Source organism: Pseudomonas sp. SDO524_S393 (assembly GCF_054071875.1).
On the sequence record NZ_JBSVVZ010000053.1, the window covers coordinates 1 to 46,538 of the forward strand.

Genomic DNA, 46,538 nt, shown 5'->3' on the forward strand with positions numbered 1-46,538 from the left:
AAAGGGGGGGTTTGGTGGGGGAGGTGGGGGCGGGGGGGGCCGTGTTGGAGAGAGATCCCGCTCCCACACAAAGCCCTCCCACATTATTTAGCTTATTCGGCGTGGCTTAGAGCTCGCCCAGGCCGTCGACCAGCGCCTGGTTCTGCTCCGGCGTACCGATGGTGATCCGCAGAAACTGGGCAATCCGTTCCTGCTTGAAGTGCCGCACAATCACCCCTTGCTCACGCAATTTGGCCGCCAGGCCAGCGGCGTCGTGCCGTGGGTGGCGCGCAAAGATGAAGTTGGCTGCCGACGGCAGTACCTCGAAGCCTTTGGCCTGCAACTGGGCGGTCAGTTTTTCACGGCTGTCGATCACCTGTTGGCAGGTTTTCTCGAAATACGCCTGGTCTTCGAACGCGACAGCCGCGCCCACAATCGCCAGGCGATCCAGCGGGTAGGAGTTGAAACTGTTCTTGACCCGCTCCAGTGCCTCGATAAGGTCTGGATGCCCCACCGCCAGCCCAACCCGCAGGCCCGCCAGCGAGCGCGACTTGGACAGCGTCTGGGTCACCAGCAGGTTCGGGTAGCGGTCTACCAGGCTGATGGCCGTTGCGCCGCCGAAGTCGATATACGCCTCATCCACCACGACGACCGAATCCGGGCTGGCCTTGAGGATCTGCTCCACCGCGTCCAGCGCCAGCAGGCAACCGGTCGGCGCATTGGGGTTGGGAAAAATGATTCCGCCGTTCGGCCTGGCGTAGTCGGCGACGCGAATCTGGAACTGCTCGTCGAGCGGCACGGCATCAAACTGAATGCCATACAGGCCGCAATAAACCGGATAAAAGCTGTAGCTGATATCTGGGAACAGCAGCGGTAGGTCGTGCTGAAACAGCCCGTGGAAGATGTGTGCCAGTACTTCGTCGGAACCGTTGCCGAGGAACACCTTGCTGGCGTCGACGCCGTAGTACGTGGCGACAGCCTGCTTGAGCCGGTCGCTGTTGGGGTCCGAGTACAAACGCAGGTCGTCGGTCAACTCGGCACGCATGGCCTCCAGCGCCTTGGGTGAAGGGCCGTACGGGTTTTCGTTGGTGTTGAGCTTGACCAGCTTGGTCAGCTTCGGCTGCTCACCCGGCACGTAAGGCACCAGGTTCTTGACGAAGGGGCTCCAGAATTTGCTCATGTCTCAGTTACCTGTCTTGTCGTCAAGGATGCGGTATTCGGCGCTGCGGGCGTGGGCGCTCAACGATTCGCCACGGGCCAGCACGGAAGCGGTCTTGCCCAGCTCCGAGGCGCCTTGCGGCGAGCAGAAGATGATCGACGAACGCTTCTGGAAGTCATACACGCCCAGCGGCGAAGAGAAACGCGCGGTGCCGGAAGTCGGCAGCACGTGGTTGGGGCCTGCGCAGTAATCACCCAGGGCCTCGCTGGTGTGGCGTCCCATGAAGATCGCACCGGCGTGACGAATCGACGGCAGCCAGGCCTGCGGGTCGGCCACCGACAGCTCCAGGTGTTCCGGGGCGATGCGGTTGGCCACTTCGATGGCCTGCTCCATGTCGCGCACTTGAATCAGCGCGCCCCGGCCATTGATCGACTTTTCGATGATCCCGGCCCGGTCCATGGTCGGCAGCAGCTTGTCGATGCTCGCCGCCACTGCCTCCAGGAATGCCGCATCCGGGCTGACCAGGATGGCCTGGGCGTCTTCGTCATGCTCGGCCTGGGAGAACAGGTCCATGGCGATCCAGTCAGGGTCGGTCTGGCCGTCGCATACCACCAGAATCTCCGAAGGTCCGGCGATCATGTCGATACCGACCTGGCCGAATACATGGCGCTTGGCGGTGGCCACATAGATGTTGCCCGGCCCGACCACCTTGTCGACCTGCGGCACGCTTTCGGTGCCATAGGCCAGGGCCGCAACGGCCTGGGCGCCGCCAATGGTGAACACGCGATCCACGCCGGCGATGCACGCGGCCGCCAACACCAGTTCGTTGATTTCACCGCGTGGTGTCGGTACCACCATGACCACTTCGGTCACGCCAGCCACCTTGGCAGGAATGGCGTTCATCAGCACCGACGACGGGTACGAAGCTTTACCACCCGGCACGTACAGGCCGGCGCGATCCAGTGGCGTGACCTTCTGCCCCAGCAAGGTGCCGTCGGCTTCGGTGTAGCTCCAGGAGTCCTGTTTCTGTTTTTCGTGGTAACTGCGCACTCGCGCCGCCGCCACTTCCAGGGCCTGACGCTGCGGCGCTGTGATGCGCGTAAGCGCCAACTCCAGGCGTTCGCGGGGCAGGATCAGGTCGGACATGGACTGGACGTCCAGGCCGTCGAACTGGCGGGTGAAGTCCACCAGCGCAGCATCACCGCGTTCGCGCACAGCCTTGATGATGTCGAGCACCCGCCCATTGACCGAATCGTCGGACACGCTTTCCCAGCTCAGCAGATGATCCAGATGGCGGGCGAAATCCGGGTCGGCAGCGTTGAGTCGGGCAATGGCAGTGGACGTGGTCATAGCGGGGGCCTCATAGGATTGGCAAATAGACTCAGGCGCCGAACGTTAGCAGTCGATCCGCTTGGGCACCTGAGAATTCTGGCTATGAGGCGGATAGACGGGCGCAGCCTTGCGGCTACGCGGGTGAGTCAACCGCGGTGTCGCGACTCCACTGCCTTGCGCAGGGTGTCGATCAACGCCTGGATACGGGCGTGTTGCATCTTCATCGAGGCCTTGTTGACGATCAGACGGGAGCTGATGTCGGCAATGAACTCCTGAGGTTCGAGGCCGTTGGCACGCAGGGTGTTGCCGGTGTCGACCACGTCGATGATCTTGTCGGCCAGGCCGATCAGCGGCGCCAGTTCCATCGAGCCATAGAGCTTGATGATGTCGACCTGACGACCTTGCTCGGCGTAGTAGCGCTTGGCGACATTGACGAACTTGGTGGCTACCCGCAGGCGGCCTTTAGGCTCAACGTCGCCGACACGGCCGGCGGTCATCAGCTTGCACAGGGCGATCCGCAGGTCCAGCGGCTCGTACAGACCCTGGCCGCCGTATTCCATCAGCACATCCTTGCCGGCCACACCGAGGTCGGCCGCACCATGCTCAACGTAGGTCGGCACGTCGGTAGCCCGCACGATCAGCAGACGGACGTCGTCCTGGGTCGTGGGGATGATCAGTTTGCGGCTCTTGTCCGGATTCTCGGTCGGCACGATGCCCGCTTCAGCCAGAAGCGGCAACGTGTCATCAAGGATGCGGCCCTTGGACAGTGCAATGGTCAACATGGGAAACGTCAGTCCTTCATCAGGCTATTGCGGTCTGGTCGCAAATGGCGCCAGACACAGATCGAGGCCATTACAGCCTCGATTTGAAACAAATTCAGCATATTGCTTCTTTAATTTGTAGTGAGCGGGCTTGCCCCGCGCTGGACTGCGCAGCAGTCCCATTTTTGGGGTCGCTACGCAACCCAGCGCGGGGCAAGCCCGCTCACCACAAGAAGCCCGCTCACACAGAGACGGTGTTTATAGCAGCGGGACTAACCCGGTACGCGGCGGATTTTTGCGCCGAGCATCTGCAGTTTTTCTTCGATGCACTCGTACCCACGGTCGATGTGGTAGATGCGGTCGATCAGGGTATCGCCATCGGCGATCAGTGCCGAGATCACCAGGCTGGCAGAAGCGCGCAGGTCGGTGGCCATTACTGGGGCGCCTTTGAGCTTGTCGGTACCCGTGACGATCGCGGTGTTGCCTTCAACCTGAATCTTCGCGCCCATGCGGTGCAATTCGTACACGTGCATGAAGCGGTTTTCGAAGATGGTTTCGATCACGGCACCGGTGCCTTCGGCAATGGCGTTCAAGGAGATGAACTGCGCCTGCATGTCGGTCGGGAACGCCGGGTATGGAGCGGTACGCACGTTGACGGCCTTGGGGCGCTTGCCGTGCATGTTCAGCTCGATCCAGTCTTCACCCGTGGTGATTTCGGCACCTGCCTCGCGCAGTTTTTCCAGGACCGCTTCCAGGATGGTCGGATCGGTGTCCTTGACCTTGACGCGGCCACCGGTCACGGCAGCGGCAACCAGGTAGGTACCGGTCTCGATGCGGTCCGGCATCACTTTGTAGGTGGCCGAGTGCAGGCGCTTCACACCTTCGATGGTGATGGTGTCGGTACCGGCGCCGCTGATGTTGGCGCCCATGGCGATCAGGAAGTTGGCCAGGTCGACCACTTCCGGCTCGCGGGCGGCGTTCTGCAGCACGCTGCGGCCATTGGCCAGGGCAGCGGCCATCATGATGTTCTCGGTACCAGTCACGCTGACGGTATCAAAGAAGAAGTTCGCGCCACGCAGGCCGCCTTCCGGCGCCTTGGCCTTGATGTAGCCGCCCTCGACGTCGATGACCGCACCCATGGCTTCAAGGCCACGAATGTGCAAGTCCACCGGACGCGAACCGATGGCACACCCACCCGGCAGGGCTACTTCAGCCTCGCCAAAACGGGCAACCATCGGGCCCAGCACCAGAATCGACGCACGCATGGTCTTCACCAACTCGTACGGCGCGACCAGGGTCTTGATGGTGCGTGGGTCGATTTCGACGGCCAGTTTCTCGTCAATCACCGGCTCGATGCCCATGCGACCGAACAGCTCGATCATGGTGGTGATGTCGTGCAGGTGCGGCAGGTTGGCTACCGTGACCGGGCCATCGCACAGCAGGGTCGCTGCCAGGATAGGCAAGGCGGAGTTTTTTGCACCGGAAATGCGGATCTCGCCGTCAAGGCGGGCACCGCCGGTAATAATCAATTTATCCATAAGAATCTCGACGCCTTGGGGGCTCAGGTACGCTCGGCCCAGGCCGCGCGACTGAAAAATTTCATAGTGACCGCATGGATGCTGCCATCGGTGATCCATGGGTTCAAATGGGCATAGACCTGCTGCTGACGCTTGACCGGGCTCAATGCCGCCAGTTCATCGCTAATCACGTTCAGCTGGAAGTTGCAGCCTTCGCCTTCAACTTCAACGTTCGTTTCCGGCAGCTTTCCTTCAAGGAAGCTCTTAACTTCTAGGGCCTGCATGCTCAACCTCTATCGGCGCCCAGTGCGCACGGGTCGCACATCATACAAAAAAGCCCCGCGCCTGCGAACCCCGCATAGCAGGACTCTGACGGGGGGCTTGATCATAAATGCGTACTAAGGATGGACCAACAACTCAGTCAGGCCGGAAACCTCGGCAATTTCACGCATGTCTTCAGGCAGCGCACGGATGCTCACCGTTTTTTTGGCCGCCTCGGCATCACGCATGAAACACAGCAACAAGGACAGACCGACACTGTTGGATTTGGTCACGCCTGAGCAATCCAGCACCAATGCGGGCGCCGCGCTGGACTTGATCAGTGCCTGGCCCTGCTTGCGCAGGTCAGGCCCGGTGCGGTAATCGAGCACACCACTGATGAACAGCTCGCCGGCGTCACCCAAACGAACGGCCGATGCGGTCATTGCGCAGGCTTCCCGGCAGCTTTGTCGGTTTCTTCCTTGGCCTTGGCCACTTCACCGGCCCAACCATTGATGGTTTTGTCCAAGTCGTTGCCATTGCGCTGCATGGCGTCGGCGAACTGGTCACGGAACAGCTTGCCGATATTGATGCCATTGATGATCACGTTACGCAGCTTCCACTCGCCGTTGACCTTCTCCAGGGTGTACTGCACCGGGTAGACCGCGCCATTGTTGCCCTTGACGGTCATGCCCACGCTGGTGCGGTCGCCCGATTCGTCCTTGGCCGGATCAACGGTAATGCCCTGATTGTTGTACTCGAGCAAAGCGTTGCCATAGAACTGGAACAGACCACGCTTGAAGTTTTCCTGGAAGCGCTGCATCTGCTCAGGCGTCGCCTTGCGCGAATACTTGACTGTCATGATGCTGCGCGAAATGCCTTCGGCATCCACCACAGGACCCACGATGGTGTTGAGCGCATCGTAGAACTTGCTTGGGTCTTGCTTGTATTGCTCTTTGTTGGCAGTCAGGTCAGACAACATCTTGTTGGTCGTGTCCTGCACCAGATCGTGCGCAGAATCCGCCGCGCTGGCCATCAGCGGCAGCGCTGCAAGCAATACCAGCAGGCCACGTCGCAGGGTAGAGATCATGAACAGATTCCTCATTTGGCGTCTTTATTGACCGTATTGAGCAAAAATTTTCCGATCAGGTCTTCAAGCACCAGCGACGACTGCGTGTCGTGAATGGTCGAGCCATCCTTCAGCAGGGCCGTTTCCCCGCCCACACTGACACCGATGTACTTCTCGCCCAGCAACCCAGCAGTGAGGATAGATGCAGTGGAATCGGTCGGCAGATTATTCACCTTCTTGTCCACTTGCATCGTCACTCGACCCGTGAAGCTGTCGCGATCCAGATCGATTGCCGTGACCTTGCCGATAGTGACACCGGCCATGGTCACTTTAGCTCTGACAGTCAAACCGGCGATATTGTCGAAGTATGCGTAAAGTTTATAAGTATCGGCGGTGGGGCTGGCCGAAAGACCACTGACCCGCAGGGCCAGCAACAATAAAGCCAGGATGCCAGCCAGCAAGAAAAGGCCGACACCGATTTCCACAGTGCGGTTTTGCATCAGAAATCTCCAAACATCAAGGCGGTCAAAATGAAGTCAAGGCCCAGTATCGCCAGCGAGGCATACACGACGGTCTTGGTGGTGGCGCGACTGATCCCTTCTGAAGTGGGCTCACAGTCGTAGCCTTGGAATACGGCGATCCAGGTCACTACAAAGGCAAAGACCATGCTCTTGATGATCCCGTTGAGTACGTCGCCCGTGAAGGTCACGCTGTTCTGCATGTTTGCCCAATAGGAACCGTCGTAGACACCCAGCCAGTCCACGGCCACCCACGAACCGCCCCAGATGCCCACCACGCTGAAGATCATCGCCAGCAGCGGCAGGGAAATGAAGCCGGCCCACAAGCGCGGGGCAATAATGTATTTGAGCGGGTCCACACCGATCATTTCGAGGCTGGACAATTGCTCGGTGGACTTCATGTTGCCGATTTCGGCGGTCAGCGCAGAACCTGCACGCCCGGCGAACAACAGTGCAGTGACCACCGGCCCAAGCTCGCGCAGCAGCGTCAGGGAAACCAGTTGCCCGACCGCCTGCTCCGAACCGTAGCCGGAGAGGATATTGAACCCCTGCAGCGCCAGCACCATGCCGATGAAAATCCCGGAGACCACAATGATCACCAGGGACATCACTCCCACCGAGTGCAGTTGCTTGATCAGCAAGCCGAAACCGCCCCCTATGGCGCCACGGCCGAGCAAGGCATGAAACAGGAAAATGGTGGAGCGGCCCAGCGATTCGACGACGTCGATGCCGGAGCGACCGAAAAGGCGAACCTTCTCGACAAGAGATGTCTTGCGCATCAGCGCTTCCCCAGAAGGTCTGAGCGGTAATCCGCTGCCGGAAAATGAAAGGGCACTGGGCCGTCGGGGTCGCCGGTCATGAATTGGCGAATACGCGGGTTGTCGGCGTTCATCAGTTCTTCAGGCGTACCCTGCCCCAACACCTGACCATCACCCACGACATAAAGGTAGTCCGCAATGCTGGCCGTTTCAGCCAGGTCATGGGAGACCACAATACTGGTAATCCCCAGCGCGTCATTGAGCAGGCGGATCAGGCGCACCAATACGCCCATGGCGATAGGATCCTGACCGACGAAGGGTTCGTCATACATGAGGATCTGAGGATCGAGGGCGATAGCTCGTGCCAGCGCAACGCGGCGCTTCATGCCGCCGGAGAGTTCATCGGGCATCAGGTCGATAGCACCGCGAAGACCTACGGCCTGCAGTTTCAGCAACACAATGTCACGAATCATTTCATCGGACAGCTGGGTATGCACCCGCAGAGGGAAGGCCACGTTCTCGAACACGTCGAGGTCGGTGAACAGCGCACCACTCTGGAACAGCACGCCCATATGCTTGCGCGCGTCGAACAGATCGCTGCGCGACAGTGTCGGCAGGTTCTGGCCATTGACCCACACTTCGCCGGCGCTGGGCCGCAATTGCATGCCCATCAGGCGCAACAAGGTGGTCTTGCCGCAACCGGAAGGCCCCATGATGCCCGTGACCTTGCCGCGGGGAATGCGAATATCGACGTTATTGAAGATGCTGCGCGTCCCGCGCTTGAAGGTCAGTCCCTTCAGCTCGACCGCGTAGGCGTTATCGGCACTCATCTAAACTCCTTGGGATGCAGCCTCTCACTCAGACACCACGTTTGCGACAAACGTTTGCAACGGATGCGCAATAGATAGCCACGTGGACTGGGCGGACCGACTGGCCGCGAACTATATCACCGCTGATACGAGGCGCCCAAGGCCGGAACAGCGCTTGTTCATGTTCAAGACAGGTAAAAACATTGCTGACTGTGTTACCGGAAGAAAGAATCTCGGACATCTTGCGAATAAAGCCTGACGAACTTGCGTGAGGGAATTGATCATTACCGCTATAATCGCCGACTTTTCGTCAGGCTATACGATTCCAGACATGAGCCAATCCAGCGACCTTATCCAATCCGCGCAACGCACCATCCGTCTCGAGCTTGAAGCCGTAGAGGGCCTGCTGGCCCATATCGACGCGGATTTCGTACGCGCCTGCGAGATGATTCTGGCCAGCAAAGGCCGTGTTGTCGTCGTCGGCATGGGCAAGTCCGGCCACGTCGGCAACAAGATCGCAGCCACACTGGCAAGCACCGGGACCACCGCTTTTTTTGTGCATCCGGCCGAAGCGAGCCACGGCGACATGGGCATGATCGCCAAGGAAGACATCATCCTGGCGCTGTCCAACTCCGGCACCACCAACGAAATCGTGACCCTGCTGCCACTGATCAAGCGCCTGGGCATCAAGATGATCAGCCTCACCGGCAACCCGGAATCGACGCTGGCCAAGGCCGCCGAAGTGAACCTGAACGTTCACGTCGCCCACGAGGCCTGCCCGCTGAACCTGGCACCGACCTCCTCCACCACAGCCGCTCTGGTCATGGGGGATGCCCTGGCCGTGGCCTTGCTGGAAGCGCGCGGTTTTACCGCCGAGGACTTCGCGTTTTCCCACCCGGGCGGTGCTCTGGGCCGTCGTCTGCTGCTGAAAGTGGAAAATGTCATGCATGCAGGCGATGAATTGCCTCACGTCCAGCGCGGCACACTGCTGAAGGACGCGCTAATGGAAATGACCCGCAAGGGCCTGGGCATGACCGTGATTCTGGAGTCCGACGGGCGCCTGGCCGGGGTTTTCACCGACGGCGACTTGCGCCGCACCCTGGACCGAACTATCGATATACACACCGCGACCATCGACGCAGTGATGACTCCGCACGGCAAGACCGCACGCCCCGAAATGCTCGCAGCCGAAGCGCTGAAGATCATGGAAGACCACAAGATCGGCGCACTGGTGGTTGTCGATGCCGACGACCGCCCGATCGGCGCCCTGAACATGCACGACTTGCTGCGTGCGGGAGTGATGTAAATGAGTGGCGACCTGCTGCAACGCGGTAAAAACATCAAGCTGGCGATTTTTGACGTGGACGGCGTGCTGACCGATGGCCGCTTGTACTTCCTTGAAGACGGCAGCGAGTTCAAGACTTTCAACACCCTCGACGGCCAGGGCATCAAGATGCTGATGGCCGCCGGCGTGCAAACAGCCATAATCAGTGGTCGCAAAACACCCGTTGTGGAACGCCGTGCACAAAACCTGGGGATTCCTCACCTGTATCAGGGCCGCGAGGATAAACTGGTGGTGCTGGACGAGCTTCTTGGCCAACTCAACCTAAGCTATGAGCAAGTCGCCTATCTGGGTGATGACTTGCCTGACCTGCCGGTGATTCGCCGGGTCGGCCTGGGCATGGCGGTCGCAAATGCGGCGGCGTTCGTTCGCGAACACGCCCACGGCATCACCACGGCCCGTGGCGGCGAAGGCGCAGCCCGCGAGTTCTGCGAGTTGATTCTGCGAGCCCAGGGCAGCCTTGAAGCGGCACACGCCGCCTACCTATAGAGCGTTTTATGCTGAGCAAAAAGATTCGCAACTTCCTGCTATTCGGGGCTATCGCCGCGCTGTTCCTCGCGGTGGGCTACTGGAATATCAGCCCGGAGCGCTTTCTCGACCAGCCTGCGGCGCAGGTGGACGAAGGTGCTATCGACTATTACGCCATCAATGCCAGGAGCGTGCAGTTCCTGCCCGACGGCAAGGTGCAGTACGAGATGACGTCGGACAAGGTCGAGCACCTCAAGGCCACCGAAGTGACCTTGCTGACCAACCCGGACATGAATATCTACCGCGGTACCGAATTTCCGTGGCACGTCACCAGCAAGCGTGGCGAGGTCAACCCGGATGGCACCCAGGTCGAACTGATCGATTCGGTGCGCGTTGCGCGCACCGATGCGAAAAACCGTGACACCGTGATTACCAGCAGTCGCATGACCGTATTCCCGCAGAAGCAATATGCGCAGACCGAGCAAGACGTTAGAATCGACGGCGCTGGCGGCGTATCGACTGGCAAGGGAATGAAAGCGTATTTGAAAGAAAGCAGGATACACCTGCTATCGAACGTAAGAGGACAGTATGAGGCTCGTTAAAACTCTCCCTATTTTGCTCGGTCTGGGCGCAGCACTGGGAAGCGTGAGCGCCTGGGCTCTGCCGAACGATAGCCAGCAACCGATCCGCATCCAGGCTGACGAAGCACAGCTGGATGACAAGCAAGGCGTCGCGACCTACACCGGCGGCGTGATCATCACCCAGGGCTCGATGAAGATCACCGGCAACACGGTGACCCTCACCCGCACCGCTGCAGGCGATATCGACGTAGTCACCTCCGTGGGCAACCTGGCCTACTTCGAGCAGAAGCAGGCACCTGCCGATACCGGCCCGATGAAAGGCTACGGCAAGACCATCCAGTATCACGCCCAGCAAAATCGTATCGTCCTGATCGACCAGGCAAAAGTGCTCAGCCCCGATGGCAACTCCACCGAGGGCGAAAAGATCACTTATGACACCGTGAAACAGGTCGCCAATGCCGGTCGCGCCAATGGCAACAAGGTCACCGCACCACGTCCACGTATCGATATGGTTATCCAGCCGAAGAAGAAGGCCGAGTAATGGCAACCCTGAAAGCCCAGCATCTGGCCAAGGCCTATAAAAGCCGTCAGGTCGTTCGCGACGTCAGCCTGTCCATCGACAGCGGCCAGATCGTCGGCTTGCTCGGCCCCAACGGTGCCGGCAAGACCACCTGCTTCTACATGATCGTGGGCCTGGTCCAGGCCGATCAGGGCCGTGTACTGATCGACGACCTGGACGTCAGCCACCAGCCCATGCACGGTCGCGCCCGAGCCGGCATTGGCTATCTTCCGCAAGAAGCGTCGATCTTCCGCAAGCTGTCGGTTTCCGACAACATCATGGCCATCCTTGAAACCCGCAAGGAACTGGACCGGGACGGCCGTCGCAAGGAGCTGGAAAACCTCTTGCAGGAATTCCACATCAACCACATCCGCGACAACCTCGGCATGAGCCTGTCCGGTGGCGAGCGCCGTCGCGTGGAAATCGCCCGCGCCCTGGCCACGGCGCCGAAGTTTATCCTGCTGGACGAACCGTTTGCGGGCGTCGACCCGATCTCGGTCGGCGATATCAAACAGATCATCCATCACCTCAAGGCCAAGGGTATCGGTGTACTGATCACCGACCACAACGTCCGTGAAACACTCGACATCTGCGAAACCGCCTATATCGTCAATGATGGGCAACTGATCGCCGAAGGTGACTCCGACACCATCCTGGCCAACGAACTGGTCAAGGAAGTGTACCTGGGTCACGAGTTCCGCCTGTAAACACACATGGTGTCAGGCCATTTGTCATCCTGCGCGGAAATCAATAAGAAGCTTCGGATTTTTATTGTTACCGCGCTCTAGGCAAATCCCCCGATATCAGGCATATAATTTGCTTATGTTTGGCGCTCACGCGCCCTGTCGTGGATGGCGCGTTGCGCCGGCGAATAAGGTGTTAAGCCCCTGCCATGAAACCATCGCTAGTCCTGAGAATGGGCCAGCAGCTGACGATGACACCGCAGCTGCAACAGGCCATCCGCCTGCTCCAATTGTCGACACTGGACCTGCAACAGGAAATCCAGGAAGCCCTGGAGTCCAATCCGATGCTCGAACGCCAGGAAGAAGGCGACGACTTCGACAATGCAGATCCGCTGGCCGACAACATCGAGCAAAAACCCAATTCCGACGTTCAGGAACCCTCCTATCAGGAAACCGCCCCGACGGTAGACAACCTGGAGGACGGCGAATGGAACGAACGCATCCCCAACGAACTTCCCGTGGACACCGCCTGGGAAGACGTTTACCAGACCAGCGCCAGCAGCTTGCCGAGCAATGACGATGACGAGTGGGACTTCACTACCCGCACGTCCGCCGGCGAGAGCCTGCAAAGCCACCTGCTGTGGCAACTCAACCTGGCCCCGATGTCGGACACCGATCGCCTGATCGCCGTGACACTCATCGATTGCATCAACAACCAGGGCTACCTGGACGAGACCCTGGAGGAGATCCTCGAGGCGTTCGACCCGGAGCTGGATATCGAGCTGGACGAAATCGAAGCTGTCCTGCACCGAATCCAGCAATTCGAACCTGCCGGCATTGGCGCTCGCACCCTGAGTGAATGCCTGCTGCTGCAACTGCGCCAATTGCCTGCCAAGACCCCCTGGCTTGCCGAAGCCCAGCGCCTGGTCACCGACTACATCGATTTGCTCGGCAGCCGCGATTACAGCCAACTGATGCGCCGCATGAAGCTCAAGGAAGACGACCTGCGCCAGGTCATCGAGCTGGTGCAGAGCCTCAACCCGCGCCCGGGCTCACAAATCGAGTCAAGCGAAGCCGAGTACGTCGTCCCCGACGTGATCGTGCGCAAGGACAATGAACGCTGGCTGGTGGAGCTGAACCAGGAGTCGGTACCTCGCCTACGGGTCAACCCGCAATACGCCGGCTTCGTGCGCAGGGCTGACACCAGCGCCGACAACACCTTCATGCGTAACCAGTTGCAGGAGGCCCGCTGGTTCATCAAGAGCCTGCAGAGTCGCAACGAAACCCTGATGAAGGTGGCTACCCAGATCGTCGAGCACCAGCGTGGTTTCCTGGAATACGGCGACGAAGCCATGAAACCTCTGGTTCTGCATGACATCGCCGAAGCGGTAGGCATGCACGAGTCGACGATTTCCCGGGTAACCACACAAAAATTCATGCATACCCCGCGGGGTATTTATGAACTGAAATACTTTTTCTCCAGCCACGTCAGCACCTCCGAAGGCGGCGAATGCTCGTCCACGGCGATTCGCGCAATCATCAAAAAACTGGTTGCGGCGGAAAATCAGAAAAAGCCATTGAGTGACAGTAAGATCGCTGGTTTACTGGAGGCACAAGGCATTCAGGTCGCCCGTCGAACCGTCGCCAAGTACCGCGAATCCCTTGGGATCGCGCCTTCCAGCGAGCGTAAGCGTTTGATGTGACGGGCGGGCCACAGCGTTCGGGGTGTGTTCTAAAGTCGCTCAGGCGGTTTCAGGATACAGCCCAGTGGCAGGCACCCCGGCCTGCTGCGTTATGCACTGGCAACGAAGGAGAAGCTGTATGCAAGTCAACATCAGTGGACACCATGTAGAAGTCACCCCTCCACTGCGCGACTATGTCGAGCAGAAGCTGAAACGGCTTGAGGGTCATTTTGACAAGATCACCAATGTGCAGGTGATCATGAAGGTCGACAAGCTTCAGCAGAAAATCGAAGCGACTCTACAGATTCCTGGTGGCGAGGTCGTCGCCAACGCCGAGCATGAAGACATGTATGCATCGATCGATGCGTTGACTGATAAGCTCGATCGCCAACTCAAAAAGCATAAGGAAAAGCAGCAGAGCCTTCTTCAGGGCACTGGCCGCTAACACTCCCCACCCATGATTCGACTTGAAACCATCCTGACCCCCGGCCGTTCCCTGGTGAACGTGCCGGGCGGCAGTAAAAAGAAAGCCCTCGAACAAATTGCCAACCTGATCGCGCGCGAAGTGCCGGATCTGGAGATGCAGGACGTGTTCGACGCGCTGATTGCCCGTGAAAAACTCGGTTCCACGGGTTTTGGTAACGGCATCGCCATTCCTCACTGCCGCCTCAAAGGCTGTGAGACCCCGGTCAGCGCCCTGCTGCACCTGGAAGCCCCTATCGATTTCGACGCCATCGACGGCGCCCCGGTCGACCTGCTGTTCGTTCTGCTGGTCCCGCAAGCCGCCACCGATGCGCACCTTGAACTGCTTCGGCAGATCGCCAGCATGCTCGACCGCAAGGAAGTACGCGACAAACTGCGCAGCGCCAGCAGCAATGAAGCGCTTTATCAGGTTGTTCTGGATGAACAAAACGGGCAGTAATCATGCGTTTGATCATCGTCAGCGGCCGCTCCGGCTCGGGTAAAAGTACCGCCCTCAACGTTCTTGAGGACAACGGTTTCTATTGCATCGACAATTTGCCGGCCGGCCTGCTGCCGGAGTTGGCAGAGCGTGCATTGATTCACACCGAATTGTCGCAGCCCCTGGTGGCCGTCTCGATCGATGCGCGCAACCTGCCCAGCCATTTGGATCGATTCCCGCAATTACTCGAAGAAGTACGTGCCAAGCACATTCAGTGTGACGTGCTCTATCTGGACGCCGACGAAGAAACGCTCCTGAAGCGTTTTTCCGAAACCCGGCGGCGCCATCCCCTTAGCAGCCCGCACCGCTCTCTGGCCGAAGCCATCGAGGACGAGAGCAAGCTGCTCGGCCCGATCATCGATCTCGCCGACCTCAAGATAAATACCACCGATCTCAACCTGTATCAGCTACGCGACGCCATCAAGCTGCGCCTGTTGAACCAGCCAGAGCCGGGTACGGCGTTTCTCGTCGAGTCGTTTGGCTTCAAGCGCGGTATGCCGGTGGATGCCGACCTGGTATTCGATGTGCGCTGCCTGCCAAACCCCTACTGGAAGCCGGAATTGCGTGATCAGTCGGGGTTGGACCAGCCCGTGGCCGAGTATTTGGCCGCACAACCGGATGTCGAGGAGATGTTCCAGGATATCTCCAGCTACCTGCTCAAATGGCTGCCGCGTTTTGCCGCGAGCAACCGCGCCTATGTCACCATTGCCATTGGCTGTACCGGCGGCCACCATCGCTCCGTCTATCTGACCGAACGTCTTGGCCAGGTGCTGCAACAAACCCTCAAGAACGTCCAGGTTCGCCACCGCGACCTTAGCTGAAAGGAACACCCCCGCGATGCCCGCTCTGGAAATTGAAATCATCAACAAATTGGGTTTGCACGCCCGCGCCTCGGCGAAGTTCGTCGGTGTTGCGGGGCGGTTTCCCTGCCAGGTCCGCGCTGGACGTACACCCGAGTCCATGGTTGATGGGAAAAGCATCATGGCGATGATGATGCTGGCCGCCGGCAAGGGCACCAAAATTCACCTGAAAACAGAGGGCGAACAAGAGCAGGAGGCGATGGACGCGCTGGTGGAGCTGATCAATAACCGCTTCGACGAAGGCGAATAAAGGCGTCCGGCTTGCCGGCCATGGCCCCCTCAAGCCAGACATGGGCTCACAATCGATCACCGGCAAGCCAGCTCCTACATGGGAGCGGGCTTCAGCTCAACGCTGTATCCATCACCATCATCAAACAAAACCCGACGCACAGGCCAAGACTGGCGAGCTTCTCGTGGCCATTACGCCGGGATTCGGGAATCACCTCGTGAGTCACCACCAACAGCATTGCCCCTGCCGCCAGCGCCAGGCCTAGCGGTAACAGCACCTCGGCCAAACTCACCAGCCAGGCGCAAAGTACTGCAAACAGGGGCTCCACCAGACCTGATGCCGCGCCAATCACAAAAGCCTTGAAGCGTGACATTCCCGCTCCTGCCAACACTAGAGCAATCACCAGCCCCTCGGGCACATCCTGCAAGGCAATCCCCATGGCCAGGCTGTCCGCATCGGGCATGCCGCCCCCCGCCGAAACGCCAACCGCCATGCCTTCCGGGATGTTATGAGCAACGATGGCAAACACGAACAGCCAGATGCGCGGAGGGATTACCGGTTTTTCCGGGGTGCCCACCAGCATTTCCGGGCTCGCACCGGACACTTTGCGGTCGACCAGGTACAACCCGAACGCCCCCAGCAGAATGCCGACGCTGATCAAACCGCTGGCCCCCCAAGGCGAAAGCCCCAGGCTTTCTGCCGCGGCAATACCGGGAACAATCAGCGAAAATGCGGTTGCCGCCAGCATCACTCCAGCACCGAACCCAAGCAAGGTATCGCTCAAGGCAACCGGCATGCGGCGGATTGCCAACACAGGCACCGCGCCCAGCGCCGTACCCAGCGCGCAGATCGCTCCGCCTTGCAAGGCGCGCAGGATGCGCGGTTCCAGATTCAGCCACGCCAGCCCTTGGGCCACCAACAATGCAGTCCCTGCCAATAGCAGCAGCGAACCAAACGCGTAACGAAACCTTCGTCCGCTGCTGATCGCCAGTGTTTCAGTGCCCATAATTGGCCTTAGATCTTGTTATAGAGGGTGAATGTCAGGCCACGGCAGCCTGATAACGTGCCGAGACTTCCGGCCAGTTGATGACGCTGTAAAAGGCATTGATGTATTCCGGACGGCGGTTCTGATACAGCAGGTAGTAGGCATGCTCCCACACGTCCAGACCGAGGATCGGCGTGTTGCCGTTCATCAGCGGGCTGTCCTGGTTCCCACTGCTCTCCACTACCAGGGTCTTTTGCGGTGTGACGCTGAGCCAGGCCCAGCCGCTGCCGAAACGGGTCAGTGCGGCCTTGGTGAAGGCCTCTTTGAAACTGTCGAAACCACCCAGCTGTTCATCGATAGCCTTGCCCAGCGGTCCCTCGGGTTTTCCGCCGCCCTTGGGTGACATTACCGCCCAGAACAACGAATGGTTGGCGTGGCCACCGCCCTGATTGATCACCGCGGCACGCAGTTTTTCCGGCAATTGCTGCACGCTGGACACCAGCTTCTCCACTGGCCAGCCCGCGAATTCAGTGCCCTCGACGGCGGCATTGAGGTTGTTGATGTAGGTCTGATGGTGTTTGGTGTAGTGGATTTCCATGGTCTGCGCATCGATATGCGGTTCCAGGGCATCGTAGGCGTAAGGCAAGGCAGGCAAGGTATAAGTCATATCAATGTGCTCCGTAGTAAGGGCTGTTGCGAGTCGACGCCGGCGATGGCGCCGCAGTACCGCCCAGCAAGCGATGGGTACGGGGGTATTCGCCGTGATCGCTGATGAAATTCAACAGTTCGACGTAGGTCTTGCTGCTCTGGCGTAGGGCAGCCTCTCGCAATTGCGGGGTCAGGCGCGGGTCCTGCATGGCCTGCAACAAGCGTTGATGAATGGCACAGAGGTATTCCGCGCTTTCTTCAGGCTGGTTCAGGCGCAGGTGCAGGTCCGCCAGGTTGTGATGGGAAATCACGCAAGCCGCCACGGCCTCGTCGGCATCCGCCCAGCGTTCGAACAACACTTGGGCCAGGGCCAAGGCTTGCAGATAGGCCTCGCGGGCGTCGACCAACTCGCCCGCCATGAAGCAGCGATTGGCCCGTTCGATCGTACGTTTCCAGTGCTCCATGGTGAGCCTCCAAAGCAGAGTCGGTGATTACACGCCGCCGGCCGTGAGCTTTTCCGGATCCAGCAGGACTTCCAGTTGGCTGCGCGGCAAGTCGGTGTGTTCGAGGGCGACATCGATCACCGGACGGCCTTGCTGATAGGCCTTCTTGGCAATTTCGGCAGCCTTCTGATAACCGATGATCGGGTTGAGTGCGGTCACCAGGATCGGGTTGCGCGACAGCGCTTCCTTGAGCTTGGCTTCGTTGACCTTGAAGCTGCTGATCGCCTTGTCGGCCAGCAGGCGACTGGAGTTGGCCAGCAATTCGAGGCTGCCAAGCAGGTTCTGGGCAATGATCGGCAACATCACGTTCAACTCGAAGTTGCCCGATTGACCGGCGACGGTGATCACCGTGTCATTGCCTATGACTTGAGCCGCAACCATGGCCGTCGCTTCCGGGATCACCGGGTTGACCTTGCCCGGCATGATCGAAGAACCAGGCTGCAAACCTTCCAGCTCGATTTCGCCCAGGCCGGCCAAGGGGCCGGAATTCATCCAGCGCAAATCGTTGGCGATTTTCATCAGCGACACGGCAACCGCCTTGAGCTGACCGGAGACGGCAACCGCGGTGTCCTGAGATCCGATCAGTGCGAAAAGATTTTTGCCGGGCGTGAACTGCACGCCGGTCAAGCTGCTCAACTGCTGGCTGAAGCGTGCGGCAAATTCGGGGTGCGCATTGATCCCGGTGCCGACCGCCGTGCCGCCTTGCGCCAGCGCCTGCAAGCTCGGCAACAAATCCTGCAGGTGACCGATATTGGCCTTGAGCTGCTGTGCCCAGCCGTTGAGCACTTGGCTCATACGTACGGGCATAGCGTCCATCAGGTGGGTCCGGCCGGTCTTGACGAACGAGTGAACCTCTTCGGCTTTGCGCTCGATGACCTGTACCAGGTGCAACAGAGCCGGCAGGGTTTGCTCATGCAATACCAGTGCAGCACTGACGTGGATGGTGGTGGGAATGATGTCATTGCTGCTTTGGCCACAGTTCACGTGATCATTGGGGTTCACCGCCTCACCGAGCAAACGGCTGGCCAGAGTGGCGATCACCTCGTTGGCGTTCATGTTGGAACTGGTGCCGGAGCCGGTCTGGAAGATGTCCACCGGGAAGTGCTGCATGAAATCGCCTTCCAGCAGGCCTTGGGCGGCATCCACAATGGCCTTGCCCTGCCCTTCGCTGATCTGTTTGAGATCGACGTTGACCTTGGCGGCGGCGGCCTTGGCCAGGATCAGCGCACGAATGAACTGCGCCGGCATGCGTTGATGACTGATCGGGAAATTGTTCACCGCGCGCTGGGTTTGCGCACCGTACAAGGCCTCGGCCGGCACTTGCAGTTCGCCCATGCTGTCGCGTTCGATACGGGTGTTACTCATCGGAGGATCCTTGCACAAGGTCAGACACAGAAAGGGAAGGCAACAATTCGCAGGTCGCCAATTGCCACGCAAAGGACTGCCAGCGCTTGAGGCGGCAAGCGCAGTGGGAGAGTTTTTCCAGGTCACGCAGGGGGCGCCAGGCTTGATCCAGGCACAGGGAGCGCCAATGCCAAGGCAGGGCGATGTCGCTGGCGGTATCGAGCAACAGGCGAAATGAGGTCTCAGCGATGGTCCACGGATGAGTGGCCGTGCAGCACGCCAGGTAGCGACCTTCATTGAGGTAGTGTTCGATCAGGCGAGGTTCGTTGGGATCGAGCCCGCAGCGAATCTGACGACTCATCCAGCGCCAGCTTTCCAGATAAGGATCTTCATGCAGAACAGAACTCATGACCCACTCTCGCCAGTAATGATATTCATTATTAAATGATATTAAGAATCAAAACAAGGGTGCCAGATTGATCGCTCTGTTGCGCGAGCACAAAAAAAGGCGCGCCATCCACAAGATGGCGCGCCTTTTTTAGATAGACCTGAAAGCGTTAGCTGCCCGCGACGGTCATCCGCTCGATCAGCACCGAGCCCGTGCGAATATTGCTGCGCAGTTCCAGATCATTACCCACGGCAACGATCTGCTTGAACATGTCGCGCATATTGCCGGCGATGGTCACTTCCTGGACGGCAAATTGAATCTCGCCGTTTTCTACCCAGAAACCGGCCGCGCCCCGTGAGTAATCACCGGTCACCATATTCAGGCCATGCCCCATCAATTCAGTCACCAACAGACCACGCCCCATTCGGCGCAACAACGCAGCCTGATCTTCGTCGCCATGGGTGACGAACAAGTTGTGCACGCCACCCGAGTTGGCAGTGCTCGGCAGGCCGAGCTTGCGACCGGCATACGTGCCAAGCACATAAGAGACCAGCTCGCCCTTCTCGACAAACGGCTTGGCATAGGTCGCCAGCCCATCGCCGTCGAACGCTGCGCTGCCCATTGCGCGCATCAGGTGCGGACGCTCATCGATGGTCAGCCACTCGGGAAACAGCTTCTGCCCGATTGCGCCCTCCAGGAACGAAGACTTGCGGTACAGGTTGCCGCCGGAAATCGCGCCCAGGAAACTGCCGAACAAACCACCCGCCAACTCCGCCGAAAACAGCACCGGCACCTCGCAAGTCGGTACCGGGCGCGCGCCCAGCCGGCTGGCGGCACGTTGTGCGGCACGTTGGCCAATGCTCACCGGGTCCGCCAGCAATTCGCCCTGGCGGTTCACGTCGTACCAATAGTCGCGCTGCATCTGGCCATCCGCTTCGGCGATCATCACGCAGCTCAAACTGTGACGGGTGGACGCATACCCGCCAATAAACCCATGGCTGTTGCCGTAAACACGACAGCCTTGATGTGTGCTCAACGTGGTGCCATCGGCATTCTTGATGCGGGCATCCGCATCGAACGCCGCCGCTTCGCAGATCAACGCGCGCTCGATGGCCTGCTCTGGCGTGATGTCCCAGGCGTGGAACAGATCGAAATCCTTCACATCCCTGGCCATCAGCGCTTTGTCGGCCAGCCCCGAGCTTTCATCCTCGGAGGTGTGCTTGGCGATGGCCAACGCGGCAGCCACAGTCTCGCGAATGGCTTCCGGCCCGCTGGCCGAAGTGCTGGCCGAACCCTTGCGCTGCCCCGCGTACAAGGTGATGCCAAACCCCTGATCACGGTTGAACTCGACGGTTTCCACCTCGCGCTGACGCACCGACGTCGACAGCCCCTGCTCCAGCGATACCGCCACCTCACAGGCACTGGCCCCCTGGCGCTTGGCCTCGGCAAGGATCTGCTCGACTTGTTCCTGCAGGGCCGGTAACGCTTGCGGACCGACGCTTTGGGCTGCACTCATGGTTTTCTCCACTCAAATTCTGCTTTCGGTTAAGGCCATCGAGCGACCGGGCCGGACAAGCGGCCCCCGACTGGTTATCATGGCGGCGTTTCTTTGCGGACTGCCACCATGGTTGATTCTTACGACGACTCCCTCGATGGGGAGAAAAGCAAATCCCAGGTCAAACGTGAGCTGCATGCTCTGGTTGACCTCGGCGAGCGCCTCACGACGCTCAAGCCTGACTTGATTGCAAAACTGCCACTGACCGACGAAATGCGCCGGGCCCTGGCGGATGCGCCCAAGCACACCGCGAATATCGCGCGCAAACGGCACATCTCGTTCATCGGCAAGCTGATGCGCAACCAGGACACTGACGCCATCCTGACCCTGCTCGATCAACTCGATGCTTCCACTCGCCAGTACAACGAGCGCTTCCACAATCTGGAACGCTGGCGCGACCGCCTGATCTCGGGCGATGACGCCGTGCTGGAGAAATTCGTACTGGACTACCCGGACGCAGATCGCCAGCAACTGCGCTCCCTGATCCGTCAGGCCCAGCACGAACTGGCGCATAACAAGGCGCCAGCCACCAGCCGTAAAATCTTCAAGTACATCCGTGAGCTGGACGAGACTCAACGCGGCCTGCGTTGATCCTCTTCCCCGGGTGGCGACCCTCGCCACCCGGCACTCCCCGCCTTACGCGCCCGTGCCACCCACGGTGATCGCATCGATTTTCAAGGTTGGCTGACCGACGCCCACCGGCACCGACTGCCCATCCTTCCCGCAAGTGCCCACGCCACTGTCCAGCGACAGGTCATTACCCACCATCGACACCTTGCTCATGGCCTCCGGACCGTTGCCGATCAGCGTCGCACCCTTGACCGGCGCAGTGATCTCGCCGTCTTCGATCAGATACGCTTCGCTGGTGGAGAACACGAATTTGCCACTGGTGATATCCACCTGACCGCCGCCGAGGTTGGCACAGTAGATGCCGCGTTTCACCGAGGCGATGATTTCCGCCGGGTCGCTTTCGCCGCCCAGCATGTAAGTGTTGGTCATGCGCGGCATCGGCAGGTGCGCGTAGGACTCACGACGACCGTTACCGGTCCGTGCCACGCCCATCAGGCGGGCGTTAAGCTTGTCTTGCATATAGCCTTTGAGCACACCGTTTTCGATCAGGGTGGTGCACTCGGTCGGCGTGCCTTCGTCATCGACGCTCAACGAGCCACGGCGACCAGCCAAGGTGCCATCATCCACGATGGTGCACAGCTTGGACGCAACCATTTCGCCCATACGCCCGCTATAGGCCGAGCTGCCCTTACGGTTGAAATCACCTTCCAGGCCATGGCCGACGGCCTCATGCAGCAGCACCCCGGACCAACCCGAACCCAGCACCACCGGCAAGGTACCCGCCGGCGCCGGGATGGCTTCCAGGTTCACCAACGCCTGGCGCAGCGCTTCGCGGGCATAACCCATGGCGCGGTCTTCGCTGAGGAAATAACGGTAATCCGTGCGCCCGCCACCGCCATGACCGCCACGCTCGCGGCGACCGTTCTGCTCGACGATCACGCTGACATTGAAACGCACCAATGGCCGCACATCCGCCGCCAGGCCGCCATCGGTAGACGCCACCAGAATGCGCTCCCACACCCCGGCCATACTCACGCTGACTTGCTGGATACGCGGGTCCAGCGCACGCGTGGCCGCATCGACACGCTTGAGCAGCTCGACCTTCTCGGCACGACTGATCACTTCCAGCGGATTATCCGGCGCGTACAACTGAGCGACGTCCTGGGAACTGAACGCCTGTACCGTGCCATGCTGGCCAGCACGCGAAATCGAGCGTGCAGCGCGAGCCGCGGCGCCCAGGGCTTCAAGGGTGATCGCGTTGCTGTAGGCAAAGCCGGTTTTTTCACCGGATTGCGCACGCACGCCAACGCCCTGGTCGAGGTTGAAACTACCTTCCTTGACGATGCCGTCTTCCAGGGCCCAGGACTCGGAGATCTGCCCCTGGAAATACAGGTCGGCCGCGTCGATACCCGGCCCGGCCAGATCGCCCAGCACGGTTTGCAAACTTTCGATGGTCACGCCACCGGGCGCCAGGAGGTGTTCACTGACTGAGGACAACAACTCGCTCATAGGTTTGGCCTTAAATTCATCGTTCCGAAGCAGGTCGCTGTGCGCCCTGCGAGAAAAAGCGCCGATGGTTGACCACCGGCATGCGCGCCCGTATCGACGCCTGTTCACTGCTATCGCGTTCGGCCAGCAACACCGCTTCACCCTGATCCTGTTGCGTCAGCACGCGCCCCCACGGATCGACAATCGCCGCATGGCCAAAGGTTTCCCGTGGCCCCGGATGCACGCCGCCCTGAGCGGCTGCCAGCACATAGCACTGAGTCTCGATGGCCCGCGCGCGAATCAGCACGCCCCAGTGTGCAGCCCCGGTCACCGCCGTAAAGGCCGAGGGCGCGGTGATCAGCTCAGCCCCCGCCGCGCGCAACTCGCTGTACAGTTCGGGAAAGCGCAGGTCATAGCACACCGTAAGGCCAAGGCGACCCACCGGCGTATCCGCCACCACCACATGGCTTCCGAAAGCATAGTCATCGGACTCGCGATAACGCCCCCGGGCATCAGCCACGTCCACATCAAACAGGTGCAGCTTGTCGTAGCGCGCGACGATTTCGCCCTGCGCATCGATCAACAGCGAGCACGCATTGGACTTGGCGTTCGGCTGACCCTGCGGCGGAAACGGCAAGGTGCCGGCCACTATCCACAAGCTGAGGTCGCGAGCGGTCTGTTTCAACCATGGCAGGATCGGGCCCTCACCCTGCGCTTCGGCGCGCCCGATTTCGGCCACATCGCGTCGCCCCATGGCCGCGAAGTTTTCCGGCAACACCGCCAGCTTCGCCCCGCCCGCCGCCGCTTGCTCCAGCAGCCGGCGAGCCTGGACCAGGTTGGCCAGCACATCGCTCTGGCTGACCATCTGAATTACCGCAAACGACATGGGCCGACACTCCGTGCACAGGATGAATAGCCTCAGGCTACTCCAGAAACGCTCAGTTGGGCTTTTCGAAAGGCTTGTCGAAGGTGATTTTCGGATCCTTCCACGGCCCTTGCACCTTGTATTGCACACTGGCGAAGCGCGAAACGCGATCACCGATCAGCTTGTCGATCAGAAACAATGCGCCACCGATCGCCGGCGCCCCCACGATCAAGGCCGCGATCGGCAGGTTATTGGTCACCGGCAACGTCACCAGCAACTTGGCATCGACGCGGTCAGCGACCAGGTCCAGAGTACCGTTCAACTCCAGGTTACTCGAAGGCCCCGTCAGGGTAATCGGCTCACGCGTCACGAACACGCCATTGCTGGCGGCCAGCAACCCTTTGACCCGGTCATAACTCAAGCCCTTACCGAGCAAGTCCGAAAAGTCCAGGCGCAAACGACGCCCGATCGAGTTGAAGTTCAGCAGACCAAATACCCTCAACGCCTGGGCGCCGCCCTCCACCTCAACGAACTGACCGTTACGGAAGGCCGCGTCCAGGCTGCCGGAAAAGCGTTTGGGCCCGACATAGGCCGGAGAACCAGGCCAGCGGCCATCCACATCAAGGTGGAAATCCTCACTGGTAACCGTCGGCGCATAGCCCCAGCCCTTGAGTACATCACCGATGTTCTTGCCATCCAGACGGCCCTTGTACCAACTGCTACTGTCCCCCGGCGCACCTTCCCAACCACCGCTCCCCTTGAGCTGCATGCCCTTGAGTCCCAGGTCCAGGTTGTTGAGGGCCAGGCCTCTGGCCGTCGGACGGATCTTCAGCGACCAGGCGCCCACCAGATCTGGCCCCTGGAATAGCTGATCGATGGCGATATCCATGGCCGGAATGTCCTTAGGGTCGATATCGGCCAAGGGGTCCGGCGCGTTTTCGTCGGCCTGGACCGTCGGGTCCACTGCCGGCAACTTCACGTATTGCAGGTTGATTGCAATCGGCGCGCCCTTGGCGTCCGGCAGGTTCACGGTGCCCTTGGCCTGCTGGCTGTCGAGCTGCAAACCCCAGGCCCCGGGCTTGCGGTCCAGTTGCAGGTTTACCTGATCGAACTGCGTGCCCAGCCCCGTGAGCTTGTTTACCTTGAAGTCGGCACTGCTCAACAACTGTTTGGCGCTACCGCCCGGGTCATTCCCGGCATAGCGGGCCACCAGTTTTTTCCACGGGTCGATGTCCAGCTCCGACAGCACACCGCGTACGCGCAAGCCCTTGGCGCCCGGCAACAGTGCATCGCCATCACCGAGAAACAGCTCGCCCCGGCCCTCACTGAATTTGTCTGGCGGTGCCGCAAAGGTGAAATTCGCCAACTCGCCGTAATCGAACCAGTACCGTCGCTCCGCCCCCTGCAAGGTCATGCGGAACACGCTGTCACGGCCCTGGCTGGCTGGCATGCCGAATGGTGCCGGTAGATCCACCGCAACACCCTTGAGGTTGGAACTGACCATCAATTGGCTGTCGGCGCCGTCGAGGTTGAGCTGCAACTGGTACGGGATATCGCCGGACACCGGCAACGCTTGACTGATTTTCAACCAGTCCGTCAGCCGCTTGACCGTCACCTGCCCCCTGGCAGTGACACGGGTACTGATGTTTCCCGGCTTGCCGTCAGCGAAGATCTGCGCGGTGATTGGCCGATCAAACGCCTGGGCCGTAATATTCTGCCCGCTCAAGCCCTTGGCGCTGTCGAAGCGAAAGCCACCCTTGAGCTGGGTCAGGTCCAGAGTGGGTTCCGCCAATTGCAGGCGCGCCTTGTCGGTCTGGAAATCCACCACGATCTTCGGCTCGGTGCCCTTGGCCAACGGCACATCTAGATCCAGCGTGCCTTGCAGATCACCCTCGCCTTTCCAGCCGGCGAAAGTGGAGGCGGTACCGATCGGCGCCTCCTGAAGGATCTTCAAGCCATCGCCCAAACCACCGGCGAACCCGCCGGTAATCAGCAAATGGCTGTCCTTGCCGGTGGGCGCGTGGGGAATATTGACGTAGACATCCTTGACCTTGGTGTCGAGCAACTGGCCTTTGCTGGCCAGGATGCGCACGCCTGTCTCCTCGACAAACACCTCGCCATTGACCTTGCCCACGTGGGGCCAGCCCGGCTGGAACGCCAGCTCGGCATCATGCACCTTGAAGAACAGGCTGATATTGCGGGCGGCGGGCAGCGCATCATGGTTCAACGAGCCCTGATACTGGAAGAACCCCTGGTCGACCGCCCCCTTGAGGATCGCCGTGCGCAGCCATTCATCCAAAGACGGGCTCAACACCGCCGGCAGGTACTTGGGGGTAAAACGACCATCGCCGTCGACCATGCCGACCCGCAAGTCCATATAGTCTTCCTGGTGCTGATCGAAATGCAGGCGTATCAGGAAGTCCGCTGCGATCTTGCCCTCCTCCCCCAACACCTTGATGTAAGGGGCGATCAGAGTGAAGCCTTGCTTGTCCAGCGTCCATGTCAGGCGCGCATTGGCCTGGATGTACTGCCAGGGTTTGGCGAAGATCGGGTCCAGGTGCAGGGAAAAGTCCTTGCTGTCCATGCGCAACTCGCCATGACCCAAGTCACCGCTGATGCTGCCGGACACATTGCGTGCGGCCGGCGCGCCAAAGTAGGCATCAAACCCGATACGCTCGAGATTGGCGGCAAAGCTGACTTTTTGATCGGTCGTGTCTTGAGGGCGCAGCTCCACCAGCACGTTACGCAGCAGGCCGGTGGCCTTGAGATGCTGGATCGTCTTGGCAAAGCCTTCCGGCAGCGGCGCCAGGGCATTGAGCAGCGGCGTGATCGGCGTCAAATCCAGGCGGTCGGCCTGAAGCTTCCAGACCTCCAGGTCCTTGTCGGTGGCCAGGGTCTGCCGCACGTGCAGGCGCGACTCCCAGCGCGTCTCCCCCAGGTTCATCGCCAGCGAGTCGAACAGCACATCAAGCCCCGTATCGCTGCGCTGGAGATAGGCGGTGAGCGCCAGATTTTCGATATGCACAGGCTTGCGGTCGGCGTAGCTGCCCTTCATCTGGGGCGAGTTGAGGCGCACCACCGCGCTCTGTACGGCGCCCTTGGCCCAGGTCAGCCAGAATTCACCGCCGGCCTTGAGCTGGGTAAGCTTCCATTGCTGGGTCAGCTTGACGGGAATCCACTTGGCCCAGTCGCTTTGCGGCAAACTCAAGTACGCCTGAACGTCAGCGTCCTTCCATTGACTGGCACGAATGCGGCTGCGCAGGCTAACGGCCAGGGGCTGGCCGTCGGGCAGGGTCAAGCGAGCGTCCAGGCGTTGGCGGGTCATGCCGGTGTGCAGGCTCAGGCCCACATAAGTCAAGGTGACTGGCGCCTGGTCAAACGGCTGCAAGGTCACCTGGCTGTCGAGCAGCGACACGCGCTTTACCCTCTGCATGCGCTTGAGCAACTGCTCGGGATCCAGCGGCTGGTCGTCCTGCACAGGCAAGCCTTGCAGTGTCCAGCGGCCATCCTTGTCTTCCTTGACGCCCAGTTGCAGGCCACTGACCTCCAGGTGCGCAATACGCACTTCACGCGCAGTCAGGCTGGCCCACAGGTCCGGCACTACCTCGACCTGGTCCAGGCGTAACGCACTGCCACCCTCACCCAATGTCACGTCGTGAGCCAGCAACACCGGGGCAAAACCACTCCAGCGGCCTTCCAGGCTGCCGATTCGCAACGGCATGTCCACGGCGGCCTGGGCCTTGGCCTCGACTTCGGCGCGGTATTCGGCCACCAATGGGGTCAACTCGCGCCCCAGGCTCACGTACACCGCAGCGAGCACCAGCAGCAAGGCACACAGGCCCAGGCCCCAACGGGTCAAAGCGGCAAAAAAGCGCATGAGACGCTCCATGTCAGGCGACCCTCAAGGCGTTAGTCGGACGGCAGATCAAGGTCTGCCGGTCTCGTGAAAACAAGCGAATGGGGATCAGAGCAGCACCACGTCGTATTGTTCCTGGGAATACATGGTTTCGACCTGGAAGCGTATCGTGCGTCCGATAAACCCCTCCAGTTCGGCAACGTTGCCGGACTCTTCATCCAGCAGCCGGTCGACCACTTTCTGGTTGGCGAGCACTCTATAGCCTTCAGCCTGGTAAGCCCGCGCTTCGCGCAGGATTTCCCGAAAAATCTCGTAGCAAACCGTTTCCGGCGTTTTCAACTTGCCGCGCCCCTGGCAACTGCTGCACGGTTCGCACAGCACTTGTTCCAGACTCTCGCGGGTGCGCTTGCGGGTCATCTGTACCAGGCCCAGTTCGGTGATCCCGATGATATTGGTCTTGGCGTGATCACGCTCCAGTTGCTTCTCCAGGGTGCGCAACACCTGGCGCTGGTGCTCTTCGTCTTCCATGTCGATGAAGTCGATGATGATGATGCCACCCAGGTTGCGCAGGCGCAGTTGACGGGCAATCGCGGTGGCCGCCTCGAGGTTGGTCTTGAAGATGGTCTCTTCGAGGTTGCGATGCCCCACGAATGCACCGGTGTTGACGTCGATGGTGGTCATGGCTTCTGCCGGGTCCACCACCAGATAACCGCCGGACTTGAGCGGCACCTTGCGCTCCAGTGCCCTCTGGATTTCATCTTCGACGCCGTACAGGTCGAAAATCGGCCGCTCACCCGGGTAGTGCTCTAGGCGGTCGGCAATTTCCGGCATCAGTTCAGCGACAAATAGCGTGGTGCGCTGGAATGTTTCCCGCGAGTCGATGCGAATTTTCTCGATCTTCGGGCTGACCAGGTCACGCAGGGTGCGCAGCGCCAGCCCGAGATCTTCGTAGATCACGCTAGGTGCGCCAATGGTCTTGATCTGTGCGCCGATCTGGTCCCACAGGCGTCGCAGGTAACGGATATCCATCAGGATCTCATCGGCGCCCGCGCCCTCTGCGGCGGTACGCAGGATAAAACCGCCGGCTTCCTTGATACCCTCGGCGGCCACGCAGTCGCTCACCACCTTTTTCAGGCGTTCGCGCTCGGCTTCGTCTTCGATCTTCAGAGAAATACCGACATGAGCGGTACGCGGCATGTACACCAGGTAACGCGACGGAATCGACAGCTGAGTGGTCAGGCGTGCGCCTTTGGAACCGATGGGGTCCTTGGTGACTTGCACCACCAGGCTCTGCCCTTCGTGCACCAGCGCGCTGATGCTTTCCACCGCCGCCCCTTCGCGCAGGGATATTTCCGAAGCATGGATAAACGCCGCACGGTCCAGGCCGATGTCGACGAATGCGGCCTGCATGCCCGGCAATACACGCACCACCTTGCCTTTATAGATATTGCCGACGATCCCGCGCTTCTGGGTACGCTCGACATGCACTTCCTGCAGAACACCGTTCTCTACCACCGCCACGCGCGATTCCATCGGCGTGATATTGATCAGAATCTCTTCACTCATGGCTGGGTCTCGTTCAGGCGTTTTCACAAGGATGACCGGTCGCTCAAGGCTGGGCGCTGGAGCAAGGCGTTCAGCGCGCGGTAAGGTTTTGCCAACAGGGTATGCCGAAATCGCCAAGCAGTTGTGCGGTTTCGCAGACCGGCAGGCCAACCACCGCCGAATAGCTGCCATTGAGTCCGGCCACAAACACCGACCCGAGCCCCTGAATAGCATAGCCGCCCGCCTTGTCCTGCGGTTCTCCACTGTGCCAGTAGGTTGCAGCCTCCCCGAGCGAAATCTCGCGAAAACGCACATGACTGCTTACACATCGGGTTTCGCAACGCTGGCCGTCCGTGATCGCAATGGCCGTGAGCACTTCGTGCTCGCGTCCCGCCAGGGCCATCAGCATGGCCAAGGCATCGGCCTGATCCACCGGTTTGCCGAGAATCTGGCCGTCTACGATCACTGCCGTATCGGCACCCAGCACACAGGCACCGACCGTGTTTTCAAGCGCAGCAAAACCCGCTGTCGCCTTGCCGCGCGCGAGACGCTCGACGTAGGAAACAGCGGATTCATTTGTAAGAGGAGTTTCATCAATGGCGGCGCTGACCACGGTGAAAGGCACACCGATCTGGGTCAGCAGTTCACGCCGTCTCGGAGAGCCCGAGGCCAGGTAAAGCGAATTCATTGCAGACTCTCCCTGTAGAGTTCGATAACCAGGCAGAGCCTCGCAATCCATTCAATTGATTTTGTAACGACGACGCAAGCCACGCAGACCGAAACTCACCCAGGGCCACAGCAACGCACTGACCAGGGCCGGCAACACCAGCGCCAGGGTTGGCTGACGGTTGCCGGTCAAGGCACTGAGCCACAACTGCACCAACTGCGCCAAGCCGAAGATCACCAGGATCACCAGGCATTGCTGCCACATCGGGAACATGCGTAGACGCTGCTGCAACGACAACACCAGAAAGGTGATCAGGGTCAGGATCAACGCATTCTGGCCCAGCAAGGTGCCATAGAGCACGTCTTCCGCCAAGCCCAGAAACATCGCGGTAACCATACCCACTTTATGCGGCAGGTTCAGCGACCAGAAGGCCAGCAGCAGCGCGAGCCAGAGTGGACGCAGGATTTCCATGAACTGAGGCAAGGGCGAAACGCTGAGCAGCAAGCCGATGGCAAAGGTCAGCCAGACGATCCAGCCGTTGCGCGAATGAGTACTGGCCATTATTCCTCCCTCTGCCGTGGGGTAGCCGGGGCGGTCGCCGGAGGCTTGACCGCAGGTGTCGCGGCGGGGGGTTTAGTCGCGGTGGGCTTGGCAGCGCGCGCATTGTGAGCCGCAGGCTTGACCGGTGTCGCGACAGGCGCCGCTGCCGGAGCAGGCGCGGGCGGCCCGACGAATGCCGGCTTCGGCACTGTCGCCGGCACGATAGGCCCGGTACCGTTCTGTTTGTCTTCGGCTTCCTGGGCTTGGGCGGCGTCATTGGCACGCTCTTCCGGCGTGCGGTTGTCGCTGAACACCAGCAACAGATAGCGGCTGCGATTAAGGGCAGCGGTCGGCACCGCACGGACAATGGCGAAAGGCTGGCCGGAGTCATGGATCACCTCCTTGACCGTCGCCACCGGGTAACCCGCCGGGAACCGCTGCCCCAGCCCGGAGCTGACCAGCAAGTCGCCTTCCTTGATATCGGCCGTATCCGCCACGTGACGCAATTCCAGGCGCTCGGGATTGCCGGTACCGCTGGCAATCGCGCGCAAGCCGTTGCGGTTGACCTGCACCGGGATGCTGTGGGTCGTGTCCGTCAGCAGTAATACCCGTGAGGTGTAGGGCATCAGCTCGACCACTTGCCCCATCAGGCCACGGGCATCGAGCACCGGCTGGCCAAGGACCACACCGTCGCGCTCACCTTTGTTGATGATGATGCGGTGGGTGAACGGGTTGGGGTCCATGCCGATCAACTCGGCCACCTCGACCTTCTCGTTGACCAGCGCGGAAGAGTTGAGCAACTCGCGCAGCCGAACGTTCTGCTCGGTGAGGGCCGCCAGCTTTTGCAGGCGCCCTTGCAACAGCAGGTTCTCGGTCTTGAGTTTTTCGTTCTCGGCGACCAGTTCGGTACGGCTGCCGAATTGGCTGGCCACCCCCTGGAACAGACGTTGCGGCAGGTCGGTGATCCAGTAAGTCTGCATCAACACCAGCGACATCTGGCTGCGCACAGGCTTGAGCAGCGCGAAGCGGGCATCGACCACCATCAACGCGACCGAAAGCACGACCAGCACCAGCAGGCGCACGCCCAATGAGGGGCCTTTGGCGAAAAGCGGTTTAATAAGCCGCTCCTCCCAGGCAAATGTTTTCTTTATTCATACGGCATCAAACCGGCCTGGATGCAGATTGAAGAAGATAAACGCCAACAGGCAGCACTGCAAAGTGCTGCCTGTGAACGAAGCATGAGGCCAATCCGCCAGCACTTATTCGCTGGAGAGCAGGTCCATGGTGTGTTTATCCATCATTTCCAGCGCACGGCCACCACCGCGGGCGACACAGGTCAGCGGGTCTTCGGCGACGATGACCGGCAAACCGGTTTCCTGAGCCAGCAGTTTGTCGAGGTCACGCAGCAAGGCGCCACCACCGGTCAGCACCAGACCACGCTCGGCGATGTCGGAAGCCAGCTCCGGCGGCGATTGCTCCAGGGCGCTCTTGACCGCCTGAACGATAGTGGCCAGGGACTCTTGCAGAGCCTCCAGCACTTCGTTGGAGTTCAGGGTGAAAGCACGTGGAACACCTTCGGCCAGGTTGCGACCGCGCACATCGACTTCGCGCACTTCGCCGCCCGGGTAAGCGGTACCGATTTCCTGCTTGATGCGCTCAGCGGTGGACTCGCCGATCAGGCTGCCGTAGTTACGGCGCACATAGGTGATGATCGCTTCGTCGAAGCGGTCGCCGCCGACACGCACGGATTCGGCATACACCACACCGTTCAAGGAAATCAGGGCGATTTCAGTGGTACCACCACCGATATCCACCACCATCGAGCCGCGGGCTTCTTCAACCGGCAGGCCGGCACCGATCGCAGCAGCCATAGGCTCTTCGATCAGGAACACTTCACGGGCACCGGCGCCGAGGGCCGACTCACGGATGGCACGACGCTCAACCTGGGTGGACTTGCAAGGAACGCAGATCAGCACGCGAGGGCTGGGCTGCAGGAAACTGTTTTCGTGAACCTTGTTGATGAAGTACTGCAGCATCTTCTCGCAGACGCTGAAGTCGGCGATCACGCCGTCTTTCATCGGACGAATGGCAGCAATGTTGCCAGGTGTACGGCCGAGCATGCGCTTGGCCTCGGTGCCGACGGCAACGACACTTTTCTGATTACCGTGGGTCCGAATGGCCACAACCGATGGCTCATTCAGGACGATACCGCGCTCGCGCACGTAAATAAGGGTGTTGGCAGTGCCCAGGTCAATGGAAAGATCGCTGGAAAACATGCCACGCAGTTTCTTGAACATGGGAAAGGGACCCTAGGCAACGCGTGGGTAAAAAAGTGCGGCAAACTCTAACAACGACAGGGATTTTGGGCAAGGCGCCAATGTGCTAAATTGGCCGACTTTCTGTGCACCAACCCCCACAATCGCGGCCGTAAGACCGTAGAAATGCGGTAGTGTTCCGACAATCTAACACACGGACAGCCTCCGTTCCGTTTTCCACTGGAGAATCCCCATGGCGCTTGAACGCTCCGACGTGGAAAAAATCGCTCATCTGGCCTCACTCGGCCTGAATGAAGACGATCTTCCACAGACCACCGCAGCCCTGAACAGCATTCTCGGGCTGGTCGACCAAATGCAGGCCGTGAACACCGACGGCATCGAGCCCCTGGCTCACCCGCTGGAAGCCAGCCAGCGCCTGCGCGCAGACGTCGTGACCGAAAGCAATAATCGCGAGGCCTACCAGTCCATCGCGCCAGCGGTCGAAAACGGCCTGTACCTGGTTCCGAAAGTCATCGACTAAAGGGAAAGAGCCTGCAATGCACGAATTGACTCTGGCCGAGATCGCCCGCGGTCTCGCCGATAAAAAGTTTTCTTCCGAAGAGCTGACCAAGACCCTGTTGGCGCGCATCGCCACGCTCGACCCCAAGGTCAACAGCTTCATCAGCCTCACCGAAGAGCTGGCCTTGAGCCAGGCCAAGGCCGCCGACGTACGTCGCGCCAACGGTGAAAATGGCGCACTGCTGGGCGCACCGATCGCCCACAAAGACCTGTTCTGCACCCAGGGCATCCGCACCAGCTGCGGCTCGAAGATGCTCGACAACTTCAAGGCGCCCTACGATGCCACCGTGGTGTCCAGGCTGGCTGCCGCCGGCGCCGTGACCCTGGGCAAGACCAACATGGACGAGTTCGCCATGGGCTCGGCCAACGAGTCGAGCTGGTACGGCGCGGTGAAAAACCCGTGGAACCTGGAGCACGTGCCGGGTGGTTCGTCGGGGGGTTCGGCTGCCGCAGTAGCCGCGCGCTTCCTGCCGGCCGCCACGGCCACCGATACCGGCGGCTCGATCCGTCAGCCTGCCGCCTTCACCAACCTCACCGGTTTGAAGCCGACCTACGGTCGCGTATCCCGCTGGGGCATGATCGCCTATGCGTCCAGCCTGGATCAGGGCGGCCCTCTGGCCCGCACCGCAGAAGACTGCGCGATATTGTTACAAGGCATGGCCGGGTTCGATAAACAGGACTCCACCAGCATCGACGAGCCGGTGCCGGACTACAGCGCCAGCCTCAATACGTCGCTCAAGGGCCTGCGCATCGGCGTACCGAAGGAATACTTCAGCGCCGGTCTCGACCCGCGCATCGCCGAGCTGGTGCACAACAGCGTCAAGACGCTGGAAGGCCTCGGCGCCGTGATCAAGGAAATCAGCCTGCCGAACAACCAGCACGCGATTCCTGCTTACTACGTGATCGCACCGGCGGAAGCGTCCTCCAACCTGTCGCGTTTCGACGGCGTGCGCTTCGGCTATCGCTGCGAAAACCCGAAAGACCTTACCGACCTTTACAAGCGCTCCCGTGGCGAAGGCTTCGGCGCCGAAGTACAACGCCGGATCATGGTGGGTGCCTACGCGCTGTCAGCCGGCTACTACGATGCGTATTACCTCAAGGCGCAGAAAATCCGTCGCCTGGTGAAGAACGACTTCATGGCCGCGTTTGAACAGGTCGACGTAATCCTCGGCCCAACCACGCCGAACCCGGCCTGGAAACTCGGCGCCAAGAACGGCGACCCGGTGGCTGCGTACCTCGAAGACCTCTACACCATCACCGCCAACCTCGCGGGCCTGCCGGGCTTGTCCATGCCGGCCGGTTTCGTCGATGGCCTGCCGGTCGGCGTGCAGTTGCTCGCCCCGTATTTCCAGGAAGGCCGCCTGCTCAATGTGGCGCACCAGTACCAGTTGAACACTGACTGGCACACTCGCACCCCTACCGGCTTCTGAGGAGAACACTATGCAATGGGAAGTCGTGATCGGGCTGGAGATTCATACCCAGCTCGCCACCCAATCGAAGATTTTCTCCGGTAGCGCCACCACGTTCGGCTCCGAGCCCAACACCCAGGCCAGCCTGGTCGACCTGGGCATGCCCGGCGTGCTGCCGGTGCTGAACCAGGAAGCGGTGCGCATGGCCGTGATGTTCGGCCTGGCGATCGATGCCGAGATCGGCCAGCACAACGTGTTCGCGCGCAAGAACTACTTCTACCCGGACCTGCCCAAGGGCTACCAGATCAGCCAGATGGAATTGCCCATCGTCGGCAAGGGCTTCCTGGACATCCCGCTGGAAGATGGCACAGTCAAGCGCGTCGGCATCACCCGTGCACACCTGGAGGAAGATGCCGGCAAAAGCCTGCATGAGGAATTCAACGGCGTCACGGGCATCGACCTGAACCGCGCCGGCACGCCGCTGCTGGAAATCGTCTCCGAGCCGGACATGCGCAGCGCCAAGGAGGCCGTGGCCTACGTCAAGTCGATCCACGCACTCGTGCGCTACCTGGGCATCTGCGACGGCAACATGGCTGAGGGCTCCCTGCGTTGCGACTGCAACGTCTCGGTACGCCCCAAGGGCCAGGCCGAGTTCGGCACCCGCTGCGAGATCAAGAACGTCAACTCGTTCCGCTTCATCGAGAAGGCGATCAACAGCGAGATCCAGCGCCAGATCGAACTGATCGAGGACGGTGGCAAGGTCATCCAGCAAACCCGCCTGTACGACCCGAACAAGGACGAAACCCGCGCCATGCGCAGCAAGGAGGAAGCCAACGACTACCGTTACTTCCCCGATCCGGACCTGCTGCCGGTGGTCATCGAGGATTCGTTCCTGGACGACGTACGCAAAAGCCTGCCGGAACTGCCGCAGCAGAAGCGCGAGCGTTTCCAGTCGCAACTGGGCCTGTCGGTGTACGACGCCAGCGTACTGGCGTCGAGCCGCGAACAAGCGGACTACTTCGAACAGGTGCTCGGCATCGCGGGCGACGCCAAGCTCGCCGCCAACTGGGTCATGGTCGAACTGGGCAGCCTGCTGAACAAACAGGGCCTGGAAATCGACGAGTCGCCGGTCACCGCCGAGCAACTGGGCGGCATGCTGCTGCGCATCAAGGACAACACCATCTCCGGCAAGATCGCCAAGACCGTGTTCGAAGCGATGGCCAGCGGTGAAGGCAGCGCCGATGAGATCATCGAGAAGCGTGGCCTCAAGCAGGTCACCGACAGCGGCGCGATTTCGGCCGTGCTCGACGAAATGCTCGCGGCCAACGCCGAGCAGGTCGAACAGTACCGCGCGGCAGACGAAGCCAAGCGCGGCAAAATGTTCGGCTTCTTTGTCGGACAGGCGATGAAAGCCTCCAAAGGCAAGGCCAACCCGCAACAGGTGAACGAATTGCTCAAAAGCAAGCTCGAAGGCTGACTGACATAGGTAGGACCCGGCTTCTGTGGGAGCCGGGCTTGCCCGCGATGCAGGCGCCTCGGTGCATCAGTGACACCGTGGTGACGCCATCGCAGGCAAGCCAGCTCCTACATAGACCGGTTTCCACACTTGTAACGGGAGTACCTCGCATGAAGCGTCTATTAGGCCTCCTGGCCCTGTTCTCCCTGCTGACCGGCTGCGCCAGCGGCGTCATTGATCCCAACGGCTACGACGAAACCGGCACCGCCTCTTATTACGGCGCCCGGCACCATGGCAAAAAGACTGCCAGCGGTGAACCCTTCAACCAGAACGCCCTGACCGCCGCCCACCGGCAATTGCCGTTCGGCACCCAGGTCAAGGTCACGAATCTCGACAACGACAAATCCGTCGTCGTCCGCATCAACGATCGCGGCCCGCATACCCGTGGGCGCTTGATCGACCTTTCGCGCAAGGCCGCCGAACAGCTGGGCATGATCAGCAGCGGCACGGCACGCGTGCGCGTACAAGCGCTGAGCAACTGACGGAGCCCTGGCCATTTTCGGACTCACCGCCCTCTCGCCCTGGAGCCTGATCGAACTGATCGGCGGCCTGGTGCTACTGATCCTCGGCGCCGAAATACTGGTGCGTGCCGCCGTGCGCCTGGCCGCCAGCCTCAAGGTGCGACCATTGATCATCGGCCTGAGCATCGTCGCCTTCGGCAGCAGCGCGCCGCAAATGACCGTCAGCCTGCAAGCCACCCTGGCGGGCAATACCGATATTGCGGTGGGCAGCGTGATCGGCAGCAGCATCTTCAATATTCTGGTGACCCTGGGCCTGTCGGCACTGGTCATTCCGTTGCGGGTTTCACGGCAACTGGTGCGCCTGGATATCCCGGTGATGATCCTCGCCGGCCTGCTGGTGTTCACCCTCGCCGCCAATGAAGAATTGACGCCCCTCGACGGTTTGCTGTTGCTCATCGCCTTGGTGGCGTACCTGGGCCTGCTGCATTACCAAAGCCGCCACTCCCGCCGCCCTCGCACTTTCGAAACCGTGACCCAGGCTCCCTGGTTGAGCAGCGCGCTGCTGATGCTCGGCGGTTTGCTGGTGCTGGTACTGGCCGGGCATCTTTTATTGGGCGCCGCGGTGGACGTCGCCTCCGACCTTGGCCTGTCGGAGCGCATCATCGGCCTGACGCTGATCGGCGTCGGCACTTCCCTGCCCTGCCTGGCCACCTCGCTGATTGCAGCAGTGCGTGGCGAGCGTGAAATTGCCGTGGGCAACGTGATCGGCAGCAACCTCTTCAACCTGCTGGGAGTGTTGGGGTTCACCGCCCTGGTAGCCCCATCGCCCCTGTCGGTTTCGCCCAACGCCCTGGACTTCGACCTGCCGGTGATGCTCGGCGTGGTGGTGTTGTGCCTGCCGGTGTTCTATTCCGGTTACCGGGTCACCCGCGTCGAAGGCCTGGTGTTGCTGGGGCTGTACCTGGCGTATGGGCTACACGTGGTGTCGTTCACCACCGGCATGCCGCTGGCCAATAAGCTCGAACAACTGATGTTGTATTACGTCCTGCCAGCGCTGGTGGCCCTGCTGTTGTTCACTACGCTGCGAGCCTGGCGCCGCCAACACAAGAGGGAACCGCAATGACCGATCAGAAAAAAACCGGCGTGGAAATGCGTCGCCAGGTCATGGGCGACGTGTTCGTCGACCGTGCCTTGGGCAATGCCACCGAGTTCAGCCAGCCGCTGCAGGACTTCGTCAATGAACATGCCTGGGGCAGTGTGTGGAACCGTGAAGGCCTACCGCTGAAGACCCGCAGCCTGATCACCCTCGCCGCGCTCACCGCGCTCAAGTGCCCGCAGGAACTCAAGGGTCACGTACGTGGCGCGCTGAACAACGGCTGCACCGTGGAAGAAATCCGCGAAGCGCTGCTGCATTGCGCGGTGTATGCCGGGGTGCCGGCGGCGATTGATGCGTTTCGGGCGGCGCAGGAAGCGATCGAGGCGTACCAGGCAGACAAGCAGTGATTGTCAGATAGCCGTTCGCGAGCAAGCCCGCTCCCACAGTTGAATGTGTTCGCATGCCAACATGTGGGAGCTGGCTTGCCTGCGATTGGCCCTCACGGACGGCACAAAACTCAGATCCACCCACCCGCCTGCAACACGAAGATCCCGATATTGGTGGTCACCGCCGCCATCAAGGTGGTGATCACGATAATCGCCGCCGCCAGCTCATGGTTCCCCTCCGCAGCCCGAGCCATCACGAAACTTGCGGCGGCCGTCGGCGCACCGAAGTACAGGAATAGAATCCCCAGTTCCGGCCCCCGAAAGCCGAGCAGCCAGGCCCCCAACGTCGCGAAGACGGGCAACCCGACCATTTTCACCAGGCTGGCGCTCAACGCCATGCTGCCGCTTTTGCGCAACGCCGCCAGGGACAACGTGCCGCCGATGCAGATCAGCGCCAATGGCAGGGTCATGTCCGCCAGGTACTGGGCGGAAGACTCCAGCCAACCCGGCAGGCCAATCTGGAACACCGCGAACGGCGTGGCCGCGATGACGCTGATGATCAGCGGGTTAGCCAACACGCTCTTGCAGATGCTCCATGGATCGGACTTGATCACCGGGCTGTACACCGCCAGCACAATGGTCGAGAGGGTGTTGTAGAACAGGATCACCAGCGCCGCGAGGATCGCGCCGAGGGAGATGCCATAGTCACCGTACATGCTCGCGGCCAGCGCCAGGCCGATCACGCCGTTGTTGCCCCGAAAGCAGCCCTGGGTGTAGATGCCCCGGTCCTCTCGCTTGCACCGAAAGATCGCCCAGCCCCAGGCCAGGGCAAAGCTGAGCAGAGTGGCTACGGCAAAATAGATCAGCAGGCCCGGCTTGAGCGCCGAATGCAGGTCGGCATGCAGGATACCCAGGAACAGCAGCGCCGGCATGGTGACGTTGAACACTAGGGACGAGGCGGTGTGGATAAAGTTGTCGTTGATCCAGTTGACACGCTTGAGCAGCACCCCCAGGAACAGCATGGCAAACACCGGCGCGGTGATGGTGAGGGTGGTGAGAAAAATGGCCAGCATGCCGGGAGAACCTTGGTGAGCGTCGTTAGGTGGCTAATGATAAGCCAGTACGACCGGGTTCGTCTGGGCAACACCGATCAAATGTGGGAGCTGGCTTGCCTGCGATAGCGGTATTCCAGTCACATCTGCATGAGCTGACCCGCCGTCATCGCAGGCAAGCCAGCTCCTACAAGATCAGTGAGGGTCTCAGGTAATCGGCGCCGGGTTGAACAACGTGATGTCGTTGTGCAGCTTGTGCCGCTCCGCCCACGTCTGCTGCTTGCCGCTGGCGACATCCAGGTAGAAGTGGAACAGCTCCCACCCCAGTTCCTCGATGCTCGCACGCCCCGTGGCGATGCGCCCGGCGTCGATGTCGATAAGGTCCGGCCAGCGCTGCGCCAGTTCCGTGCGGGTCGACACTTTCACCACCGGCGCCATCGCCAGCCCGTAGGGCGTGCCACGCCCGGTGGTGAACACATGCAGGTTCATCCCGGCGGCCAGTTGCAGGGTGCCACACACAAAGTCGCTGGCCGGTGTCGCACAAAAGATCAGGCCCTTGCCCTTGAAACGCTCACCCGGGCCGAGCACACCGTTGATCGCGCTGCTGCCGGATTTGACGATGGAGCCCAGGGACTTCTCGACAATATTCGACAGCCCGCCCTTCTTGTTGCCCGGCGTGGTGTTGGCGCTGCGATCCGCCTCGCCCTTGGCCAGGTAACGGTCGTACCAGTCCATCTCCCGGACCAACTCCTGGGCAACGGTCTGGTTCTCGGCGCGGGACGTCAGCAAGTAGATGGCATCGCGCACTTCGGTGACCTCGGAAAACATCACCGTCGCGCCGGCCCGCAGCAGCAGATCCGAGGCATAGCCCAGCGCCGGGTTGGCGGTGATGCCGGAAAACGCATCGCTGCCGCCACACTGCATGCCCAGGATCAACTCCGACGCCGGCACGGTTTCCCGGCGACGCTGGTCGAGTTTCTTCAGGCGCGTCTCGGCCAGCTCCATGATCTGTTCGATCATTTCGGTAAAACCGTGACTGGAATCCTGCAACCGATACAGCCACGGCTCACTCAAATCGACGGAGCTGTCGTTGTCGTGCATCACCTGCCCGGCCTGCAATTTCTCGCAGCCCAGGCTGATCACCAACGCCTCACCACCCAGGTTCGGGTTGCGCGCCAGGTTGCGCACGGTGCGGATCGGAATGTAGGCATCCGTGGCAGTGATCGCCACACCGCAGCCGTAGCTGTGGGTCAACGCCACCACGTCATCGACATGGGGGTACTTGGGCAACAGTTCGTCCTTGATGCGCTTGACCGCATGATCCAGCACCCCGGTGACGCACTGCACCGTGGTGGTGATCCCCAGAATATTGCGCGTGCCCACGGTACCGTCGGCGTTGCGATAGCCTTCGAAGGTAAACCCCTCCAGCGGCGCCTGGGTTTGCGGCACGTCGGTGGACAACGGCAAGCTGTCCAGCGGCGGCGCGGTGGGCATGCGCAGTTGATCTTCCTGCACCCAACTGCCGCGCGGGATCGGCGCCAGGGCATAACCAATGGTCTGGCCGTAGCGAATGATCTGACCGCCCTCGGGGATATCTTCCAGGGTCACCTTGTGGCTCTGGGGGATGAAGTCCACGGTCACCAGGCCGTCCGGAAACTCGGTACCGGCAGGAACACCCTGGTCATTGACCACGATCACCACGTTATCGCGCTCGTGCAAGCGAATGGAGCGCGGCGAGTCGGCATGTTCAATCAACTGCATTACATCGCCCCTCAGGAATGCGCTTCGGTAAGTTGGGTCAGCTCAGGCCCTTTGGTGGGTGGCTCTTTGAGCACCACACGCTTGATCGGCCCGACGATGACCAGGTAGCTGAACACCGCCAACAAGGCGTTGGCGCCCACGAATACCAGCGCCCACTTGAACGAGCCGGTGGTGCTGATGATGTAGCCGATCACGATCGGTGTACTGATAGAGGCCAGGTTGCCGAACATGTTGAACAGACCGCCACTGAGGCCGGCGATCTGTTTCGGCGAGGTGTCCGACACCACCGCCCAGCCCAGTGCGCCAACGCCCTTGCCGAAGAAGGCCAGGGCCATGAAGCCCACCACCATCCACTCGATATCCACGTAGTTGCACGCCACGATACTGCACGACACCAGCAACCCGCCGATGATCGGCGCCTTGCGTGCAAACGTCAGCGAATGGCCCTTGCGCAGCAGGTAGTCGGAAATCAAGCCGCCCAGCACCCCGCCGATAAACCCGCAGATCGCCGGCAGCGATGCGATGAAACCGGCCTTTAGAATGGTCATGCCACGCTCTTGCACCAGGTACACCGGGAACCAGGTCAGGAAGAAATAGGTGATGCCGTTGATGCAGTATTGGCCCAGATAGACGCCTAGCATCATGCGGTTGGTCAGCAACTGGCGGATGTAATCCCACTTGGGACCGTCGGTCTTCTGGCCCTTGGCCTTGTCCTGATCCATGTCGACCATCGCCCCGTTCTCGGCAATGTGTCGGAATTCGGCGTCATTGATCATCGGATGGTTGCGCGGACTGTGGATAAGTTTCAGCCAGATCAGCGAGAACAGAATGCCGATGCCGCCCATCACGATAAACACGTGTTGCCAGCCGAAGGTGTAGACGATCCAGCCCATCAACGGGGCGAACAATACGGTGGCGAAGTACTGCGCCGAATTGAAGATCGCCGAGGCGGTGCCGCGTTCAGCCGTAGGAAACCATGCCGCGACAATACGGGCGTTTCCAGGGAACGACGGCGCTTCAGCCAGGCCCACCAGGAAGCGCAGCATGAACAGCGCAACCACCGCGGTGGAAACACCGAACTCGCCGACATAGCCTTGCAACACGGTGAACAGCGACCAGGTAAAGATGCTCAAGGCATAGATTTTTTTCGAGCCGAAGCGGTCGAGCAGCCAGCCACCGGGAATTTGCCCGGCTACGTAGGCCCAACCGAATGCAGAGAAGATATAACCGAGGGTGACCGCGTCGATGCCGAGGTCTTTTTGCAGGCTGGAGCCGGCGATCGCGATAGTGGCCCGGTCGGCGTAGTTGATCGTGGTCACCAGGAACAGCATGAGCAGGATCAAATAGCGGACGTGGGTCGGCTTGGTCGCTTGCATGAAGATGTACTCCCACTAATTATTTTTTTTGCGGGTAATGGTTTTCTGTTTTCAGCGTGGGAACCGCTTTATGTGGGAGCCGGGCTTGCCCGCGATGCAGGCACCTCGGCGTGTCTGTGACACCGCGTTGATGCTATCGCAGGCAAGCCAGCTCCCAGAGGAACCGGTTCCTATAGGTAGTGCGTGTTACGAACCGATGTAGCTGGTTTTCACCACGGTGTAGAACTCTTGCGCATAGCGACCTTGCTCACGCGAACCATAGGATGAGCCCTTACGGCCCCCGAACGGAACGTGGTAGTCCACACCGGCGGTCGGCAGGTTGACCATCACCATGCCGGCCTGGGAGTGGCGTTTGAAGTGGTTGGCGTATTTCAACGACGTAGTGGCAATGCCCGCCGACAGACCGAACTCGGTGTCGTTGGCCATCGCCAGTGCCGCCTCGTAGTCCGCGACGCGTACCACGTTGGCCACCGGGCCGAATATTTCTTCACGGCTGATGCGCATGGCCGCTTCGCTGTCGGCAAACAAGGTGGGCGCCAGGAAGTAACCCTCCGTATCGCACGTCACCAGGCCACCACCGCTCACCAACCGCGCACCTTCGCTCTGGCCGATGTCGATGTACTTGAGGTCCTGGTCCAGCTGGGCCTGGGACACCACCGGGCCAATGTCAGTGCCGCTTTTGAGCGCATGACCGACCTTGATCGACTTCATGCGCTCGGCCATCGCCGCGACGAACTGGTCGTGGATACCAGCGGTGACGATCAAACGGCTCGACGCCGTGCAACGCTGGCCGGTGGAGTAGAACGCGCTCTGCACCGCCAGCTCGACGGCCTGCTTGAGGTCGGCGTCATCGAGGATGATCTGCGGGTTCTTGCCGCCCATTTCCAACTGCACCTTGGCCTGGCGCGACACGCAGCTGACTGCGATCTGACGCCCCACGCCCACCGAACCGGTAAAGCTGATGCCGTCGACTTTCGGGCTGTTGACCAGCACATCGCCCACCACGCGACCACTGCCCATCACCAGGTTGAACACACCAGCGGGGAAGCCTGCACGGGAGATGATTTCGGCCAGGGCCCAGGCGCAGCCCGGTACCAGCTCGGCGGGCTTGATCACCACGCAGTTGCCGTAGGCCAGGGCTGGGGCGATTTTCCAGGCGGGAATGGCGATCGGGAAGTTCCACGGGGTGATCAGGCCGACCACGCCCAGAGCTTCACGGGTGACTTCAACATTGACGCCCGGACGTACGGACGGCACGTAATCACCGGACAGGCGCAAGCATTCACCGGCGAAGAACTTGAAAATATTACCGGCGCGGGTCACTTCACCGATGGCTTCGGGCAGGGTCTTGCCCTCTTCCCGGGCCAGCAGGGTGCCGAGTTCTTCGCGGCGGGCGAGGATTTCGCTGCCCACTTTATCCAGCGCATCATGACGCGCCTGGATACCCGAAGTGGACCAGGCTGGAAAGGCGGCACGGGCAGCATCGATAGCCGCGTTGACCTGAGCGACGTCAGCCTTGGCGTATTCACCGATGACATCGGACAACTCCGACGGGTTGATATTGGCGCAGTAGTCCGCGCCGGCCACCCATTGGCCGTTGATGTAGTTATCGAAACGTTTGGCTTGGGACACAACTCTTCTCCTGACGCAAAGGCCGCTGATCACTCAACGGCCTGATAGATGGTTACTGCGCGCCTTGCTTGTCGATCAGCGCGGCCAGGGCTTCGTATTCTTCCGGCAGCAGGTCGGTCAGCGGGGTGCGCACGGGGCCGGCGTCATAACCGACGATCTTGGCGCCCGCCTTGACGATGCTCACGGCGTAACCGGCCTTGCGGTTGCGAATGTCGAGGTAAGGCAGGAAGAAGTCGTCGATGATCTTGCCGACGGTGGCGTGATCTTCGCGGGCAATGGCGTGGTAGAAGTCCATCGCGGTTTTCGGGATGAAGTTGAACACCGCCGAGGAGTACACCGGCACGCCCAGGGCCTTGTAGGCAGCGGCGTAAACTTCTGCGGTCGGCAGGCCGCCCAGGTAGCTGAAACGGTCGCCCAGGCGACGGCGGATCGACACCATCAACTCGATGTCACCCAGACCATCCTTGTAGCCGATCAGGTTCGGGCAGCGCTCGGCCAGGCGTTCCAGCAGTGGCGCAGTCAGGCGGCACACGTTGCGGTTGTACACCACCACACCGATCTTCACGGACTTGCACACCGCCTCAACGTGAGCGGCCACCCCTTCCTGGCTGGCTTCGGTGAGGTAGTGCGGCAGCAGCAACAGGCCCTTGGCCCCCAGGCGCTCGGCCTCCTGGGCGTACTCGATCGCCTGACGAGTCGCACCGCCCACGCCGGCCAGGATCGGCACGCTGCTGGCGCAGGTATCAACGGCGGTCTTGACCACCTGGGAATATTCGCTCGCCGCCAGGGAGAAAAACTCACCGGTACCGCCCGCCGCGAACAAGGCAGTGGCGCCATACGGGGCCAGCCATTCCAGACGCTTGATGTAGCCCGCTTGGTGGAAATCACCCTGGGCATTGAAATCGGTGACCGGGAAAGACAGCAGACCGGAAGAGAGGATGGACTTCAGTTCTTGTGGATTCATTATTCGAACACCCTGGGTGAAGACTTTCTGTCGAAAGGTTGTTGGTTGTGTTGATGTCGTACGTCATCGTACAACTATAAAAGAATTCGTCAACTGCAATTCATCGAACTTCATCCAGCGGAGGGTTGAGGCATGGGTTCTTGACGTAGGAAGTTTTTCCTCTATGCTGCAAATGACTGTATATACATACAGTTATTACGGAAGATTCCTACGACATAGCAAGGAGCTAACATGTCAGATCTTGAACTCGCGGCACCCGCAAAAAACCCACCCACGTTGCGCTTCGAAGGCGGCGAACACACGGCCATCGGTGATGACACGCTACTGCGTTTCGCCAAGGACACCCCGGCGATTCCTGCACAACAAGTCGAATTGCACCTGCCCAACGGGCTGGCGCTGACCTACGGCCAGGTGATCGCCCTGGGCGGCGATTTCTACGGTATTCCCGGCAAGCCCATCAGCGATGGCGCCTCTGCCGCCGAACGTGTGCAACGTTTTACCGCTGCGTTCAATTCATTGGCCGTATTGCCGGCCTCACGGGAAGAAGCGCACAAGATCCTCGCGGTGATGCAGAAGGAGATCAACGCGGTGAAGCAGGCGATCAAGGACGGCAAGCAACCGCACGAAGCCTATGACGCGCTCGGTGATACGTTGTCCGAGGAATGGAACCGCATCACCGGCGGCGGCAGTGCCGTCTCGGCGCTGATTCCTCTGGGGCGCTATTTGAAACTGGCGGCGGACAACGCTGACCACTTCGGCGAATGGGCGCTGTCGGCCTACCTGGCCGGCCATACCGCCGCGCTGCAACAGGCGGTGGCCGCCCACCAGACCGGTACCGATCAGGCGCTGGAGCTGGCGTATGCCATGAATAGTTTTGCCGATCACTTTTTGACCGACCTGTTTTCCGCTGGCCATCTGCGCGTACCACGCAAACAACTGGCCGCCGTGGTGACGCCAGGCGAACTGGGTTCGCTGATCAGCCGCTTCATGCACGACGAAGACAGCAAGTTCGGGCTCAAGGTGCGCAATGCCCTGGGTGATCAATGGCATGCTTACGGGGATAAACGCTACTTCGACGACATCGACGCGGCCAACCGGACTCAGGTCAAACGCGCCGTACAGGCGTCGGCCGATGAAATTTTCGACACGTTTATCAGCGGTGTCGCGCCCTCCCCGGCCAACTTCAAGGCGCCGCTGCATGTGCCGGACCTGAACGCAGCGCAGAACCCGGCGAACAACTTCTCGCCGCTGTTCAAGGTGGACGGTGACAAGGTGCTGCGACGCAAGGACGTGAACGACCTGAACGACAAACACTGGACCAATGACTGGTGGGGATGGAGTACGTACTTGCTGCTCAAGGACTACAAGCCGAACCAGCCGGCCAACTAAGCTGGCACGCCATCCCAGGCACTGGAGATAAAAATGTGGGAGCAACTGTCTTGATGACTGATCGTTCCCACGCGGGGAACAATCAAGGGCGGTGGGTCAGGCGACATCTCTGTTGACTGTGCCGCCGCCTTCGCAGCGATGCGGCGACCCGACAAGCCAGCTCCCACAGGATTGCTCTATTGT

At 60.6% G+C, this 46,538-nt stretch carries 47 protein-coding genes; 18 read left to right on the top strand and 29 right to left on the bottom strand.

Translation table 11 applies throughout. From position 1 onward, the window contains the following. Window positions 1-106: 106 nt before the first annotated feature. The 10 genes from hisC to ACW9IB_RS21045 form a co-directional block, all read right to left on the bottom strand. The gene (gene hisC, locus ACW9IB_RS21000; protein ID WP_457415368.1) at window positions 107-1,159 is read right to left on the bottom strand and encodes a histidinol-phosphate transaminase; all 1,053 of its coding nucleotides are present in this window, start codon (window positions 1,157-1,159) and stop codon (window positions 107-109) included. Window positions 1,160-1,162: 3 nt separating this feature from the next. Then, entirely contained in the window at window positions 1,163-2,488 is a 1,326-nt protein-coding gene (gene hisD, locus ACW9IB_RS21005) for a histidinol dehydrogenase (RefSeq protein ID WP_457415370.1), read from the bottom strand. Window positions 2,489-2,616: 128 nt separating this feature from the next. Continuing rightward, window positions 2,617-3,252: an ATP phosphoribosyltransferase gene (gene hisG / locus ACW9IB_RS21010; RefSeq protein WP_010213102.1), complete on the bottom strand. Its 636-nt coding sequence runs from the start codon at window positions 3,250-3,252 to the stop codon at window positions 2,617-2,619. Window positions 3,253-3,503: 251 nt separating this feature from the next. Beyond that, window positions 3,504-4,769 carry a UDP-N-acetylglucosamine 1-carboxyvinyltransferase gene (gene murA, locus ACW9IB_RS21015; protein WP_457365400.1) on the bottom strand — a complete coding sequence of 422 codons (1,266 nt, stop codon included), beginning with the start codon at window positions 4,767-4,769 and terminating at the stop codon, window positions 3,504-3,506. A 23-nt stretch (window positions 4,770-4,792) separates the two neighbouring features. After that, window positions 4,793-5,032, bottom strand: a complete 240-nt coding sequence (locus ACW9IB_RS21020) for a BolA family protein (RefSeq protein ID WP_017845972.1) — start codon at window positions 5,030-5,032, stop codon at window positions 4,793-4,795. 114 nt (window positions 5,033-5,146) lie between these two features. After that, complete coding sequence (locus ACW9IB_RS21025; RefSeq protein WP_457415372.1) at window positions 5,147-5,452, bottom strand: STAS domain-containing protein; 306 nt, start codon at window positions 5,450-5,452, stop codon at window positions 5,147-5,149. Further along, a complete protein-coding gene (locus tag ACW9IB_RS21030) occupies window positions 5,449-6,096 on the bottom strand; it encodes an MlaC/ttg2D family ABC transporter substrate-binding protein (RefSeq protein ID WP_457365398.1) in 648 nt (215 codons plus the stop codon). Before ACW9IB_RS21030 ends, ACW9IB_RS21025 begins: the two co-directional genes overlap by 4 nt. 11 nt (window positions 6,097-6,107) lie before the next feature. Then, the gene (mlaD, locus tag ACW9IB_RS21035; protein WP_457365397.1) at window positions 6,108-6,575 is read right to left on the bottom strand and encodes an outer membrane lipid asymmetry maintenance protein MlaD; all 468 of its coding nucleotides are present in this window, start codon (window positions 6,573-6,575) and stop codon (window positions 6,108-6,110) included. After that, window positions 6,575-7,372, bottom strand: a complete 798-nt coding sequence (mlaE, locus tag ACW9IB_RS21040) for a lipid asymmetry maintenance ABC transporter permease subunit MlaE (protein WP_457365396.1) — start codon at window positions 7,370-7,372, stop codon at window positions 6,575-6,577. The genes mlaD and mlaE overlap by 1 nt, the downstream gene beginning before the upstream one ends. Continuing rightward, the gene (locus ACW9IB_RS21045) at window positions 7,372-8,181 is read right to left on the bottom strand and encodes an ATP-binding cassette domain-containing protein (protein ID WP_003171811.1); all 810 of its coding nucleotides are present in this window, start codon (window positions 8,179-8,181) and stop codon (window positions 7,372-7,374) included. The genes mlaE and ACW9IB_RS21045 overlap by 1 nt, the downstream gene beginning before the upstream one ends. Window positions 8,182-8,491: 310 nt before the next feature. On the opposite strand from ACW9IB_RS21045, the gene ACW9IB_RS21050 reads away from it, so the two are divergent. From ACW9IB_RS21050 to ACW9IB_RS21095, 10 genes are all read left to right on the top strand, one after another. Continuing rightward, a complete protein-coding gene (locus ACW9IB_RS21050; RefSeq protein WP_457365395.1) occupies window positions 8,492-9,466 on the top strand; it encodes a KpsF/GutQ family sugar-phosphate isomerase in 975 nt (324 codons plus the stop codon). Then, on the top strand, window positions 9,467-9,991 hold the full coding sequence (locus tag ACW9IB_RS21055; RefSeq protein ID WP_457365394.1) for a KdsC family phosphatase: 525 nt from the start codon (window positions 9,467-9,469) through the stop codon (window positions 9,989-9,991). Between the two features lie 8 nt (window positions 9,992-9,999). Next, window positions 10,000-10,572, top strand: coding sequence for an LPS export ABC transporter periplasmic protein LptC (gene lptC / locus ACW9IB_RS21060; protein ID WP_457365393.1), 573 nt, complete (start codon window positions 10,000-10,002; stop codon window positions 10,570-10,572). Beyond that, entirely contained in the window at window positions 10,559-11,092 is a 534-nt protein-coding gene (gene lptA, locus ACW9IB_RS21065; protein WP_457365392.1) for a lipopolysaccharide transport periplasmic protein LptA, read from the top strand. Before lptC ends, lptA begins: the two co-directional genes overlap by 14 nt. Then, a complete protein-coding gene (gene lptB, locus ACW9IB_RS21070) occupies window positions 11,092-11,817 on the top strand; it encodes an LPS export ABC transporter ATP-binding protein (RefSeq protein WP_457365391.1) in 726 nt (241 codons plus the stop codon). The genes lptA and lptB overlap by 1 nt, the downstream gene beginning before the upstream one ends. Before the next feature lie 185 nt (window positions 11,818-12,002). Further along, the gene (locus tag ACW9IB_RS21075; protein WP_457365390.1) at window positions 12,003-13,496 is read left to right on the top strand and encodes an RNA polymerase factor sigma-54; all 1,494 of its coding nucleotides are present in this window, start codon (window positions 12,003-12,005) and stop codon (window positions 13,494-13,496) included. A gap of 118 nt (window positions 13,497-13,614) precedes the next feature. Continuing rightward, the gene (gene hpf, locus ACW9IB_RS21080) at window positions 13,615-13,920 is read left to right on the top strand and encodes a ribosome hibernation-promoting factor, HPF/YfiA family (protein WP_105696165.1); all 306 of its coding nucleotides are present in this window, start codon (window positions 13,615-13,617) and stop codon (window positions 13,918-13,920) included. Between the two features lie 12 nt (window positions 13,921-13,932). After that, the gene (gene ptsN, locus ACW9IB_RS21085) at window positions 13,933-14,397 is read left to right on the top strand and encodes a PTS IIA-like nitrogen regulatory protein PtsN (protein ID WP_061435337.1); all 465 of its coding nucleotides are present in this window, start codon (window positions 13,933-13,935) and stop codon (window positions 14,395-14,397) included. 2 nt (window positions 14,398-14,399) lie between these two features. Beyond that, on the top strand, window positions 14,400-15,257 hold the full coding sequence (rapZ, locus tag ACW9IB_RS21090) for an RNase adapter RapZ (protein ID WP_457365389.1): 858 nt from the start codon (window positions 14,400-14,402) through the stop codon (window positions 15,255-15,257). 16 nt (window positions 15,258-15,273) lie between these two features. Beyond that, entirely contained in the window at window positions 15,274-15,546 is a 273-nt protein-coding gene (locus ACW9IB_RS21095) for an HPr family phosphocarrier protein (protein ID WP_457365388.1), read from the top strand. Between the two features lie 91 nt (window positions 15,547-15,637). Here the strand turns inward: ACW9IB_RS21095 and ACW9IB_RS21100 are convergent, their stop codons facing one another. From ACW9IB_RS21100 to pmbA, 6 genes are all read right to left on the bottom strand, one after another. After that, window positions 15,638-16,531, bottom strand: coding sequence for a ZIP family metal transporter (locus ACW9IB_RS21100; protein WP_457415374.1), 894 nt, complete (start codon window positions 16,529-16,531; stop codon window positions 15,638-15,640). A gap of 34 nt (window positions 16,532-16,565) precedes the next feature. Then, window positions 16,566-17,177: a superoxide dismutase gene (locus ACW9IB_RS21105; protein ID WP_457365386.1), complete on the bottom strand. Its 612-nt coding sequence runs from the start codon at window positions 17,175-17,177 to the stop codon at window positions 16,566-16,568. 1 nt (window position 17,178) lies between these two features. Continuing rightward, complete coding sequence (locus ACW9IB_RS21110) at window positions 17,179-17,622, bottom strand: hypothetical protein (RefSeq protein ID WP_457365385.1); 444 nt, start codon at window positions 17,620-17,622, stop codon at window positions 17,179-17,181. A gap of 27 nt (window positions 17,623-17,649) precedes the next feature. After that, on the bottom strand, window positions 17,650-19,026 hold the full coding sequence (locus ACW9IB_RS21115; protein WP_457415377.1) for a class II fumarate hydratase: 1,377 nt from the start codon (window positions 19,024-19,026) through the stop codon (window positions 17,650-17,652). Next, entirely contained in the window at window positions 19,019-19,414 is a 396-nt protein-coding gene (locus tag ACW9IB_RS21120) for a FagA protein (protein WP_457365383.1), read from the bottom strand. The genes ACW9IB_RS21115 and ACW9IB_RS21120 overlap by 8 nt, the downstream gene beginning before the upstream one ends. A 148-nt stretch (window positions 19,415-19,562) precedes the next feature. Continuing rightward, window positions 19,563-20,909 (bottom strand): metalloprotease PmbA, encoded by a 1,347-nt coding sequence (gene pmbA / locus ACW9IB_RS21125; protein WP_457365382.1) that lies wholly within the window; start codon window positions 20,907-20,909, stop codon window positions 19,563-19,565. Window positions 20,910-21,017: 108 nt separating this feature from the next. Between pmbA and yjgA the strand changes: the two genes are divergently transcribed. After that, window positions 21,018-21,539: a ribosome biogenesis factor YjgA gene (gene yjgA / locus ACW9IB_RS21130; protein WP_457365381.1), complete on the top strand. Its 522-nt coding sequence runs from the start codon at window positions 21,018-21,020 to the stop codon at window positions 21,537-21,539. A 45-nt stretch (window positions 21,540-21,584) separates the two neighbouring features. On the opposite strand, the gene tldD is transcribed toward yjgA, so the two are convergent. The 8 genes from tldD to mreB form a co-directional block, all read right to left on the bottom strand. Further along, window positions 21,585-23,027, bottom strand: coding sequence for a metalloprotease TldD (tldD, locus tag ACW9IB_RS21135; protein WP_457415380.1), 1,443 nt, complete (start codon window positions 23,025-23,027; stop codon window positions 21,585-21,587). A 16-nt stretch (window positions 23,028-23,043) separates the two neighbouring features. Then, window positions 23,044-23,892 (bottom strand): carbon-nitrogen hydrolase family protein, encoded by an 849-nt coding sequence (locus ACW9IB_RS21140; protein WP_457415383.1) that lies wholly within the window; start codon window positions 23,890-23,892, stop codon window positions 23,044-23,046. 52 nt (window positions 23,893-23,944) lie between these two features. Further along, window positions 23,945-27,760 carry a YhdP family protein gene (locus tag ACW9IB_RS21145; protein WP_457415384.1) on the bottom strand — a complete coding sequence of 1,272 codons (3,816 nt, stop codon included), beginning with the start codon at window positions 27,758-27,760 and terminating at the stop codon, window positions 23,945-23,947. Window positions 27,761-27,835: 75 nt separating this feature from the next. Further along, window positions 27,836-29,293, bottom strand: coding sequence for a ribonuclease G (gene rng, locus ACW9IB_RS21150; RefSeq protein ID WP_457365377.1), 1,458 nt, complete (start codon window positions 29,291-29,293; stop codon window positions 27,836-27,838). A gap of 70 nt (window positions 29,294-29,363) precedes the next feature. Further along, window positions 29,364-29,960 carry a Maf family protein gene (locus tag ACW9IB_RS21155; protein ID WP_457365376.1) on the bottom strand — a complete coding sequence of 199 codons (597 nt, stop codon included), beginning with the start codon at window positions 29,958-29,960 and terminating at the stop codon, window positions 29,364-29,366. Between the two features lie 51 nt (window positions 29,961-30,011). Further along, window positions 30,012-30,500 (bottom strand): rod shape-determining protein MreD, encoded by a 489-nt coding sequence (mreD, locus tag ACW9IB_RS21160; protein ID WP_457365375.1) that lies wholly within the window; start codon window positions 30,498-30,500, stop codon window positions 30,012-30,014. Next, on the bottom strand, window positions 30,500-31,597 hold the full coding sequence (gene mreC, locus ACW9IB_RS21165; RefSeq protein WP_457415401.1) for a rod shape-determining protein MreC: 1,098 nt from the start codon (window positions 31,595-31,597) through the stop codon (window positions 30,500-30,502). Before mreC ends, mreD begins: the two co-directional genes overlap by 1 nt. 141 nt (window positions 31,598-31,738) lie before the next feature. Further along, window positions 31,739-32,776: a rod shape-determining protein MreB gene (gene mreB / locus ACW9IB_RS21170; protein WP_002555108.1), complete on the bottom strand. Its 1,038-nt coding sequence runs from the start codon at window positions 32,774-32,776 to the stop codon at window positions 31,739-31,741. A gap of 211 nt (window positions 32,777-32,987) precedes the next feature. Here mreB and gatC point away from each other — a divergent pair, with 211 nt between their 5' ends. The 6 genes from gatC to ACW9IB_RS21200 all read left to right on the top strand — a co-directional run bounded on the left by gatC (window position 32,988) and on the right by ACW9IB_RS21200 (window position 38,202). Beyond that, on the top strand, window positions 32,988-33,275 hold the full coding sequence (gene gatC / locus ACW9IB_RS21175; protein ID WP_457365374.1) for an Asp-tRNA(Asn)/Glu-tRNA(Gln) amidotransferase subunit GatC: 288 nt from the start codon (window positions 32,988-32,990) through the stop codon (window positions 33,273-33,275). A gap of 16 nt (window positions 33,276-33,291) precedes the next feature. Beyond that, window positions 33,292-34,743, top strand: coding sequence for an Asp-tRNA(Asn)/Glu-tRNA(Gln) amidotransferase subunit GatA (gatA, locus tag ACW9IB_RS21180; RefSeq protein WP_457415387.1), 1,452 nt, complete (start codon window positions 33,292-33,294; stop codon window positions 34,741-34,743). A 10-nt stretch (window positions 34,744-34,753) separates the two neighbouring features. Next, a complete protein-coding gene (gene gatB, locus ACW9IB_RS21185; RefSeq protein ID WP_457365372.1) occupies window positions 34,754-36,199 on the top strand; it encodes an Asp-tRNA(Asn)/Glu-tRNA(Gln) amidotransferase subunit GatB in 1,446 nt (481 codons plus the stop codon). A gap of 149 nt (window positions 36,200-36,348) precedes the next feature. Further along, a complete protein-coding gene (locus ACW9IB_RS21190) occupies window positions 36,349-36,720 on the top strand; it encodes a septal ring lytic transglycosylase RlpA family protein (RefSeq protein ID WP_457415389.1) in 372 nt (123 codons plus the stop codon). 55 nt (window positions 36,721-36,775) lie between these two features. Continuing rightward, complete coding sequence (locus ACW9IB_RS21195; protein ID WP_457415404.1) at window positions 36,776-37,822, top strand: calcium/sodium antiporter; 1,047 nt, start codon at window positions 36,776-36,778, stop codon at window positions 37,820-37,822. Continuing rightward, entirely contained in the window at window positions 37,819-38,202 is a 384-nt protein-coding gene (locus ACW9IB_RS21200) for a carboxymuconolactone decarboxylase family protein (RefSeq protein WP_457415392.1), read from the top strand. The genes ACW9IB_RS21195 and ACW9IB_RS21200 overlap by 4 nt, the downstream gene beginning before the upstream one ends. A gap of 110 nt (window positions 38,203-38,312) precedes the next feature. Here the strand turns inward: ACW9IB_RS21200 and ACW9IB_RS21205 are convergent, their stop codons facing one another. The 5 genes from ACW9IB_RS21205 to kdgD form a co-directional block, all read right to left on the bottom strand. Beyond that, the gene (locus ACW9IB_RS21205) at window positions 38,313-39,254 is read right to left on the bottom strand and encodes an AEC family transporter (protein WP_457365369.1); all 942 of its coding nucleotides are present in this window, start codon (window positions 39,252-39,254) and stop codon (window positions 38,313-38,315) included. 186 nt (window positions 39,255-39,440) lie between these two features. Then, window positions 39,441-40,994: a galactarate dehydratase gene (gene garD / locus ACW9IB_RS21210; RefSeq protein ID WP_457365368.1), complete on the bottom strand. Its 1,554-nt coding sequence runs from the start codon at window positions 40,992-40,994 to the stop codon at window positions 39,441-39,443. 11 nt (window positions 40,995-41,005) lie between these two features. Next, window positions 41,006-42,370, bottom strand: coding sequence for an MFS transporter (locus ACW9IB_RS21215; protein ID WP_457365367.1), 1,365 nt, complete (start codon window positions 42,368-42,370; stop codon window positions 41,006-41,008). Window positions 42,371-42,556: 186 nt separating this feature from the next. Next, complete coding sequence (locus ACW9IB_RS21220; RefSeq protein ID WP_457415395.1) at window positions 42,557-44,002, bottom strand: aldehyde dehydrogenase family protein; 1,446 nt, start codon at window positions 44,000-44,002, stop codon at window positions 42,557-42,559. A 52-nt stretch (window positions 44,003-44,054) separates the two neighbouring features. Further along, complete coding sequence (gene kdgD / locus ACW9IB_RS21225) at window positions 44,055-44,966, bottom strand: 5-dehydro-4-deoxyglucarate dehydratase (RefSeq protein WP_457365365.1); 912 nt, start codon at window positions 44,964-44,966, stop codon at window positions 44,055-44,057. 231 nt (window positions 44,967-45,197) lie between these two features. Between kdgD and ACW9IB_RS21230 the strand changes: the two genes are divergently transcribed. Beyond that, entirely contained in the window at window positions 45,198-46,355 is a 1,158-nt protein-coding gene (locus tag ACW9IB_RS21230) for a phospholipase (RefSeq protein WP_457415398.1), read from the top strand. The last annotated feature ends 183 nt before the right edge of the window (window positions 46,356-46,538 follow it).

What these genes read in the sequence shown, in the direction of transcription:
- hisC (WP_457415368.1), bottom strand. Translation starts at nt 1,159, where the DNA reads ATGAGCAAATTCTGGAGCCCCTTCGTCAAGAACCTGGTGCCTTACGTG.
- hisD (WP_457415370.1), bottom strand. Translation starts at nt 2,488, where the DNA reads ATGACCACGTCCACTGCCATTGCCCGACTCAACGCTGCCGACCCGGAT.
- hisG (WP_010213102.1), bottom strand. Translation starts at nt 3,252, where the DNA reads ATGTTGACCATTGCACTGTCCAAGGGCCGCATCCTTGATGACACGTTG.
- murA (WP_457365400.1), bottom strand. Translation starts at nt 4,769, where the DNA reads ATGGATAAATTGATTATTACCGGCGGTGCCCGCCTTGACGGCGAGATC.
- ACW9IB_RS21020 (WP_017845972.1), bottom strand. Translation starts at nt 5,032, where the DNA reads ATGCAGGCCCTAGAAGTTAAGAGCTTCCTTGAAGGAAAGCTGCCGGAA.
- ACW9IB_RS21025 (WP_457415372.1), bottom strand. Translation starts at nt 5,452, where the DNA reads ATGACCGCATCGGCCGTTCGTTTGGGTGACGCCGGCGAGCTGTTCATC.
- ACW9IB_RS21030 (WP_457365398.1), bottom strand. Translation starts at nt 6,096, where the DNA reads ATGATCTCTACCCTGCGACGTGGCCTGCTGGTATTGCTTGCAGCGCTG.
- mlaD (WP_457365397.1), bottom strand. Translation starts at nt 6,575, where the DNA reads ATGCAAAACCGCACTGTGGAAATCGGTGTCGGCCTTTTCTTGCTGGCT.
- mlaE (WP_457365396.1), bottom strand. Translation starts at nt 7,372, where the DNA reads ATGCGCAAGACATCTCTTGTCGAGAAGGTTCGCCTTTTCGGTCGCTCC.
- ACW9IB_RS21045 (WP_003171811.1), bottom strand. Translation starts at nt 8,181, where the DNA reads ATGAGTGCCGATAACGCCTACGCGGTCGAGCTGAAGGGACTGACCTTC.
- ACW9IB_RS21050 (WP_457365395.1), top strand. Translation starts at nt 8,492, where the DNA reads ATGAGCCAATCCAGCGACCTTATCCAATCCGCGCAACGCACCATCCGT.
- ACW9IB_RS21055 (WP_457365394.1), top strand. Translation starts at nt 9,467, where the DNA reads ATGAGTGGCGACCTGCTGCAACGCGGTAAAAACATCAAGCTGGCGATT.
- lptC (WP_457365393.1), top strand. Translation starts at nt 10,000, where the DNA reads ATGCTGAGCAAAAAGATTCGCAACTTCCTGCTATTCGGGGCTATCGCC.
- lptA (WP_457365392.1), top strand. Translation starts at nt 10,559, where the DNA reads ATGAGGCTCGTTAAAACTCTCCCTATTTTGCTCGGTCTGGGCGCAGCA.
- lptB (WP_457365391.1), top strand. Translation starts at nt 11,092, where the DNA reads ATGGCAACCCTGAAAGCCCAGCATCTGGCCAAGGCCTATAAAAGCCGT.
- ACW9IB_RS21075 (WP_457365390.1), top strand. Translation starts at nt 12,003, where the DNA reads ATGAAACCATCGCTAGTCCTGAGAATGGGCCAGCAGCTGACGATGACA.
- hpf (WP_105696165.1), top strand. Translation starts at nt 13,615, where the DNA reads ATGCAAGTCAACATCAGTGGACACCATGTAGAAGTCACCCCTCCACTG.
- ptsN (WP_061435337.1), top strand. Translation starts at nt 13,933, where the DNA reads ATGATTCGACTTGAAACCATCCTGACCCCCGGCCGTTCCCTGGTGAAC.
- rapZ (WP_457365389.1), top strand. Translation starts at nt 14,400, where the DNA reads ATGCGTTTGATCATCGTCAGCGGCCGCTCCGGCTCGGGTAAAAGTACC.
- ACW9IB_RS21095 (WP_457365388.1), top strand. Translation starts at nt 15,274, where the DNA reads ATGCCCGCTCTGGAAATTGAAATCATCAACAAATTGGGTTTGCACGCC.
- ACW9IB_RS21100 (WP_457415374.1), bottom strand. Translation starts at nt 16,531, where the DNA reads ATGGGCACTGAAACACTGGCGATCAGCAGCGGACGAAGGTTTCGTTAC.
- ACW9IB_RS21105 (WP_457365386.1), bottom strand. Translation starts at nt 17,177, where the DNA reads ATGACTTATACCTTGCCTGCCTTGCCTTACGCCTACGATGCCCTGGAA.
- ACW9IB_RS21110 (WP_457365385.1), bottom strand. Translation starts at nt 17,622, where the DNA reads ATGGAGCACTGGAAACGTACGATCGAACGGGCCAATCGCTGCTTCATG.
- ACW9IB_RS21115 (WP_457415377.1), bottom strand. Translation starts at nt 19,026, where the DNA reads ATGAGTAACACCCGTATCGAACGCGACAGCATGGGCGAACTGCAAGTG.
- ACW9IB_RS21120 (WP_457365383.1), bottom strand. Translation starts at nt 19,414, where the DNA reads ATGAGTTCTGTTCTGCATGAAGATCCTTATCTGGAAAGCTGGCGCTGG.
- pmbA (WP_457365382.1), bottom strand. Translation starts at nt 20,909, where the DNA reads ATGAGTGCAGCCCAAAGCGTCGGTCCGCAAGCGTTACCGGCCCTGCAG.
- yjgA (WP_457365381.1), top strand. Translation starts at nt 21,018, where the DNA reads ATGGTTGATTCTTACGACGACTCCCTCGATGGGGAGAAAAGCAAATCC.
- tldD (WP_457415380.1), bottom strand. Translation starts at nt 23,027, where the DNA reads ATGAGCGAGTTGTTGTCCTCAGTCAGTGAACACCTCCTGGCGCCCGGT.
- ACW9IB_RS21140 (WP_457415383.1), bottom strand. Translation starts at nt 23,892, where the DNA reads ATGTCGTTTGCGGTAATTCAGATGGTCAGCCAGAGCGATGTGCTGGCC.
- ACW9IB_RS21145 (WP_457415384.1), bottom strand. Translation starts at nt 27,760, where the DNA reads ATGGAGCGTCTCATGCGCTTTTTTGCCGCTTTGACCCGTTGGGGCCTG.
- rng (WP_457365377.1), bottom strand. Translation starts at nt 29,293, where the DNA reads ATGAGTGAAGAGATTCTGATCAATATCACGCCGATGGAATCGCGCGTG.
- ACW9IB_RS21155 (WP_457365376.1), bottom strand. Translation starts at nt 29,960, where the DNA reads ATGAATTCGCTTTACCTGGCCTCGGGCTCTCCGAGACGGCGTGAACTG.
- mreD (WP_457365375.1), bottom strand. Translation starts at nt 30,500, where the DNA reads ATGGCCAGTACTCATTCGCGCAACGGCTGGATCGTCTGGCTGACCTTT.
- mreB (WP_002555108.1), bottom strand. Translation starts at nt 32,776, where the DNA reads ATGTTCAAGAAACTGCGTGGCATGTTTTCCAGCGATCTTTCCATTGAC.
- gatC (WP_457365374.1), top strand. Translation starts at nt 32,988, where the DNA reads ATGGCGCTTGAACGCTCCGACGTGGAAAAAATCGCTCATCTGGCCTCA.
- gatA (WP_457415387.1), top strand. Translation starts at nt 33,292, where the DNA reads ATGCACGAATTGACTCTGGCCGAGATCGCCCGCGGTCTCGCCGATAAA.
- gatB (WP_457365372.1), top strand. Translation starts at nt 34,754, where the DNA reads ATGCAATGGGAAGTCGTGATCGGGCTGGAGATTCATACCCAGCTCGCC.
- ACW9IB_RS21190 (WP_457415389.1), top strand. Translation starts at nt 36,349, where the DNA reads ATGAAGCGTCTATTAGGCCTCCTGGCCCTGTTCTCCCTGCTGACCGGC.
- ACW9IB_RS21200 (WP_457415392.1), top strand. Translation starts at nt 37,819, where the DNA reads ATGACCGATCAGAAAAAAACCGGCGTGGAAATGCGTCGCCAGGTCATG.
- ACW9IB_RS21205 (WP_457365369.1), bottom strand. Translation starts at nt 39,254, where the DNA reads ATGCTGGCCATTTTTCTCACCACCCTCACCATCACCGCGCCGGTGTTT.
- garD (WP_457365368.1), bottom strand. Translation starts at nt 40,994, where the DNA reads ATGCAGTTGATTGAACATGCCGACTCGCCGCGCTCCATTCGCTTGCAC.
- ACW9IB_RS21215 (WP_457365367.1), bottom strand. Translation starts at nt 42,370, where the DNA reads ATGCAAGCGACCAAGCCGACCCACGTCCGCTATTTGATCCTGCTCATG.
- kdgD (WP_457365365.1), bottom strand. Translation starts at nt 44,966, where the DNA reads ATGAATCCACAAGAACTGAAGTCCATCCTCTCTTCCGGTCTGCTGTCT.
- ACW9IB_RS21230 (WP_457415398.1), top strand. Translation starts at nt 45,198, where the DNA reads ATGTCAGATCTTGAACTCGCGGCACCCGCAAAAAACCCACCCACGTTG.